47 protein-coding genes (2 of these 47 only partly in view) are annotated in these 57671 nt (G+C 68.5%); 25 read left to right on the top strand and 22 right to left on the bottom strand.

Annotated elements, in window-relative coordinates:
* Positions 1–891, top strand: the 3' portion of a protein-coding gene (locus tag MRBLWO13_RS03185; protein WP_341976342.1) for a YafY family protein. 72 nt of this gene lie to the left of the window's left edge; the window shows 891 of its 963 coding nt (coding positions 73–963); its start codon lies off the left edge, out of view; its stop codon occupies positions 889–891.
* 145 nt (positions 892–1036) lie between these two features.
* Here the strand turns inward: MRBLWO13_RS03185 and MRBLWO13_RS03180 are convergent, their stop codons facing one another.
* Together MRBLWO13_RS03180 and MRBLWO13_RS03175 are read right to left on the bottom strand one after the other, a co-directional pair.
* On the bottom strand, positions 1037–2122 hold the full coding sequence (locus MRBLWO13_RS03180; protein WP_341976341.1) for a HAMP domain-containing sensor histidine kinase: 1086 nt from the start codon (positions 2120–2122) through the stop codon (positions 1037–1039).
* 10 nt (positions 2123–2132) lie between these two features.
* Positions 2133–2825 (bottom strand): response regulator transcription factor, encoded by a 693-nt coding sequence (locus MRBLWO13_RS03175; RefSeq protein ID WP_341976340.1) that lies wholly within the window; start codon positions 2823–2825, stop codon positions 2133–2135.
* Positions 2826–2913: 88 nt separating this feature from the next.
* Here MRBLWO13_RS03175 and MRBLWO13_RS03170 point away from each other — a divergent pair, with 88 nt between their 5' ends.
* The 9 genes from MRBLWO13_RS03170 to MRBLWO13_RS03130 all read left to right on the top strand — a co-directional run bounded on the left by MRBLWO13_RS03170 (position 2914) and on the right by MRBLWO13_RS03130 (position 13666).
* On the top strand, positions 2914–3561 hold the full coding sequence (locus MRBLWO13_RS03170; RefSeq protein WP_341976339.1) for a M15 family metallopeptidase: 648 nt from the start codon (positions 2914–2916) through the stop codon (positions 3559–3561).
* Positions 3558–4706, top strand: a complete 1149-nt coding sequence (gene alr / locus MRBLWO13_RS03165) for an alanine racemase (RefSeq protein ID WP_341976338.1) — start codon at positions 3558–3560, stop codon at positions 4704–4706. The genes MRBLWO13_RS03170 and alr overlap by 4 nt, the downstream gene beginning before the upstream one ends.
* Positions 4703–5725 (top strand): D-alanine--D-alanine ligase, encoded by a 1023-nt coding sequence (locus tag MRBLWO13_RS03160; protein ID WP_341976337.1) that lies wholly within the window; start codon positions 4703–4705, stop codon positions 5723–5725. Before alr ends, MRBLWO13_RS03160 begins: the two co-directional genes overlap by 4 nt.
* Before the next feature lie 75 nt (positions 5726–5800).
* On the top strand, positions 5801–7261 hold the full coding sequence (locus tag MRBLWO13_RS03155) for a pyridoxal-dependent decarboxylase (protein WP_341976336.1): 1461 nt from the start codon (positions 5801–5803) through the stop codon (positions 7259–7261).
* A complete protein-coding gene (locus MRBLWO13_RS03150) occupies positions 7258–8601 on the top strand; it encodes a SidA/IucD/PvdA family monooxygenase (RefSeq protein WP_341976335.1) in 1344 nt (447 codons plus the stop codon). Before MRBLWO13_RS03155 ends, MRBLWO13_RS03150 begins: the two co-directional genes overlap by 4 nt.
* Entirely contained in the window at positions 8598–9188 is a 591-nt protein-coding gene (locus MRBLWO13_RS03145) for a GNAT family N-acetyltransferase (protein ID WP_341976334.1), read from the top strand. The genes MRBLWO13_RS03150 and MRBLWO13_RS03145 overlap by 4 nt, the downstream gene beginning before the upstream one ends.
* A complete protein-coding gene (locus MRBLWO13_RS03140; protein ID WP_341976333.1) occupies positions 9185–10966 on the top strand; it encodes an IucA/IucC family siderophore biosynthesis protein in 1782 nt (593 codons plus the stop codon). Before MRBLWO13_RS03145 ends, MRBLWO13_RS03140 begins: the two co-directional genes overlap by 4 nt.
* A 4-nt stretch (positions 10967–10970) precedes the next feature.
* Positions 10971–13067 carry a penicillin acylase family protein gene (locus MRBLWO13_RS03135; RefSeq protein WP_341976332.1) on the top strand — a complete coding sequence of 699 codons (2097 nt, stop codon included), beginning with the start codon at positions 10971–10973 and terminating at the stop codon, positions 13065–13067.
* Positions 13064–13666, top strand: a complete 603-nt coding sequence (locus MRBLWO13_RS03130) for a GNAT family N-acetyltransferase (protein ID WP_341976331.1) — start codon at positions 13064–13066, stop codon at positions 13664–13666. Before MRBLWO13_RS03135 ends, MRBLWO13_RS03130 begins: the two co-directional genes overlap by 4 nt.
* 40 nt (positions 13667–13706) lie before the next feature.
* Here MRBLWO13_RS03130 and MRBLWO13_RS03125 read toward each other — a convergent pair whose 3' ends face one another.
* From MRBLWO13_RS03125 to amiA, 7 genes are all read right to left on the bottom strand, one after another.
* The gene (locus MRBLWO13_RS03125) at positions 13707–15398 is read right to left on the bottom strand and encodes an ABC transporter ATP-binding protein (RefSeq protein WP_341976330.1); all 1692 of its coding nucleotides are present in this window, start codon (positions 15396–15398) and stop codon (positions 13707–13709) included.
* Positions 15395–17059: an ATP-binding cassette domain-containing protein gene (locus tag MRBLWO13_RS03120; RefSeq protein WP_341976329.1), complete on the bottom strand. Its 1665-nt coding sequence runs from the start codon at positions 17057–17059 to the stop codon at positions 15395–15397. The genes MRBLWO13_RS03125 and MRBLWO13_RS03120 overlap by 4 nt, the downstream gene beginning before the upstream one ends.
* Positions 17056–18090, bottom strand: coding sequence for a hypothetical protein (locus MRBLWO13_RS03115; RefSeq protein ID WP_341976328.1), 1035 nt, complete (start codon positions 18088–18090; stop codon positions 17056–17058). The genes MRBLWO13_RS03120 and MRBLWO13_RS03115 overlap by 4 nt, the downstream gene beginning before the upstream one ends.
* Before the next feature lie 7 nt (positions 18091–18097).
* A complete protein-coding gene (locus MRBLWO13_RS03110) occupies positions 18098–19495 on the bottom strand; it encodes a YcaO-like family protein (protein WP_341976327.1) in 1398 nt (465 codons plus the stop codon).
* Positions 19495–20472: a CocE/NonD family hydrolase gene (locus tag MRBLWO13_RS03105; protein ID WP_341976326.1), complete on the bottom strand. Its 978-nt coding sequence runs from the start codon at positions 20470–20472 to the stop codon at positions 19495–19497. Before MRBLWO13_RS03105 ends, MRBLWO13_RS03110 begins: the two co-directional genes overlap by 1 nt.
* Positions 20469–21278, bottom strand: coding sequence for a hypothetical protein (locus tag MRBLWO13_RS03100; RefSeq protein ID WP_341976325.1), 810 nt, complete (start codon positions 21276–21278; stop codon positions 20469–20471). Before MRBLWO13_RS03100 ends, MRBLWO13_RS03105 begins: the two co-directional genes overlap by 4 nt.
* 85 nt (positions 21279–21363) lie before the next feature.
* The gene (gene amiA, locus MRBLWO13_RS03095) at positions 21364–21462 is read right to left on the bottom strand and encodes a streptamidine family RiPP (RefSeq protein ID WP_341976324.1); all 99 of its coding nucleotides are present in this window, start codon (positions 21460–21462) and stop codon (positions 21364–21366) included.
* Positions 21463–21576: 114 nt separating this feature from the next.
* Between amiA and MRBLWO13_RS03090 the strand changes: the two genes are divergently transcribed.
* The 5 genes from MRBLWO13_RS03090 to MRBLWO13_RS03070 are packed head-to-tail and all read left to right on the top strand — an operon-like array spanning position 21577 to position 27404.
* Positions 21577–22779 (top strand): hypothetical protein, encoded by a 1203-nt coding sequence (locus MRBLWO13_RS03090; protein WP_341976323.1) that lies wholly within the window; start codon positions 21577–21579, stop codon positions 22777–22779.
* Positions 22776–24485 (top strand): prolyl oligopeptidase family serine peptidase, encoded by a 1710-nt coding sequence (locus tag MRBLWO13_RS03085; protein ID WP_341976322.1) that lies wholly within the window; start codon positions 22776–22778, stop codon positions 24483–24485. The genes MRBLWO13_RS03090 and MRBLWO13_RS03085 overlap by 4 nt, the downstream gene beginning before the upstream one ends.
* Positions 24482–25582, top strand: coding sequence for an iron ABC transporter permease (locus MRBLWO13_RS03080; protein ID WP_341976321.1), 1101 nt, complete (start codon positions 24482–24484; stop codon positions 25580–25582). The genes MRBLWO13_RS03085 and MRBLWO13_RS03080 overlap by 4 nt, the downstream gene beginning before the upstream one ends.
* The gene (locus MRBLWO13_RS03075; RefSeq protein ID WP_341976320.1) at positions 25579–26391 is read left to right on the top strand and encodes an ABC transporter ATP-binding protein; all 813 of its coding nucleotides are present in this window, start codon (positions 25579–25581) and stop codon (positions 26389–26391) included. Before MRBLWO13_RS03080 ends, MRBLWO13_RS03075 begins: the two co-directional genes overlap by 4 nt.
* The gene (locus MRBLWO13_RS03070; RefSeq protein ID WP_341976319.1) at positions 26388–27404 is read left to right on the top strand and encodes an ABC transporter substrate-binding protein; all 1017 of its coding nucleotides are present in this window, start codon (positions 26388–26390) and stop codon (positions 27402–27404) included. The genes MRBLWO13_RS03075 and MRBLWO13_RS03070 overlap by 4 nt, the downstream gene beginning before the upstream one ends.
* Before the next feature lie 49 nt (positions 27405–27453).
* On the opposite strand, the gene MRBLWO13_RS03065 is transcribed toward MRBLWO13_RS03070, so the two are convergent.
* From MRBLWO13_RS03065 to MRBLWO13_RS03055, 3 genes are all read right to left on the bottom strand, one after another.
* Positions 27454–29958 (bottom strand): DUF3516 domain-containing protein, encoded by a 2505-nt coding sequence (locus MRBLWO13_RS03065; protein WP_341976318.1) that lies wholly within the window; start codon positions 29956–29958, stop codon positions 27454–27456.
* 124 nt (positions 29959–30082) lie between these two features.
* Positions 30083–30796, bottom strand: a complete 714-nt coding sequence (deoD, locus tag MRBLWO13_RS03060) for a purine-nucleoside phosphorylase (RefSeq protein ID WP_341976317.1) — start codon at positions 30794–30796, stop codon at positions 30083–30085.
* 192 nt (positions 30797–30988) lie between these two features.
* The gene (locus MRBLWO13_RS03055; protein WP_341976316.1) at positions 30989–32017 is read right to left on the bottom strand and encodes a substrate-binding domain-containing protein; all 1029 of its coding nucleotides are present in this window, start codon (positions 32015–32017) and stop codon (positions 30989–30991) included.
* 92 nt (positions 32018–32109) lie between these two features.
* Here MRBLWO13_RS03055 and MRBLWO13_RS03050 point away from each other — a divergent pair, with 92 nt between their 5' ends.
* Positions 32110–33885: a beta-galactosidase family protein gene (locus MRBLWO13_RS03050; protein WP_341976315.1), complete on the top strand. Its 1776-nt coding sequence runs from the start codon at positions 32110–32112 to the stop codon at positions 33883–33885.
* A 149-nt stretch (positions 33886–34034) separates the two neighbouring features.
* Here MRBLWO13_RS03050 and MRBLWO13_RS03045 read toward each other — a convergent pair whose 3' ends face one another.
* The 3 genes from MRBLWO13_RS03045 to MRBLWO13_RS03035 all read right to left on the bottom strand — a co-directional run bounded on the left by MRBLWO13_RS03045 (position 34035) and on the right by MRBLWO13_RS03035 (position 41179).
* A complete protein-coding gene (locus tag MRBLWO13_RS03045; protein WP_341976314.1) occupies positions 34035–38390 on the bottom strand; it encodes an endo-alpha-N-acetylgalactosaminidase family protein in 4356 nt (1451 codons plus the stop codon).
* A gap of 264 nt (positions 38391–38654) precedes the next feature.
* On the bottom strand, positions 38655–39323 hold the full coding sequence (locus MRBLWO13_RS03040; protein WP_341976313.1) for a DNA alkylation repair protein: 669 nt from the start codon (positions 39321–39323) through the stop codon (positions 38655–38657).
* A gap of 122 nt (positions 39324–39445) precedes the next feature.
* Positions 39446–41179: an acyltransferase gene (locus MRBLWO13_RS03035; protein ID WP_341976312.1), complete on the bottom strand. Its 1734-nt coding sequence runs from the start codon at positions 41177–41179 to the stop codon at positions 39446–39448.
* A gap of 145 nt (positions 41180–41324) precedes the next feature.
* On the opposite strand from MRBLWO13_RS03035, the gene MRBLWO13_RS03030 reads away from it, so the two are divergent.
* Together MRBLWO13_RS03030 and MRBLWO13_RS03025 are read left to right on the top strand one after the other, a co-directional pair.
* The gene (locus MRBLWO13_RS03030) at positions 41325–42755 is read left to right on the top strand and encodes a glycosyltransferase family 2 protein (protein WP_341976311.1); all 1431 of its coding nucleotides are present in this window, start codon (positions 41325–41327) and stop codon (positions 42753–42755) included.
* On the top strand, positions 42752–42958 hold the full coding sequence (locus MRBLWO13_RS03025; protein WP_341976310.1) for a hypothetical protein: 207 nt from the start codon (positions 42752–42754) through the stop codon (positions 42956–42958). The genes MRBLWO13_RS03030 and MRBLWO13_RS03025 overlap by 4 nt, the downstream gene beginning before the upstream one ends.
* Here MRBLWO13_RS03025 and MRBLWO13_RS03020 read toward each other — a convergent pair.
* Positions 42920–43660 (bottom strand): EAL domain-containing protein, encoded by a 741-nt coding sequence (locus tag MRBLWO13_RS03020; RefSeq protein ID WP_341976309.1) that lies wholly within the window; start codon positions 43658–43660, stop codon positions 42920–42922. The genes MRBLWO13_RS03025 and MRBLWO13_RS03020 overlap by 39 nt on opposite strands.
* A gap of 92 nt (positions 43661–43752) precedes the next feature.
* Between MRBLWO13_RS03020 and MRBLWO13_RS03015 the strand changes: the two genes are divergently transcribed.
* Positions 43753–44787, top strand: coding sequence for a GGDEF domain-containing protein (locus tag MRBLWO13_RS03015; protein WP_341976308.1), 1035 nt, complete (start codon positions 43753–43755; stop codon positions 44785–44787).
* An 82-nt stretch (positions 44788–44869) separates the two neighbouring features.
* Here MRBLWO13_RS03015 and MRBLWO13_RS03010 read toward each other — a convergent pair whose 3' ends face one another.
* From MRBLWO13_RS03010 to MRBLWO13_RS02995, 4 genes are all read right to left on the bottom strand, one after another.
* The gene (locus MRBLWO13_RS03010; RefSeq protein ID WP_341976307.1) at positions 44870–45907 is read right to left on the bottom strand and encodes an FUSC family protein; all 1038 of its coding nucleotides are present in this window, start codon (positions 45905–45907) and stop codon (positions 44870–44872) included.
* Positions 45908–45948: 41 nt separating this feature from the next.
* Complete coding sequence (locus MRBLWO13_RS03005) at positions 45949–46587, bottom strand: hypothetical protein (RefSeq protein WP_341976306.1); 639 nt, start codon at positions 46585–46587, stop codon at positions 45949–45951.
* 54 nt (positions 46588–46641) lie between these two features.
* On the bottom strand, positions 46642–47928 hold the full coding sequence (locus MRBLWO13_RS03000) for a glycoside hydrolase family 16 protein (protein WP_341976305.1): 1287 nt from the start codon (positions 47926–47928) through the stop codon (positions 46642–46644).
* A 96-nt stretch (positions 47929–48024) separates the two neighbouring features.
* On the bottom strand, positions 48025–49125 hold the full coding sequence (locus MRBLWO13_RS02995) for an ROK family protein (RefSeq protein ID WP_341976304.1): 1101 nt from the start codon (positions 49123–49125) through the stop codon (positions 48025–48027).
* 124 nt (positions 49126–49249) lie between these two features.
* Between MRBLWO13_RS02995 and MRBLWO13_RS02990 the strand changes: the two genes are divergently transcribed.
* Genes MRBLWO13_RS02990 through MRBLWO13_RS02975 form a run of 4 tightly spaced genes read left to right on the top strand, consistent with a single transcriptional unit; the run spans position 49250 to position 53581 of the window.
* Positions 49250–50572: an extracellular solute-binding protein gene (locus MRBLWO13_RS02990; protein ID WP_341976303.1), complete on the top strand. Its 1323-nt coding sequence runs from the start codon at positions 49250–49252 to the stop codon at positions 50570–50572.
* 2 nt (positions 50573–50574) lie between these two features.
* A complete protein-coding gene (locus MRBLWO13_RS02985; protein WP_341976302.1) occupies positions 50575–51498 on the top strand; it encodes a sugar ABC transporter permease in 924 nt (307 codons plus the stop codon).
* Positions 51495–52313: a carbohydrate ABC transporter permease gene (locus tag MRBLWO13_RS02980; protein WP_341976301.1), complete on the top strand. Its 819-nt coding sequence runs from the start codon at positions 51495–51497 to the stop codon at positions 52311–52313. The genes MRBLWO13_RS02985 and MRBLWO13_RS02980 overlap by 4 nt, the downstream gene beginning before the upstream one ends.
* Positions 52310–53581 carry a Gfo/Idh/MocA family oxidoreductase gene (locus MRBLWO13_RS02975; protein ID WP_341976300.1) on the top strand — a complete coding sequence of 424 codons (1272 nt, stop codon included), beginning with the start codon at positions 52310–52312 and terminating at the stop codon, positions 53579–53581. Before MRBLWO13_RS02980 ends, MRBLWO13_RS02975 begins: the two co-directional genes overlap by 4 nt.
* On the opposite strand, the gene MRBLWO13_RS02970 is transcribed toward MRBLWO13_RS02975, so the two are convergent.
* Both MRBLWO13_RS02970 and MRBLWO13_RS02965 read right to left on the bottom strand, forming a co-directional pair.
* Positions 53558–54463, bottom strand: a complete 906-nt coding sequence (locus tag MRBLWO13_RS02970; RefSeq protein ID WP_341976299.1) for an alpha/beta hydrolase — start codon at positions 54461–54463, stop codon at positions 53558–53560. The genes MRBLWO13_RS02975 and MRBLWO13_RS02970 overlap by 24 nt on opposite strands.
* Positions 54460–55650 (bottom strand): aminopeptidase P family protein, encoded by a 1191-nt coding sequence (locus MRBLWO13_RS02965; RefSeq protein ID WP_341976298.1) that lies wholly within the window; start codon positions 55648–55650, stop codon positions 54460–54462. The genes MRBLWO13_RS02970 and MRBLWO13_RS02965 overlap by 4 nt, the downstream gene beginning before the upstream one ends.
* 161 nt (positions 55651–55811) lie before the next feature.
* On the opposite strand from MRBLWO13_RS02965, the gene MRBLWO13_RS02960 reads away from it, so the two are divergent.
* Both MRBLWO13_RS02960 and MRBLWO13_RS02955 read left to right on the top strand, forming a co-directional pair.
* Complete coding sequence (locus tag MRBLWO13_RS02960) at positions 55812–57287, top strand: oligopeptide:H+ symporter (protein WP_341976297.1); 1476 nt, start codon at positions 55812–55814, stop codon at positions 57285–57287.
* Positions 57284–57671, top strand: the beginning of a protein-coding gene (locus MRBLWO13_RS02955; protein ID WP_341976296.1) for an amidohydrolase family protein. 848 nt of this gene lie beyond the right edge of the window; only the first 388 of its 1236 coding nucleotides appear in the window; its start codon is at positions 57284–57286; its stop codon lies off the right edge, out of view. Before MRBLWO13_RS02960 ends, MRBLWO13_RS02955 begins: the two co-directional genes overlap by 4 nt.

The raw sequence follows: 57671 nt of genomic DNA, 5'->3' as shown, positions 1-57671 counted from the left end.
GAACTGCGCGACCGCCTCGAAGTGAGCGGGCGCACCCTCCGGCGCGACATCGACGATCTGCGTGAGCTCGGCTACGGGATCGAGGCGACCCGAGGTCGCCATGGCGGCTACCGGCTCGGCGCTGGAGCGGCTGTCCCTCCACTGACCCTCTCCGCCGACGAGTCCGTCGCGATCGCCGTCGGGCTGCGCGCCGCCGCGACGAGCGTCGTCACCGGCATCGAAGACGCCTCGGCGCGCGCACTGGCGAAGCTCGAGCAATCGCTGTCGCCGGCGACCCGCCGCCAGATCATCGACGTCGAGCGGGCGATGGTGTCGCTGTCGTCGCGCCGTGACGACGTCGACCTCGACGTGGTCACGACCGTCGCATCCGCGATCGCCGAGCGACGGCGGATGCAGATCGACTACACGCGCCACGACGGCGTCGAGGTGCGGCGAGCGGTCGAACCGCACCGCATCGTGCACACGGCGGAGCGCTGGTACCTCGTCGCCTGGGATCCGGAGCGCGAAGGCTGGCGCACCCTGCGCGTCGATCGGATGCGGCATCCGCTCATCCTGCGCGACGAGTTCCCGGAGCGTGACATCCCCGACGACGCCCTCCGTCAGTTCACGACGCGGAGCATCACCACCGCGCCCTATCCGTACCGCGCCCGGCTGCGGATGCAGGCACCGGCTGCTGTCGTCTCCCGCCACTTCGATGTCACGGTCGCCGAGGTCGTCGACGAGGGCGGCGGCACCAGCATCCTCACCGCTGGCTCGCGTTCACCCGAGGAGTTCGCCCTGTACCTCGGGATGTCCGGGATCGAGTTCGAGCTGCTGGAGGGGGAGGACGTCCGCCGTGCTCTCGTCGACATGGCGGCGAGGTTCACCCGGGCTGCCGGGGTGGCCGAGTAGATCACGCGGCCCGATCGGATGCCATCCGTCGGACCATGTTGCAGTTGTCGGACCGATCCCGACGGATCGTCCTGCAGGTGCAACTTCGTCCGACAGGTGGCACACGCGAGACCGCGCGAAGGACCCGAACGCGGATGCCGGAAGGTCAGACCAGGGGCCCGGGATACGGATGCGGCAGCCACACCGTCACGTTCAACCCACCGCCGACGCGGGGCGTGAGGTGCAGGGAGCCGTCGTGGGCCTCGGTGATCCGTTGCGCGATGGCGAGACCCAGCCCGATACCGGCGTGATCGTCGCCACGGGTGCGCGCGGCGCCGCGCTGGAACGGCTCGGCGAGGATCGCGACGAGGTGCGGCGGGAGCACGGCTCCGGTGTTCTCGACGACGAGCGCGATCGCCTCGGGGCGCGCATACGTGCGCACCGTCACGGTGCCGCCCTCGGGAAGGTTGTGCACGATGGCGTTGTGCACGAGGTTCGTGACCAGCTGCTGCAGGAGCGCCGGCGATCCGAGGGTGCGGGCGGCATCGCCGCCGACGTCCAGGGAGACACGGCGCCGATCGGCGAGCGGGGCCAGCGTCTCGACCGCTTCTTCGGAGGAGAGCGAGAGATCGACGACTTCACGGACGAAGGCGCGACCATCGGCACGGCTGAGCAGCAGCAACGCCTCGGTCAGATCGATCGCCCTGGTGTTGACCTCCTGCAGGCGATCGATGAGAGCATCCACATCGCGACCCGGATCCGACCGAGCGACCTCCAGCAGGGCCTGGGAGATCGCGAGCGGGGTTCGGAGCTCGTGCGAGGCGTTCGCGGCGAATCGCTGCTGCTCCGCGACATGCGCCTCGAGCTGCTCGAGCATCGAGTCGAACACGTCGGCCAGATCTCGGAACTCGTCTCTCGGACCCTCGAGCGCCACGCGATGCGACAGCGAACCCTGCGCGGCCAGCCTTGCCGCCTCGCCGATTCGGCCAAGAGGGGCGAGCATGCGTCCCGCGAGGACCCATCCGCCCACGAACCCGCCCACGATCAGGAAGAGCATCACCAGGATCGCGACAGGCGTGAAGGCACGCAGCAGATCGGAGCGGTTGGGGATGAATTCACCGGGGAGCATCTGCGGAATCTGCACATCAGGCACGTACCGGAGAAGAAAAACTCCGACGACAGTGAGGAGCGCGGCTCCGGCCAGCACGACGATGAGAGCGTAGCTCAGCGTGAGTTTGAGGCGGGCGCTCATCCCCCGACGCCTAGGCACCGGCATCCGCCCCTTCGGCATCCGCTTCCGTCTCGATCCGGTAGCCCACCCCGGGAACCGTGAGGATGAGCCAGGGCTCGCCAAGCCGCTTGCGCAGCGACGACACCGTGATCCGCACGGCGTTCGTGAACGGGTCGGCGTTCTCGTCCCATGCGCGTTCGAGCAGCTCCTCGGCGCTGACGACACCGCCGGCCGCATCGACGAGCACCTCGAGCACGGCGAACTGCTTGCGAGTCAGCGCGACATAGCGACCGTCTCGGAACACCTCGCGCCGGAACGGGTCCAGGCGGAGCCCCGCGATCTCGTGCACGGGTGGCCGCGTACGCACGCGCCGACGGTCGAGAGCACGCAGCCGCAGCACGAGCTCGCGCATCTCGAAGGGCTTGGTGAGGTAGTCGTCGGCGCCCAGCTCGAACCCCGTCGCCTTGTCGTCGAGACGGTCGGCAGCCGTGAGCATCAGGATCGGGATGCCGCTGCCCGACGCCACGATCCACTGCGCCACCTCATCGCCGGAGGGGCCGGGGATGTCGCGGTCGAGCACGGCGATGTCATACGCGTTGATGCTCAGCTGCTCGAGGGCGGTGTCGCCGTCGCCGGCGATATCGGACGCGATCGCCTCGAGCCGCAGACCGTCGCGGATGGCCTCGGCGAGATAGAGCTCGTCCTCGACGATCAGCACACGCATGGCTCAGATCCTACGCACCCCGACATATCGCGAGCATATGCAAATGTGCATACGGCAGGGCAACACGCGGCCTCCTTGACTGGGGAACATGAACGACACCTCTGCTCCCCGCTTCCTCGGCCGGCGCCTCGCCGCGGCCGGCATCGCGATCGGCCTCGTCGCCGCTGGAGTGATCGTCACCCAGCAGGCGCTGGAGGCGGCATCCGCCAACACGCCGACCTCCACCGCGACGTCCGGCGATCCTGGTCATGCCCCCGCTGGCACCACCCTCGCCCCGAGCGAAGCCGACGGCGTGATCCGCGACGATGCTCGGCCCTCGGTGTTCGACGATCACCTTCCCGCGGTGAGCAAGCTCGATCCCGCACTCCTCGAGGCTCTGCGGCGTGCGGCGACGGATGCCGCTGGCGACGGCGTCGAGTTCGAGGTCAACGGCGGGTGGCGCTCGACGGCGCTGCAGGAGAAACTGCTGACGGATGCCGTCGCCGACTACGGCTCGATCGAAGAGGCGTCGCGCTGGGTGGCGCCGCCCACGGCATCGGCGCACGTGAGCGGCCAAGCGGTCGATCTGGGGCCGCTCACCGCGCTCGACTGGCTGATGCAGAACGGCGCGCAGTACGGCCTCTGCCAGATCTACGCCAATGAGTCCTGGCACTACGAACTGCGTCCGGAGGCGATCGACGACGGTTGTCCGGAGATGTACAGCGATGCCAGCGTCGACCCGCGGATGACCCGATGACGCTCTTCCGGTCTGCCGCCACGATGACCTCAGCAGGGCCGCACCTGCAGGGCCCCACGCTGCAGGTGCTTCCGGTAGCAGTGGCTGCCAACGTCCGCCGCGTGCAGGCGCGGACCGACGCGCGGATCATGGCCGTCGTGAAGGCCGACGGTTACGGGCACGGGGCGATCGCGGTGGCCCAGGCGGCGGTCGCGGCCGGCGCCGAGCAGCTCGGTGTCACCGATATCGCCGAGGGATCCGCGCTGCGGGCGGCAGGGCTGACCGTGCCGATCCTCGCCTGGCTGCATCCTTCCGGCATCGACGCCGCTCGCGCGGCCGCCGACCGGATCGACGTCGCGGTGGCCTCGGTCGACGAGCTGCGGCAGTTGATCGTGGATGCCGGGCCGCTGGGCGACCCCGCGATCCGTGTGCACCTGAACGTCGACACCGGGATGGCTCGCGGCGGATGCCCGAGTGAGCACTGGGAGGAGCTCTTCCGCCTGGCGCGTGCGGGCCACGGCCTCGGCAGGATCGACGTCGTGGCCCTCATGGGGCATCTGCCACTGGCCGACTACGCCGATCCCGCGCAGAACGCCGCAGCCGTCCTACGGATGGAAGCAGCGGTCGCCGCGGCACATGCCTCAGGACTCGAACGGCTGCTCGTCCATCTCGCCGCGACGTCGGGTGCGCTGACCGATCGCGCGACGCACTTCGACATGGTCAGGATCGGTGCAGGGCTCGTCGGCATCGATCCGTCCGGCACCATCGCCCTGAACGGCGCCTCGCGGCTGACCGCGCCGATCGTGCACACCGCCCAAGCGTCGAGGGGCACGCCCGTCGGCTACGGAGGGTTCCACGTCACCGACCGCGACACGCACCTGAGCGTCATCGGACTCGGCTACGCCGACGGCATCCCCCGCGGACTGTCGGCGAACGCCGCCGTCGAGATCGGCGGCCGGCGGCATCGCATCGTCGGCCGCGTGTCGATGGATCAGATCGTCATCGACACCGGGGCCGAGGCCTTCCCGCACGGCACGGTCGCGACCGTGTTCGGCCCCGACGGGGGAGCCGTTCCGAGCATCCATGAATGGGCCGACTGGGCCGCAACCATCCCGCATACGATCGTCGCCGGCATCGGGCCGCGAGTGAAGAGGAGCACCACATGAGCACGAACGTCCTGGTCATCGGCGGCGGGCAGAACGCCGAGCACGAGGTCTCTCTGGCGTCCGCCGCTGCCGTCGGAAGCGCGCTGCGATCGGGCGGTTTCGCCGTCACCGCCGTGACGATCGCGCGGGACGGCACGTGGGTCCAGGAGGGCGTCGCGCTGGGTGCGGGTGCGGCGGGATCGCTCGCGGCCGCGGTCGCGCTGATCGAGCGGGCCGACGTGGTGTTCCCGGCGGTGCACGGTGCACTCGGCGAAGACGGCGCGCTCGCCGCGCTGTGCGCTCTCGCGCATACGCCGGTGGTCGGCTCAGGGTCGGGCGCGGGGGCGATCGGCATGGACAAGTGGGTGACGAAGCTCGTGGCGGATGCTGTCGGCATCCGCACCGCGCCGGGGATCGCCATCTCGGTCGACGAGATCGACGACCTCGAATTCGATGAGGACGTCGTGGTCAAGCCGGTCTCGGCCGGATCCAGCTATGGCGTGACACTGGTGCGCGACGCCGCGCAGCTGCGTTCGGCGCTGCGCACCGCGGCGGAGTACGACCGCCGCATCCTCGTCGAGAGGGTGATGCGCGGCCGCGAGATCGATGTGGCCGTGATGCGCGATGCAGACGGGACCGTCTGGGCGCCGCCGCCGCTGGAGATCCACGCCGAAGGCCTGTTCGACACCGCGGCGAAGTACGACGGCTCTGCACGTTTCACGGTGCCGGCGGAGCTGAGCGACGTGGATCGGCGCGCGCTGACGGAGGCTGCGCTGACCATGTTCGACGCGCTCGGGTGCGCAGGCGTCGCCCGGATGGATTTCTTCCTCACCGAAGACGGGCCGGTGCTGAACGAGGTCAACACCATGCCGGGCATGACCGCGGCGTCGCAGGTCCCGCGGATGTTCCAGGCTGCGGGGGTCGCCTATCCCGAGCTCGTCGCGCGCCTGGTGCACAGTGCCGTGGTGCCGGCACTCACCCCGTCGTTCGTTGAACGAGCTCTCCCCCGGTCGTTGAGCGAGGGAGCGCCAGGGCACTGAAACATGACGCGCGGTTTCGCGCCGGAACTTCTCACTATGTAGGGTAGGCATACCTAACTTGAGGAGTCTGGTTGAATGTCTGAGCTGCTGACCGCGTCCACGACGGATGAATATCGCTCGTTGGTCGATGAGAGCTCTGCTCGGGTCGCCGCGCGTTTCGCCGAAGTGACCCAACCCTCGTCCGGCGCATCGCGCGCCGAGCTGCAGCGGCTCGTCGACGGCGTCGATCTCGCCGGAACGGGCGTCGGCGGGTCGGTGGCCATCCGCGAGATCGACGAGCTCTTCCTCGCGAACGCCGTGTGGTTCCACCACCCGGGATACGCCGCGCATCTCAACTGCCCGGTCGTGATTCCCGCTGTCGCCGCAGAGAGCATCCTCGCCGCGGTGAACACCTCGGTCGACACCTATGACCAGTCCACGGTGGGCACCTTGATGGAGCGCCGACTCATCGAGACGGCGACCGGATGGGTCGGATTCGACTCGGGTGACGGTGTCTTCACCTCCGGGGGCACGCAGTCGAACTTCCACGCCCTGTTCCTCGCCAGGGAGGCGGCCGTGTCGACGATCGAGGAGCCGCGATCGATCGCGCTCTCGCGCATGGTCGTGTTTGCGACGGCGTCGAGTCACTTCAGCGTGGGGAAGTCGGCGCTGCTGCTCGGCCTCGCCGACGACGCGGTCATCGAGGTCGCCGACGACGGCGAAGGACGGATGCTGCCGTCCGCACTCGACGCGGCGCTCGGCGCGGCCGCCGCAGAAGGGCGCGTGCCGATGGCGGTCGTCGCCACCGGCGGCACCACCGACCGCGGCGTGATCGACCCGATCATGCGGATCGCCGACGTGTGCGACGCCCATGGCGTCTGGCTGCACGTCGATGCCGCGTACGGGTGCGGGCTCCTGGTGTCGCGCCGTCGCCGGCACCTGCTGACGGGCATCGAGCGGGCGCGGTCGGTGACGGTCGACTTCCACAAGAGCTTCTTCCAGCCCGTCTCGTCCAGCGCGATCCTGGTCCGCGAGCGCCGTGACCTCGCCGCGGGCGCATGGCACGCCGATTACCTCAACCCGCTCGAGAACGACGAGCCGAACCAGGTCGACAAGTCGCTGCAGACGACTCGTCGCTTCGACGCTCTGAAGCTGTGGGTGTCGCTGCGGGCGATCGGAGCCGACCGCATCGGTGAGATGTTCGACGCCGTGATCGACCTGGCCGTCGAGGTCGGCGACGTCGTCGACGACGACCCAGAACTCGAACTCGTCGGCCGCACCCAGCTCAGCACCGTGCTGTTCCGCGTTCGTCCGGACGGTGCCTCTCCCGCGGAGCAGGATGCGCTCGTCGCCGGGGTGCGTCGCGTGCTCTTCGAGTCGGGGCGCGCGCTCGTCGCGAAGACGGTCATCGCGGGGCGGCCCTGCCTCAAGCTCACGCTGCTCAACCCCGAGACGACGCTCGATGACGTGCGCGAGATCCTCGCGATGGTGAAGGATGCCGCCGCGACGCTGGCCAGCATCGATGACGAACTCGAACTGGTCGGGGCCGACGCATGAGCGGCCACGTGCACGACAGCGGCCACATCCACGACCTGGTCGGTGTCGGAATCGGGCCGTTCAATCTGGGGCTCGCGTGCCTCGCGCATCCGACCGGGCTCGATGCGGTGTTCCTCGATCGCGAAGACGGATTCCGTTGGCACCACGGCATGATGATCGAGGGCGCGACCATCCAGGTGCCGTTCCTCGCCGATCTCGTGACGATGGCCGATCCGACCTCGGAGTTCTCGTTCCTCAACTGGCTGAAGCACACCGGCCGGCTCTACCCCTTCTACATCCGGGAGAGCTTCTACGCACTGCGTGCCGAATACGACGCCTACTGCCGCTGGGCGGCGAGCCGGCTCCCCAACCTGCGGTGGAATCACGAAGTCGTCGCGATCGAGCACGACGAAGCCGAAGGCGTGTACACGGTGCGGGCGATGCGCACCGACACCGGCGAGGAGCGCGAGATCCGCGCGCGTCATGTCGTCGTCGGCGTCGGCACCCGCCCGTCCGTGCCCCGCGAGCTGCGCGACGTCGCCGGCCAGGCCGTGCACAGCTCGGAGTACATGGAGCGCCGCGACGAGCTGCGCGCGACGGATTCGATCACCGTCGTCGGCAGCGGGCAGTCGGCGGCGGAGATCTATCGTGACCTCCTCGACGGCGCCCGCGACGGCGGATACCGCCTCGACTGGATCACGCGATCGCCGCGGTTCTTCCCCATGGAGTACACCAAGCTCACTCTCGAGATGACGTCTCCCGAGTACACCGACCACTTCCATGCGCTTCCGATCGGGCAGCGCCAGCACCTCGGCCGCGAGCAGCGGAGCCTGTACAAGGGCATCTCCGCCGACCTCATCGACGACATCTACGACACCCTCTACCGCCTCAGCGCCGACGGTCCGGTGCGCACAACGCTCCTGACCGACACCGAGGTGACCGCGGCCGAGTGGGACGGCAGCACCTACCGGCTCGGCCTGCGGCACGGTCAACTCGGCCAGGACCACGAGCGCGAGACCGCATCGCTGATCCTCGCCACCGGATACGCCGCCGAGACGCCGCCGTTCCTCGCCGGCGTCGCTGACCGACTCGATTGGGATGCACTCGGCAGGCTCGACGTCGCCCGCGATTACAGCGTCGACGGCGGCCGTGGCCGGATCTTCGTGCAGAACGGCGAGGAGCACACCCACGGTCTGACCGCGCCGGACCTCGGCTTCGGGGCCTGGCGCAACTCGTCGATCCTCGCGTCGATCCTCGGCCGCGAGGTCTATCCCATCGAGCGCCGCATCGCGTTCCAGGAGTTCGGGGTGCCACAGGGCGCCGCGCGTGCGGAGCAGCCGGCGACGGAGGCAGTCCGATGATCGTCTCCACCGACCTCGCCATCGCGCTCATCGCCGCCGATCCGCAACGCGACGCGGCGGTGCTGCGCGCATGGCTGGCCGATCCGCACTCGGCGTTCTGGGGCATGGGCGACGTGGACACGGCCGGCGTCGTGGCCTATCTCGACAGCATCCTGGCGCATCCGGCACAGGATGCCTGGCTCGGTCTGGTCGACGGCATCCCCACCTTCTACGCCGAGACCTACGACCCGTCCCGCGTGCTGCTGACCGGCATCCACGACGCGATCCCCGGCGACCTCGGCATGCACGTGCTGATCTCACCGCCAATCGGCGAGCCCAGGCACGGCCTCACCGACGCCGTCTTCGGGGCCGTGATGGCCTGGTGCTTCGAGGGACTCGGCGCGCAGCGGGTCGTCGTCGAGCCCGATGCGCGCAACGACCGCATCCGCACGAAGAACGTGCGGGCCGGCTTCACAGAGCTGCGCGAAGTCGCCGTCGACGATGGCGGCCACACCAAGACCGCGATGCTGTCGGTGTGCACGCGCGCCGCGTTCGCGGCATCCGAACTCGCTGAGACGCACGATCCCGTCCGAGGAGGACGCGCATGACCGCCCCCGCCACCCACCTGACCCCCGTCGCGCTCGAGCGCGCTCAACGCCACCTCGTCGCCAAGGCCATCGCGGAGTTCAGCCACGAACGGCTCATCGCCCCCGAGCCACTCGCCGACGGAGGATGGCGCCTCGCGGTTCCGGCCGGCGACGCCGAGTACCGGTTCGACGCCGTTCGCACGGCGCTGGAGCACTGGATCATCGACGAGGACAGCATCCATCGCTTCGTCGATGGACGCACGGCGCCCCTCGATGCGCAGGCGCTCATCCTCGAACTGCAGCCGCTTCTCGGCCTGTCGGACGAGTTGTTGCCGCTCTACCTCGAAGAGATCGCCTCCACCCTGGCCGGGGCGATGTTCAAGATCGCGCAGGGCGGGCCGACGGCGGATGCTCTCGCTGACGCAGACTTCCAGACGATCGAGGCGGCGATGACCGAGGGGCACCCCGGGTTCGTCGCCAACAACGGACGCATCGGATTCGGCGTCTCCGATCACGCCGCCTTCGCGCCGGAGGCCGGCCGCCCGTTCCGTCTCGTCTGGGTGGCCGCTCGCCGATCGGCGTCGCATCTGGCGCTCGGCGCCGGGCTCGACGAGGAGACGCTGCTCGCCGGCGAGCTGAACCCCGCTGAGCGCGAGCGCTTCACCTCTCGACTCGCCGACGTCGGCGAGGAACCCGCCGACTTCCACCTGCTGCCGGTGCATCCGTGGCAGTGGGAGAACCGGGTCGCGATCACCTTCGCCCCCGACCTGGCTCGCCGTGATCTGGTGCTGATCGGCGAGAGCGACGACGAGTACCGTGCCCAGCAGTCGGTGCGGACGATGTTCAACGTCTCGCATCCGCAGCGGCACTACGTGAAGACCGCGCTGGCGGTGCAGAACATGGGGTTCCTCCGTGGCCTCTCGCCGGCCTACATGCGCGTCACTCCGGCCATCAACGACTGGGTCGCCGACCTCGTCGCGGGGGATGCGACGCTGCGCGACGCCGGGTTCCGCGTGCTGCGGGAACGCGCATCGATCGGGTACACGGGCGACGCGTACCACCGCACCCCTGAGCCGTCGGCGCACCGCAAGATGCTCGCGGCGCTCTGGCGGGAGAGCCCGATGCCACTGATCACCGGATCACAGCAGCTCGCCACGATGGCGTCGCTGCTGCACCGCGACCACGACGGTGCGTCGATGGCCACGTCTCTCATCCGCGCATCCGGTCGCTCTGCCGCCGAGTGGGTGCGTGCCTACCTGCGGGTGTACCTGCGCCCGATCGTGCACTGCCTGCTCGCGCACGACCTCGCATTCATGCCGCACGGCGAGAACCTCATCCTCATCCTCGAGAACCATGTGCCGACCGGCGTCTTCATGAAGGACATCGGCGAGGAGATCGCCCTGCTCGCCGAGCGCGACGTTCCGGAGGACATCCGCCGGACGGTGTCGCCGGTCGACGATCAGGAGAAGGCGCTCGCGATCTTCACCGACGTCTTCGACGGCGTGCTGCGCCACCTCGCCGGCATCCTGCACATCGACGGGACGCTGCCCGAGACGGAGTTCTGGCGGATCGTGGCCGAGACCGTCGACGAGCACGCTGCTGAGCATCCCGGGCTGGACTCCCTCGTCGACCTGCGGGCGGATTCCTTCGCGCACTCATGCCTCAACCGGCTCCAGCTGCGCAACACTCTGCGGATGGTCGACCTCGCGGACCAGTCGGCATCGCTGATGTACGCCGGCACCCTGGCGAACCCGATCGGGCGGGCACGGATCCCGCAGCTCGCGCCCGTGGGAAGCTGACGGGATGGCAGAGGTCTACCGCGATGAACTCGGCATCCCGCACATCCGCGCGACCGACCTGCGTGACCTCGCCGTCGCGCAGGGGGAGGTCACGGCTCGTGACCGCGGATGGCAGATCGAGGTCGATCGGCTGCGATCTTCGGGGCAGCTCTCCGAGCTCATTGGCGCGGCGGCCGTCCCGTGGGACGTCTTCGCGCGCCGGGCTCGGCTGGATGACACCGCGCGCCGCGCCTTCGACCGGCTCGACGGGGAGACGCGGCGGTTCATCGGCGACTACACGACGGGGGTTCGGCGCGGCATGGAGGCCGTCGGGCAGCATGCTGCCGAGTCCTGCGACCTGGATGAGGCGTTCGGCGACGCTCGCCCGCTGACGCCTTGGAACGACCACGATCCGCTCGGGGTGCTGCACGTCGCGCACGTGCTGTTCTCGACATTCCCGACGGTGCTGTGGCGCGAGCACGTCGCCGCGGCGCTGGGCGACGACTGGGTCGATGTCTTCGCCGGTGATGCCGCCGACGAGACCACCCCCACGTCGGGGAGCAACGCGTGGGCACTGCACGGTTCGCGCACGGAGAGTGGGATGCCGCTGCTCGCCGGCGACCCGCATCGGATCTTCGAGCTCCCCGGCGTCTATCAACAGGTCCGCCTCGCCTGCGACGAGTTCGACGTGATCGGCCTGGCCTTTCCCGGCGTTCCCGGTGTGCCGCACTTCGGCCACACCGGATCGGCGGCCTGGGGCATCACGAATGCGATCGCGCACAGCGTCGACACCTTCCAGGAGCGGATCCGCGTGCGCGGCGACGGGTACGAGGCGCTCGGGCCCGACGGCTGGGACGTGGTCGACGTGCAGCGATCCGTGGTCCGGGTGCGCGGTGGCGCCGACGTCGAGGTCGAGGCGCTGGAGACCGCGCACGGATGCATCGTCACCGACCTGCGCCCGCACGGTGACGAACTGCGGGCATGGAGCATCCGACACCCGGCTCGGACGAACGCCGACCTCGGAGTCGACGCGCTGCTTCCGCTGCTGCGCGCCCGCACTGCGGGCGACGTGGTTGCCGCGTTCGCGTCGTGGGTCGATCCCGTCAACCGCCTCCTCGCCGCCGACCGTGAGGGGACGGTGCTGTCGGCGACCGTGGGCACCGTGCCGCAGCGGGGGAGGAATGAGCGTCGTCTGGCACTGGATGCGGTGGTCGCCGCATCCGCTCCGGACCGGACGATGCCCGCTGCCGTCGCGGTCACCGATGTCGCCGTCGACGCCAACGAACGTCCGTCTGCCGAGCAGATGGACCTGGGCTGGGCGTATCCCTCTGCGCATCGCGCCGAGCGGATCACGCTGCTGCTCGACGCGGTGCGTCCGCGCCGCGCGACCGAGTTCCCCGAGATCTGGGGGGACACCGTGAGCGGTTCGTGGGCGGCGCTGCGTACCTTCCTGCCTGCGGGAGAGTTCGCGGCACCGGTCGCTGCGGCTCGCGATCTGCTCGCCGGCTGGGATGGGCGCATGGACGCCGGATCCCTCGCTGCCGGGATCTTCGCCGCCTGGCGCAGCGCGCTGGTGCAGGCGGTCGCGGCGCATCCGGCTCTCGCCCCGCTGCACGCAGCGCACGGGTTCGGGGCGGTCTTCGATCCCTGGTTGCGCATCGAGGGGCAGGTGGCTGCGGCGCTTCCGCGACTGCTGCGCCACCCGCTGCTGCAGGCGGATGCCGGGGAGATCGCCGCGGCCGCACTGACCCGAGCAGCATCGGCATCCGCGTGGGGTGCAAGGCACCGGATGCTCCCCCTGCACGTCCTTGCGGACGTGCCCGGTGTCACCTCGTCGGGGCCGTCCTTCGATGCCGAACTCTCCGGAGACGGAGACGCCGTGCGATGCACCGGCTCGACACCGGGCGTCACCGACCGCAGCTGGCGCGGATCCGTCGCCCGGTGGGCGTGGGACCTCGCGGACCGCGACGCGAGCCTCTGGAGCGTGCCCTTCGGTGCCTCCGGAGCCCCCGACTCACCGCACTTCAGCGACCAGTTCGATCCCTGGGTCGGCGTCCGCCCGACGCGGGTCGTCACCGACTGGAGCATCCTCCGACTCGATCGATCAACGGGAGCAGCATGACCGCCACACGAAGCGCCCGGCTGGCGTCCGGCCCGGCCGGCACCACCGTCTACACCACGGATTCCCCGGTGCTGGGGAGCATCACCTTCACGGTGCTCGACCCGGTGGCCGATCTCGACGTGATCCACGAATGGGTGACTCGCCCCGATTCCCGGTTCTGGGGTCTGGCCGAGCTGTCCCGCGAGGACCTGCGTGATCTGTACCTCTTCGTCGACGGGCTGCCCAGTCACCACGCGTTCCTCGTGCGGCGTGATGGGGTGCCGATCGTGCTGCTCCAGACCTACGAGCCCGAGCACGACCCGCTCGGCGAGGTCTACGACGTGCAACCCGGTGACGCGGGCATCCACTTCCTCCTCGGTGGTCGAGGGGAGCGGGTTCCCGGTTACACCGCGCGGGTCGGGGGCGTGATCGCCGAGTTCCTGTTCGCGCGTCCCGAGGTCGATCGCATCGTGGTCGAACCCGACATCCGCAACGAGCGCGCCATCGACAGGATCCGGAGATCGGGATTCACCTTCGGCCCAGAGGTCGAGCTTCCCGATAAGACCGGTCAGCTGGCGTTCCTGACCCGCGAGCAGTGGGAGCGGATGCGGTCGGCCTGACCGACGACGACCGCGTGCGCGGCGAACGTTTGATCGGCGCTCAGCGTTCGCCGATCACTGTCGCAGGTACTCGGACGGGCGCGATGCGGATCACGCGATCGAGGCGTTCGAGTGTCTCCCGGCGATGCGAGGCGGCGACCACCGTGCCGTCGAAGCCCGCGAGCACGTCGGAGATGTGGCGCTCGGTCGCCGGGTCGAGACTCGCGGTGATCTCGTCGACGATGAGCACCCGCGGCTCCCGCACGAGGGCGCGGGCCAGCGCCAGCCGGGCCCGTTGACCTCCTGAGAGTCGGACGCCGTGTTCGCCGATCTGATCATCGAGCGTGATCCAGGTGTCGGCGCCGACACGCTTGAGCACAGCGTGGAGGGCGCCATCGTCACGAGGCGATGCTCCGCGCAGGAGGTTCTCACGCACGGTGCCATGGAACAGGCGGGCATCCTGCTCGACCACGGCGACCGCGGTGCGGAGGTCTTCTTCCGCGATGGCATCGAGTGGGTAGACCCTGCCTGCGTCGTCCACCAGTGCGATGGTGCCGTGCTCCGGATCCCAGAGCCGCGCGGCCAACGCGATGACCGTGCTCTTGCCGGCGCCGGATGCTCCGGCGAGGCCGACGTGCTCCCTCGGCGCGATCTCCATCGACCATCTGTGCAGCGCCCGAGTCTGATCGTCGTACGAGAACGAGACGTCGTCGAAGCGAACGCCGAGCGGGCCTTGGGGGAGGTCGATCGGATCGGCGACATCGGCCACCACCGCCGGGCGAGAGATCGCCGCGCCGACGCGCCGTGCGCTCGCCGCGAGGGGATGGAGTTCCGTGACGGTGTGGCTGGCCTCGGCGATCGCGGCCACCCCGGCGACGGACAGCGTGACGAGGGCGGGAAGCAGCGCGGCCACCCCGCCTCCCTGCGCTCCGATCCCGCCGGGACCGGACGTGACGAGTGCGAGCAGGATGATGCTGATCACGACCGCGGTCAGGATGAGCTCGCGCGTGCCGTTGACGGCTTCGGTGATCAGAGCGCGCCGTCGTGAGGTGCGCGCCGCGCGTCGGGTGCCGTCCACGGCCTCCCGTACGATCCTGTCCTGCAGTCCGTACGCGAGGATCTCCCGCATCGCACCGAGAGCGTCGACGAGCTTCTCCGACTGGTCCTCGCGCTCCCGCTGCTCCTGCGCACCGATCCGTCGCGCGGGCGCAGCCCCGAGAAGCGCAGTGAGGGCGACGACGGCGCCACCGAAGAGCACGACCAGGGCGGCCGCCGGCATGATCACCGCTGCACCGATCATGGACAGCAGGAAGAGCGTGACGGATGCGCCGATCTGCGCAAGCGTGTGCGCGTAGAAGAACTCGAGCTTCTCGATATCGGTCATCACCACGGCGGCCGCACGGCCGGAGTGCTCCCGCCTGCGACCGGGAACACTGCGCGAGTATGCGTCGAAGAGGGTGACCCGCAGGCGTGCGAGCACCCGGTAGGCGAGCGCGTGGGAGACATCCATCTCCCGCCAGGTGAGGATCGCGCGCAACAGCACGAGTGCCGAGAGGCTGACCCACCACGCGGCGGGCGGCCAATCGCCGTGCACGACCGCGCGTCCGACGCCGAGTGCGGCGAGGACTGCGATCGCGGTCAGTGCGAGGGTGCTCGCCGTTCCGATCAGGTAGCTCCAGATGATCCCCCGCCACTCCGGTCTCAGCGGCGGGAGCAGGCGTGCGAACACGGTCGCGGTCGTGGCCTCGGTCATGATGCCGCCTTGACGAGGACGCCCTGATCGAGAAGCCGCACGTCGGTCACGCGCTCGAGCGCCTCAGGCCGGTGGCTGATCATGATGACGATGCGCTCCGCGGCGACCCGTTCCAGGGTGTCGGCGACGGTCAGCGCGCCGCGGTCATCGAGCGCGCTCGTCGGTTCATCGACGAGGAGCACCGGCCGGCGCGCGAGAAGCGCACGGGCGAGGGCGAGCCGTTGGCGCTGCCCGCCTGACAAGCTCGTTCCGGCTTCGCTCACGGCCGCGTCGAATCCTCCCGGAATCGCTCGGATCTCATCCAGGATGCCTGCGGCTGCGCACGCGGCTTCGACATCGACGTCGTCGGCTCCGAAGAGGTCGACGTTCTCGCGGATCGTCCCGGCGAAGAGCACGGGGCGCTGCGAGACGACGGCGATGTCGGCCGCGCGGAGAGCGCGACCGTCGATCTCGATGGTGCCCGCTGTCGGCGTGAGGAACCCGAGGAGGAGGTCGAACAGCGTCGACTTTCCGGATCCGGATGCCCCGACGATCGCGTGCACGGTGCCCTTCTCCGCGCGGAGATCGACACCACGGAGGACGTCTTCAGACGCACCGGGGTATCGATAGGTGAGGCCCGAGACCCGCAACACCTCGCCGCCGGCAGAAGGGGTCGAGGCGTCGCGGATCGCCTCAGTACCGGCTGCGGTGCCCGCCTCGGTGCCGGCCTCGGGAATGCGGAAGGCACCGAGCGCGGCGAGACCCGGCACCGCGGTCAAACCGAGGAACCCGGCGTGCCAGTGCCGCGAGAGCTCACGCACGGGGCGGAACACCTCGGACGAGAGGAGCAGAATCGCGTACACCTCGACGCGGGGCGGCGCGCCCGTCACGACATCGATGACGGCGACGAAGGCGGCCGAGACATATCCCGCCTGGACGGCGACGTCGGTCACGGCGGTCTCGGCCAAAGACGAACGCATCACGCGCTCCGTCGCGCGGCGCAGCGCCTCCGACCTCGAGTGCAGCAGCGCCCGGGTTCCAGCGACATCGCCCAGCACCCGCAGCGTCGCCATGCCCCGGAGCGATTCCAGCATGTCGCCGCCGAGCGCCTCGTAACTGTCCCAGTGCTCGAAGCCGCGCCGCGCGAGCATCCGCTTCCATGCCAGGGGACCGACGATTGCCAGGAGCACTCCCACCCCCACGCAGAGCGCGGCGACCGGTGATATCGACCCCAGTAGGACGACGGCGACAAGACTGCCGACGGCGAGTTGCACGACGGCGGGGATGTACCTCGAGACGTAGGCATCGGTGCCGTCGATCCCATCCCCGAGCGTCGCCTGGACCGAGCCATCACGCAGCGAAGCATCGTGCAGGCGCGCGGGGTCGAGCGCGGCGGTGACGGCTCGCCGGCGCAGCCCCTCGCGCACTCTTCCGCCGAGCGCGGCGGCGGCACTCGCCTGAGCGAGCGACAGCAGGATTCGCGACACTCCGATGCCGAGGATCGCACCGATTCCGACAAGAGCATCGGTCATATCGCCGTCGACGAATGCGGCCAGCGACCAGGCGAGCGCCCAGGCCTGCAGCAGGTGAGTGCCGAAGACGAGCAGGAGCAGGACGACGCTCATCGTGAGCTCACGCGGGAAGGCGCGGGCTTCTCGCCACAGTTCGGGCACGATCATCATGGGTGGCCTCCGGAGGTCGGGATGGTGGCGAGGGCGTGCAGGATCCAGCGATCGCGAACGGGGGTGAATCCTGAGACAGGACGGGTGCGGAGAGTCCCGGAGAGCGCGGCCGTGTAGCACTGGCCGGCGGCGGAGAGGTGGGCGCTCCACAGGGCGGTCCCGATCTCTGATGTCGACGCGGTGCGCGGGATCGACCACGACCGCACCGAAGATGCGCCCCGCACCCATGTCTGGCCGGATGCTCGTGCCACAGTCTCGACAGCAGCGGGTGGCGGTGCGAGCTCGGCGCGCTCGAGGAACTCAATGAGAGAGGGGGAACGGCGCGCCCGCAGCGCCCGCACACGCTCCGGATGCACCTCGGGCTCACCACTGAGCTCCACGGCCGCGAGCGGAATCTCCGGAACGAGCCCGCGGCGCATCCAGGCCTCGGTATCGGCGGCAGGAGGCACACCGAGAAGGGCGCGCAGGCGCGTGGATGGACCGAAGTGTTCGGCGCCGGCCCGACCGGTCCGCAGAAATCTCACCGCCGCGACGGCGTAGGCGACATCAGCGATCCACAGCGGCCAGGCGCGGTGACGGTAGCGGCCGAAGGTGCGCCCTGGCAGCACGGTGAACACCAGATGATCGTTCGCATTCGTGTCCGTGCCGACCGGCCACCCGGCCGCGAGATCGCGCGCCGCGTCTCGTCGCCACAGCGTGACGCTCTCCGTGTCGAAGATGCGCCGCGTGCCATCGGCCGAAACGATGTGGGTCTGCACGCCGTAGCAGGCGCCGGCCGACGGTACCGGGCGCCGACGAATCTTCGTGGGTGTTCCGTCGGTGTTCCGATGGAGCTCACCGGCACGCCAGAGCGCCGGGAGCAAACCTCCGAGTGGTCCGTGAACCTGCTCCTGCACGGCGCCGGCCGCAGCCCAGGCGTTCATGCGCGGGCCAGGAGGCAGCGCCGTTCCGGGGACGGCGCCGGAGAACGCCGCGTCGAGCGGCGGGGGCAGGTGATCGCCGTTCATCGTTCCGTGTGGAGAGATGTGCATCGGGCGCTCACATGTGGGGAGGGGGAACGAGCGTGAAATCGTCGGGCCCTCCGGTCCACGACGAGCGCCAGCCGCGCTCTTCCGCGGCCTCGCGGAACCGCGGCATCCCCAGGTAGGAGAACGCGGCAGGAGCATTGGGGACGAGCCCGGTGATGAAGGTGCGCACGACGCGCAGAGCGGTCCGACGCACATCCGAGGTGGTGAGGTCACGGGTCAGGACTCGATGGCCACGAAGTCGAAGCCGCTCGTAGACGTCGGCCATCGTCGCCGGTCGCAGAGCAGTCAGTGGACGGATGCCGAGACTCGGCGATCGGAATCGGCGCGCCTCCTGATGGGTCGCCGGGTCGAGCCAGACCTGCACGTGCGCGCCCAGATCGATGACCTTCTCGAACTGCGGCCCGGCGGCTGCGGCGTAGTCGGCGTCCGGTCGGAAGTCGAGGGTGAGTCCCTTCGCCATCAGACCCTCGGCGACCGCGCGGAAGACCCAGCCGTCGGCGCTCGTGCATCCCTGTGTGTAGATCCAGGTGTGCACCGCTTCCAGCACGGCCTTGCGGGCCGCCCGCTCGGGATCGAGAGCCGACGAGAACCCCGCAGCGTAGATTCCTCTCTTCTCGTCGTAGACCAACGCGGCGACGGCCGGCGCGAACTCGGAGGGCATCGCCACCAGCCACACCTGCAGGTCACTTCCGCGGAGGTCGTCCACGAGACCGGGAACGGTCGCCGGATCGATGCCGAACGTGGGGCCGTCCAGGTGCCACCACACTTCGAGGGCGTCGCGTTCGATGATCTCGAGCACACCCCGGTCGCGTGCATCGTCGACCCCCGCCCCGGTGGCGATGCCGGCGTAGTTGAGATGGTGCGTGCGCGGGAGCGAACGGAACCTCGACTGCCGCCAGTTCAGGTACACGAGGGATGCCGGGAGCCACAGGGGCTCGCCATCGAGATCCACGCACCGGGACCAGAGCGTCGGTGTATCCGCCCGCAGGGGCTCATAAGGAAACCTCGGTCGCGCGAGCTGCCAGGACGAGAACCGGGGGAGATCTTCGGCTGTCGCGCAGGGCAGACCGTCGGCGGTCAGGTCGGCCGAGGTGCCCACGCGCAGCTCCGTCGGGGGGAGGTCGGCGGGAAGCCAGTTTCCGCAGTACCGCTCGACGCCTTCGCCGATGGCGGCGATGCGCGCCTGGGCGACATCGCCGAATGATGTGCCGAGCGAGACCCGGTCGGCCGGCCATTCACCCAGGCGCCGCGCATCCGACACCGACGCGGTCAACGCGAGATAGGCGTGCGGGGCGCCCTCGGGGTGCTCCACGGCGCGCACCGAACGGATGATTCCGCATTCGGCGTCGACGAGCGACTCTGCAGACAGCAGCGCTGTCGGTGGCGGTGGTGCGTCAATGCGCGGCATCATGGTGTCCTTTCGTGGCGCCAGTCGCCGAGATCGGTGTCGAACACCGAACGCGATCGTCGACTGTCGGGGAGATCGATGACGGCATCCGCGATGTCGCCGGCGACGAGTCCGTTCTTCGCCAGCCACGCGTCGAGAACACCGCCGAGCCCGCCGGCCGCCTTCAGCCGAGCGCGGAGCGTTTCGTCGGTGATGCCGGCGCTCAGGCGATGCCCCCATGGCCCATCGACGACGTGCACCGGTCCTTGCCATGCACTCGCCAGGAGCCCGGCATCCGAGAAGAAGAAGTCGTCGTCACCGCGGACCAGCATCAGAGGAACAGAGACAGAGCCGTATTCGTGGCGCAGATCGAGGCGCGAGGCCGACCAGAGTCGCCGCCATCCGGCGAGAGTGCCGTCGGGCCAGCCCCATTCCTCGGCGGCCTTCTGCGCGCCGATCGTGGCCGCGCGTTCGACCCGGTCGGCGAGTTCGGCGGCGGAGAGTGCGGGCAGGGAGCGCGGTCCGCGCGCATGCTGATGCCACCAGCCGATGCGGTGCCAGAGCTGCGGCTCGCCCTGCTCGTCCCACGCGGTCTCGGCGAGGCCGAGCGCCGGGACCTGGAGCGCGAGGGCCTGGGCGTGCCCGGAGTGCGCTGCTTCGAGGGCGGTGTGCGCGGCGTACGATCCGCCCGAGAAGACGAGGGGGAGCCCGGGGTTCTCGGCGGCGACAGCATCCGCCGTCGCGCAGCCGTCGCGTCGTTCGGTGAGGTAGGGGTTCCACGAGCCGTCGGAGGAATGCCGGCCGCGGACGTCCTGGATGATGCAGCGGAAACCTCGACGAGTCCAGGCGAGCGCCGCCTCGGCATGGCGCCAGGCGCCGTAGGGCGTCCGGATGAGGACGACGCCGCGGATCGAGGGCGGATCCCAGCGCCACCCGCGCAGCGTTGTGCCGTCCTCGGCCAGGCAATGGTGGGGGTGCGCGCCCCGGGGCGGCGTCACGCCAGGACCGATCGGGGTGCTTCGGGGTAAGCGACGACGGTGTGCTCGGTCACGGTCCCGGTCGCCGGGACGAGCTTCCACAGGGTGCGGCGGAACGGTTCGAGGGCATCACTGCCCTGCGCCCAGGCAAGCAGGATCTGCAAGACCCGGGCGACGGCGAGAGCTGAGGCTGCGGCGTCGATGGGCGTGCCGGCGTCGGCGACGTTGCGCTGCCAGGCATCGACCTCGTCCGGAACGAGGCTCGCGGCGACCCGCCGTCGAGAGACCTGCTCCGACGTGGCGTCGCCTGCTGTCATGGCGAGGGGGTCGATGAGCACGCACTCTCCCTCGCGGTACACGCGGAGCCAGGCGACGCCGCGGCCGGGCAGCGCATCGAACCGCGTCCAGCGGGAGCGTTCGCCACCGTGGTCGGCGTAGGCGAGCACGAGAGTCGCATCGCGGGGTGGACCTTCGTCGGCTCCCAGTCGGGTCGTGCGGATGCCCCACGCGTCGAGCGCGATCGTCAGATCATCGAGGACTCGGCCTTCGCCGAGCAGGCAGACGGAGCGGCGATGCGGGGGCCACCTCGTGGCGTCGTCGGCGGCGTCTCGTGCACCGAGTTCCGCGGATAGGCGTTCGAGGTAGGCGCGCTGGAGCTCTCGAGCCCGCTCGGGCGCCCGGGTGAGAGCATCCTCAAGGCCTTCGGGCTGCGCGCTCAGAACGGCATAACGACCGGTGCGCATCCGGACGACGCTTCGACCGTCATCGCTCGCGATGAGGTGCGCCCCGTGGCCGGCGAGGGGGATGACCCGGCGTTCTCGACTCATTCGACTCTTCCTTAATAGCCCGGCCGGACGCGCGTGGCGCCCGGCCGGGGGTGGTCACGTCAGACGACGTGGGACAGCACGGTGATCAGTCGAAGGGGTTCTCGACCAGCGCGTTGGAGTGCGTCGCCGAGAGGTGGGCCAGCTGCTCGGTCTCTTCGATCTCGGAGAGGATCTGCTTGTCCATGAGTTGCTCCTTCTGTGGGGAATTCCGCTCGGCGGTCTCGCCGAGCGGGTTCACGAGGTGAACGGCTTCGACTCTAAATGATAATGATTCTCAATATCCACTAATGTTTCAGGCATGCCCTCTTCGCACCCTCTCCTGGTCGCCGATTACCGCGCAGATGTCGTTTACGCGGTCGACGGTTCGCTCCCGCGTGTCGTCGTCGAGGCGACGCTCGCCGAGCACGCCGGATTCCTCGCGCTGCCGAAGGGCGCGAGCGGTCGCTGGGCGTTCGCGGATGACGCCGACGGCGCGCTCGTGGTCGGTGACGACTCCTCGGTGCGGCGGATCCCGATCGCGATCCCCGCCGAGCACATCGCCTGCGACCACGACGGTCGACACGTGGTCGTCACCTCGGGCATGGGGATGAATGAGGCTCCGTGGAGCGATGTCGTCACCGTCGTCGACCTGGTGCGCGAGAGTTCCGTGCGCTTCCGGGCGAGAACCGGTGAGCCCGGCGTGGTCGTCGCCGCGGATCAGACCACGGGGGAGCCGACGATCCTGCTGCGCCACCGCGAACCCGGCGCGATCGAAGCGGTGCCGCTGGGGTCGGCCCTCGAAGTCGGCCCGCATGTGCCGGTGCTTCGGGGACGGATCCTGGATGACCTCGCGGCAGACGGTCACGGTGATGTCGTGCATCCGCAGTCGGGGATCATGGCCGTGGCGACCGGTCGCGGACTCGAACGATTCGTCGTCGATCGCGGTGAGCCCCGCGCTCTCGGAGTGATCCCCTGGCCGGGAGACGGCAGGCCGTACTACCTACGGCTCGACCCGGACAGCGGGCATGCGACGGGCATCGTTCGAGGCGGTCCTCCTGCGGCCGGCGCCTGGGCACAGTGGACCAACACCTTCGTCGACATCGATCTCGACACCGGTGCCACGCGTTCGGTGCCGTTGCCGTCGGGTCTCGCCTTCCGCTTCGCGCTCGGCGCTGGAACGGCTGCCGTAGCGGTCATCCACCCCGACGGCGATGCCGTGGTCACCGTCGACAGGGGCGACGATCGCGTGGCGCAGCACCTCCCGATCCCGGCGATGACGCACCCGCCGCGTCCCGGTCATCTGCCGTGGGATTCCGTCGACGGCATGCCCGCGCAGCGCCGGTCGATCGCTCTCGACCCGTCCGGTGACACGATCGCGGTGACCAGCGGTGGCGATTCCCGCCTCCTCCTCATCCGCGGCGGCGATACCGAGATCGTGGAGTTCCCCACGCCGCTGAACGAGGGCGGACACCTTTTCTGGGCGGCATCCGACCGACCGCTGAACGACCTGGTCGGCCGATGAGCGCGCTCACGGATTCGCTCTCGGCCGCGCTCTCGCAGGGGGAGCAGTACGGGCGTCCCGGCCTTCCGAACGCGGGATTCGCGCTCGGGCGCAAGGCGGGGCGGATCCGCCGCGGTGTGTACCGGAGCGACGGGCGGTGCGTCACTGAGCCCGAAGGGCACCTCCACCGGATCGCGCCGTCGCCGGACGGTCGACTGATCGCTGCCGAATGGGCCGCGGCTGCCGACGAGAACGCCGTACTCGCCATCATCGACGTGCATACCGGAGAGATGCGCGTGCATCCGGACATCCGTCTTCGTTACGACACGGTCCTCTGGAAGGCGGATTCGCGGCGGCTCGAGGTCGTCGCGAGCAGGGACGACCAGATCGTCAGCCTCGACGTCGAGAGCGGCGAGTGGGAGGCGACCGTCACCGACCAGGGCACCCGCGTACGTTTCTTCCGCGGCGGTCGCGGCGGGCTGCTGGCTCGACGTGCGACAGACGGGGGCACGGTGCTCATCGACCGCGCGTCGGACACCTGCCTGGGTACGTTCGCCGCGCTGTTCCGGGCGATGCCCCTCGCAGACGGCATCCTCGTCTGGCGCGATGCGGGCCTGGACGCCGTCGACATCGACGGCGGCATCCGGTGGAGATGGGACTCCACCGAGCAGATCATCGACGTCGCTGTGCAGGGCGAGCAGGTCGTCGTGCTGATGGTGCGGGGCGGGCGGAGCGTCATCGTCACGCTCCGCGCCGGGCAGATCGTGTGCACACAAGAACTGACCGCCGGCCACGACGCCGTGTCGGCGACCGGGATCAGCGTGGACGCCGGAGTACTCCACGTCGCCGTGGAAGGACCACTGACTCCGCCGCAGATCGTCGAGTGCGACAGGATCGCGACCCTGGATCGACGCCCGGCGCCGGCGCCCTCCGGGGCGACCACGGTTCGGCACGAGATCCGCACCGATGACGGAGCGGATCTCGTGGTGCACGTCACGTCCGATCCGGATTCCTCCAGCCCGAGGCCCCTCATCCTCACCTGCTACGGCGGGTTCGGTGTTGCGTACCTGCCCGCATTCGAGCCGACGATCCTGGCATGGCTCGCACACGGCGGCGCGTACGCGACAGCGCAGCTCCGAGGGGGTGGCGAGCACGGCGTGCAGTGGCGGGATGCCGGGAGCGGGTCGAACAAGCACCGCACGATCGCAGATCTGGCCGCCGTGGCACGAGCCCTTGTCGATCGGGGGATCACCCGACCCGAGCTGCTCGTCCTGGTGGGGGCATCGCTCGGCGGCGTCATCGTCGCGAGCTGCGCGCTCGAGCATCCCGGCCTGTGCGCCGGGGTGGTGACGACCGGAGCTCCGCTCGATCTCCTCGGCCTTGGTGAACACCCTTTGGGAAGGCTCTGGAAGTCGGAGTTCGGCGATGACGGCACTCCGGAAGGGCGCGAGCGGGTGCGACGGATCTCACCGCTCGCGCAGGCGGAGGCGTTGCCGCGTGGGTCCGCGACCCCGGAGTTTCTCGGAATCGTGCTGGAGAAGGACACGCGCGTCATCGCTCGGGACACCGTGCGCACCGTGGAGGCGCTGCTGCGGGCGGGGGGCTCCGCGCGCATGTGGACAGCTCCGGCCGCGGGGCACGGTTCCAATGATCTGACGAGTCTCCACGAACTGGGACTGACCGTGCTGGACTTCGCCGCCCGCCTCACGATGGAGCACAGCGAATGATCGGCGCGGCACAGCCGACCATCCACAAGAAAGGCCGAGAACGAGGAAGCCGGCGCAGGCTCTCCCTGGCGATCCCGATCTCTGCGCTGATCGTGTCGATTCTCGCCGTGCTCGTCGTATCCGGAGCAACGGGGCAGGTCGAGGTCAGTGGGATCGACGCCGCGAAGATCGTGATCGGTCATCTGGTGGCCGACATGCCGTGGATGTCGGACGGCAGCCTGTCGACGCTGCAGGACCAGGCGGTGTGGCAGTTCCGGCTGCCGCGCGCGCTCCTCGCCGGGCTCTCCGGAGCCGGCCTCGCTCTCGCGGGGGCGATTATGCAGGTCGTCGTTCGCAATCCGCTCGCCGAGCCGTACATCCTCGGCGTCTCCTCGGGAGCGAGCGTCGGAGCGGTGCTCGTGATCGTCTCGGGTGGGGCGGCGTTCGCCGGACTCACGATGAGCGGCGCGGCCTTCGCCGGCGCCGTGATCGCCTGCATCCTGGTGGCGCTTCTCGCACGGCGCCGCGGTGAGCTGTCGCCGACCAGGATGATCCTCGCCGGTGTGGCGCTGGGATCACTGCTGAGTGCGGTCACGAGCTATCTCACGATCACGACAGACGCTCAGAACGTCGTGAGCGTGATGTTCTTCCTGCTGGGAAGCGTGTCAGCGGCGACGATGTCGTCGCTTCTCATCCCGGCGGTGGCTCTCCTGATCGCGTCCGTCGCCGTGTTCGGTCTCGCCAGGCCGATGAACGCACTGCTCGCCGGCGATGAATCCGCGCTCGCCGTCGGGGTGCGTACGACGCGACTGCGCGGGGCGCTCCTCGTCATCGCGTCGCTCCTCACCGGGGCGATCGTCGCCGTCAGCGGAGGCATCGGTTTCGTCGGGCTCGTGATCCCCCATGTCGCGCGCATCTTCGTCGGCTCCGATCACCGGCGGATGCTCCCCATCACCGTGCTCGCCGGCACACTCTTCCTGATGGTCGCCGACCTGCTCGCGCGCACGGTCGCCGCTCCATCCGAGATCCCCCTCGGCATCCTCACCGCCTTCGTCGGGGCCCCGTTCTTCCTCTGGCTGATGCGCCGGGGCGGCGAGAAAGCGGGAATCGACAGATGACCATCTCCTTCGAAGGCGTCGACGTCGCGCTCGGCGGTCGCGTCGTACTCCGCGGAATCGATCTGACGATCGGCCGCGGCCGGATCGTCGGACTCGTCGGTCCGAACGGCAGCGGCAAATCGACCCTCCTGCGCACCTTGTTCACCGGCCGTCGGCCTCTCCGGGGCCGGGTCTGCGTCGACGGCGATGACGTCGCAGAACTCGCACCTCGGGTGCTCGCACGGACAGTGTCGGTGATGCTACAGGATGCGCCGTCCGATTTCGATCTCACAGTGCGGGAGACGGTGCTCGTCGGCCGCGCGCCGCACCGGCCGCCCTTCACGCGAGACTCTCCGGAGGATCTGCGGATCGTCGACGAGTCGCTGCGCGCCGCCGACGTCGCCGATCTCGGAGATCGCCTGATGCGTCAGCTCTCCGGCGGACAGCGGCAGCGCGTGATGCTGGCCCGAGCTCTCGCGCAGGACGGCGAGATCCTCGTGCTCGACGAACCCACCAACCACCTCGACATCTCTCATCAACTCGACCTGATGCGCGTCGTCACCGGTCTCGGCAAGACCGTCATCGCCGCTCTCCACGACCTGAACATCGCGGCGTCATTCTGCGACGACATCGCCGTTCTCGACGCCGGGAACCTGGTGGCCTTCGGGCGACCCGACGTGGTGCTCACACCGGCGCGTGTGAGCGACGTGTTCCGCGTGACGGCACGCGTCGCGGTGGAAGAGGGCACGGGCGCCCGGGCGATGACTTTCCACCCTCTCACCCCCTCGGGCGGGAACCCCCCGCCCTCATCACCAAGGAGAACCGAATGAAACCCCGCACGCGATCCGCCAGCATCCTGATGACTGCACTGGGAGGGTTGAGCATCCTCGGTCTGACCGGATGCGGGGCGGGAGTCGCCTCCGCCCAGCCGCCCTCCTCATCGGCGGGCTCGGTCACGATCGAGAACTGCGGCCGCACTGTCGTGGTGCCCGAGGCACCGACCGCCGTGGTCGGCCTGCACCCCTCGCAGACCGAGCTGCTGCTGCGCCTGGGGCTCGCCGACCGGCTCGTCGGTCAGGCGCAGGCCACAGCGCAGGCGCTTCCAGCCGACGTCGCCGCACTGGCAGCCGATGTCCCCGTGCTCGGGGCGGACTCGCCGCCGAACCGCGAAGCGCTCCTCGCCGTCGAACCCGATTTCGTCTACTCGCCGACGACCTACGAGTTCACCGCCGAGCAGGGCTTCGCCAGCATCGAACAGCTGCAGGAGGCCGGCGTCGCCGCGTACGTCGCCACCGGTGGATGCTTCGAGCGACGCATGGAAGGAACGGTCGACGATCTCTTCATCGACCTCGAGAACCTCGGGACGATCTTCGACGTCGAAGACAAGGCGGAGTCTCTCATCGAGGAATCGAAGGCCGACCTCGCCGTGGTCGACGCCGCCGTGGAGCAGGTCGACGACAAGCTGCGTGTGGCGCAGATCTACGTCGACGGAACGTCGCTGACGGCGGTCGGCGCGGGAATCGAGTACGACATTCTTCGACGGGCCGGCGCCGACAACGTGTTCAGCCCGGAGGATGCCGCGTTCGGCGACTTCTTCGCCGCAGAGATCACCCCGGAATCGCTCGCGGCGGAATCGCCTGACGCTCTCGTGTTCGCCGTGACGGATCCGGCGCACGAGGCCGCCACCCGTGCGTACCTCACGGCCACGTTCCCCGACATGCCAGCGGTTCGCGACGGTCGCCTGATCGCCATCTCCACCGCAGACACATTCCCCGGCACGCTCGGGAACATCTCCGTTGTCCGCCAGATCGCGCAGGCGCTGTACCCCGACGCTTTCGCGTGATTCGGAACCGGAGGGCGGGTGCGGCGGACGGCCGCACCCGCCCGTCGAGCTAGAGCCGATCGACCGCGGTCACGGTGACGACGGCTTCGCCGGCCTCATCGGATGCCGCGAGGTCGACGGTCGCGGTGATGCGCCAGTCATGATCGCCGGCCGGGTCGTCGATGATCTGATGCGCGGTCCACACGGTCGTGCCCTCGTCGAGCAGCAGCAGCTTGGAGCTGCGGGCATCCGCGCCGGTGAGGATCTCGTCGTGCTCGGCGAAGTAGGCGTCGAGGGCGGTATCCCATCCGGACGCACCGAAGTCGGAGTCCAACTCGGCCAGCGCATCGACGTCTTCGCGTGCGGCCAGCTGCACGCGACGGAACAGCTCGTTGCGCACCAGGATGCGGAAGGCGCGTGTGTTGCTGGTGAGGCGCTTCGGCGCGGGCGGGACGATCGGTTCGTCGGAGCCGTGCGGCGGGATGTGCCCGGCGATCAGCTCCTCCCACTCGTCGAGCAGGCTGGAGTCGACCTGGCGCACCAGTTCGCCGAGCCACTCGATGAGATCGCGCAGATCCTCGGTCTTCAGTTCCTCCGGGATGGTCTGCGATGCCGCACGGTACGCATCGGAGAGGTAGCGCAGCACCACACCCTCGGAGCGGGCAATCTTGTAGTAGGCGACATATTCCCCGAACGACATGGCTCGTTCGTACATGTCGCGGACCACGGCCTTCGGATGCAGTTCGAAGTCGCGGATCCACGGCTGCGCGGCGCTGAACGTCTCGAAGGCGGCGGTGAGCAGTTCGTCGAGGGGCTTCGGATAGCTGATCTCCTCGAGCAGTTCCATCCGCTCGTCGTACTCGATGCCCTCGCGCTTCATCGTGGCGACGGCCTCGCCGCGAGCGAGGAACTCCTGCTGGCTCAGCACGGCACGCGGGTCATCGAGCGTCGACTCCACGATCGAGACCATGTCCAGCGCGAAGCCGGGCGCCTCCGGGTCGAGCAGCTCGAACGCCGCCAGGGCGAACGGCGACAGTGACTGGTTCAGGGCGAAGTTCGGCTGCAGGTCGACGGTGAGACGGATCTCCCCGTCGGCGGTGCGTTCGACGATGCCCGATTCGCGGAGCGTGCGGTAGATGCCGATGGCACGGATGGCGAGCTCGCGCTGGCGGGAACGCGGCTCGTGGTTGTCGTATACCAGTGAGCGCATATTGGCGAACACGTCGCCGCCGCGGCCGATCACATTCAGCATCATGCTGCTCGTGATCTGCATGTGCGAGGTGAGCGTTTCGGGGGTGGCGTCGATCAGCTTGCGGAACGACGGCTCGCCCCACGACACGAATCCGTCCGGTGCCTTCTTGCGGATGAGCTTGCGCTTCTTCTTCGGATCGTCGCCCGCCTTGCGGATCGCAGCCGCGTTCTCCGTCTCATGATCGGGCGCCTCGGCGACGACGGTGCCGGCGGTGTCGTACCCGGCGCGTCCGGCGCGGCCGGCGATCTGGTGGAACTCGCGGGCGTTGAGCTGGCGCATCCGGGTGCCGTCGAACTTCGTGAGTGCGGTGAGCAGCACGGTGCGGATCGGCACGTTGATGCCGACGCCGAGGGTGTCGGTGCCGCAGATCACGCGCAGCAGGCCGCGCTGGGCGAGCTGTTCGACGAGGCGGCGGTACTTCGGCAGCATGCCGGCGTGGTGCACGCCGATGCCGGCGCGCAGGAACCGCGACAGCGTTTTGCCGAATGCCGTGGTGAACCGGAATCCGCCGATCAACTCAGCGATCACGTCGCGTTGCTCCCGGGTGGCGATCTTTGTGCTGGACAGGGACTGGGCGCGCTCCATCGCCGCGGCCTGCGAGAAGTGCACGATGTAGATCGGCGCCTGGCCGGTGTTCAGCAGGTCGTCGATCGTCTCGTGGATCGGTGTCATCTCATAGAAGAAGTGCAGCGGCACCGGACGCTCCACGCCGGTGACCGTGGCTGTCTCACGGCCGGTGCGCCGGGTCAGATCCTCCGCCAGCACGGTCACATCGCCGAGCGTCGCCGACATCAGGATGAACTGCGCCTGCGGAAGCGTCAGCAGCGGCACCTGCCATGCCCAGCCGCGATCGGGGTCGGCGTAGAAGTGGAACTCGTCCATGACGACCTGGCCGACGTTCGCCGTCGGCCCCTGACGCAGAGCGAGGTTCGCGAGGATCTCTGCCGTGCAGCAGATGATCGGCGCATCGGCATTGACGGCCGAGTCGCCCGTCACCATGCCGACGTTCTCTGCACCGAAGACGTCGACCAGGGCGAAGAACTTTTCGCTCACCAGGGCCTTGATGGGGGCGGTGTAGTAGCTGCGGCGTCCGGCCGCGAGGGCCGCGAAGTGCGCGCCGACCGCGACGAGCGACTTGCCGGTGCCGGTCGGTGTGCTGAGGATCAGGTTGTTCCCCGACACGATCTCGATGACCGCCTCGTCCTGTGCCGGGTACATGCTGATGCCGGTCGACTCGACCCACTCCGCGAAGGCCAGGTAGACGGCATCCGGGTCGGCGGCATCGGGAACGGCGGCGGGATCGAGCCGCGAAGGGGAAGTCATGGTCCTTCGATCATCCCCTACTGCTGGTGTCCATAACTCAGGAAGAATCGCCTGTGGTGACGATCACACAGCCGTTTCGGGGCCTTACGGGGCAGATTCTCCGGAGTTATGGACGGGCTGACGCTCAGACCGAGGTCGCCGCACGCAGCGCGATGCGGATCATGTCGCCGAACGTCTGCTCGCGCTCCTGCGCCGTCGTCTCCTCGCCGGTGACGATGTGATCGGAGACGGTGCAGATGCTGAGTGCACGCCGACCGTAGTACGCGGCCAGTGTGTACAGCCCACTCGTCTCCATCTCGACTCCGAGTACCCCATGCTTCACGAACGGATCGTTGAGCTCGGGGCGGGTGCTGTAGAACTGATCGCTCGAGAGCAGCAGGCCGACGTGCACCGCGCTGTCGAGGGTCATCTGCTCGCTCGCCTCGACGGCAGCGCGCAGCAGGCCGAAGTCGGCAACCGGCGCGTAGTCCAATCCGTGGAAGCGCACCCGGTTGATCCCGGAGTCGGTGCAGGCGCCGTTGGCGATGATGATGTCGCGCACCGCCAGGCGCTCGGTGAGTGCGCCGCATGAGCCCACGCGGACCACGGTCTGCACGTCGTACGAGTCGAACAGCTCGTTCACGTAGATCGCCATCGACGGCTGCCCCATGCCGGAACCCTGCACCGAGACGCGGTGGCCCTCCCACGTTCCGGTGAATCCGAGCATGCCGCGGGTCTGCGAGTACAGCTCGGCGTCCTCGAGGAACGTCTCCGCGATCCACTTCGCCCGCAGCGGGTCGCCGGGGAACAGCACGATGGGAGCGATCTGGCCGGGCTCTGCGGCGATGTGGGTGCTCATGTGATCAGCGTAGTGAGGGCGGATGCTGCACCGGCGTGATGGCGCTGCCGCGACCGCACGCGGTCGGCGACATCCCCGTAGGACGGCGACGGTACACCTGTCTGCTCAGATCTCGGATGCAGGTCGAGAAGCACGGTTTCGACCTGCATCTGTGTTTTGGGCATGCACGTGTTCCGCGGGGCGGGCGGATGCTCAGGCGGGCGGCGGCGCCGTCGATGACCGCACGACGAGCGTGGGGGTGATCGGCGGGATGTCGCCGACCGGATCCGTGCCCTCGATCTCGGCGATCAGACGCAGCGCGGCGGCCCGGCCGAGCGCCTCGAAGGGCTGACGCACCGTGGTGAGCGCCGGGGAGGCGTAGGCGGCGAGGGCGATGTCGTCGACGCTGACCACGGAGACCTCCTCCGGCACGTTCCGGCCGGCCTCGTGCAGGGCCCGGATGACGCCGAAAGCCATCTCGTCGCTGCTGACGAACACGGCGGTCGCCCCGGGGATCGCGGCGATCGTCCGGCCGGCGCGATAGCCGGATTCCGGTGTCCAATCGCCGGGGATGACCGGCGGCGGCGTGATGCCGCGCTCGGTGAGCACCTGCTCCCAGACCTGGCGGCGCTGTACGGTCTCGGCCCAGTACTCGTCGCCGGAGACGTGCCACACCGTCTGATGTCCGAGATCGAGGAGGTGCTCGACGGCGAGCCGGGCGATCTCGTTCTGGTCCACGGCCAGCGGCGCGCCGGTCTCCAGGGTGACGCGATCGGTGCGGGTCGCCGGGGTGCGCTGTGTTCGCGTTCTCATCGAGGGGCTGTCGAGTTCGACGGGTACGCCGAGCACGATGCCTTCGGCGCCCTGGCGTTCCAAGCGGTCGAAGGCGTCGAGGAAGGCATCGCCGGATGCGTGATCGGCGACGGCCGCTGTGGTGACGGTATAGCCGTTCGCGGCCGCGGCCTGCTCGATGCCGACGCCGAGGGCCGCCGAAGAATACCGATCGGTCGAGACGACGATCACACCGAGGATGCGGGTGCGCCCGGACGCGAGCGAGGCTGCTGCGGCGTGCACGCGGTAGCCGAGCTGCTCGACAGCGGAATGCACGCGGCGGGCCGTGTCAGGACGGACGTTGTCCAGTCCCGACATCACCCGGGAGACGGTCTGGGCCGAGACTCCGGCCAGGCGGGCGACATCCACCTGGCTGGGGGCACGATCCTCAGGGGCGCGGCGCGGAGACATGGGCCCATGGTAGCGATCATTCGGCGCAGAGACGGGATGCTGGAGCGACAGCGGTGCGATAATGTGAACGCAAACACTGCCTCAGGAGCTTCATGACCGACACCCTCATGCCGGCCGCACACGCGGCCGCCCGCACCACGTCGACGCTGACGTGGCGCGACGGGGAGATGCTGCGTGACGGACGTCCGCATCGCATCCTCTCCGGAGCGATCCACTACTTCCGTGTGCACCCCGACCAGTGGGAGGACCGGCTGCGCCGGCTTGCCGCGATGGGGGCGAACACCGTCGACACCTACATCGCCTGGAACTTCCACGAGCGCACCCAGGGTGATGTCCGCTTCGATGGCTGGCGCGATATCGAGCGGTTCATCCGCATCGCCGGCGAGGTCGGGCTCGACGTCTTCGTCCGGCCGAGCCCCTACATCTGCGCCGAATGGTCGAACGGCGGCATCCCGTTCTGGCTCAGCGGTCAGACGCCGGCCGTCCGGACAAGCGATCCGATCTTCCTCGCCGGCGTCGACGCCTGGTACGACGAGCTGCTGCCGCGGCTCGTGCCGCTCCAGGCCGCTCACGGGGGGCCGATCGTCGCCGTGCAGGTCGAGAACGAGTACGGATCCTTCGGGAGCGATGCCGCCTACCTGACGCACCTGCGCGATGGACTGCGTGCGCGCGGCATTGTCGAGCTGCTGACCACGGCAGACGGGATCACCGCGGACATGGTCCGCAACGGCAGCGTCGCAGGTGCCATGCCCACGTTCACGTTCGGAACCGGAGTCGCCCAGGCCCAGGAGCTGAAGCCCGACGATGTCGCACTCATGTGCAGCGAACTCTGGGGCGGCTGGTTCGATCACTGGGGTGAGCGTCACCACGTTCGTTCGGCCGACAGCATGATTGGCACCGTGGACGAGCTGCTGGACGCCGGGGGTTCCGTGAGCCTCTACATGGCTCACGGCGGCACGAACTTCGGTCTGTGGAACGGCGCGAACCACGACGGCATCCTCCAGCCCACCGTCACCAGCTACGACTCGGACGCCCCCATCGGCGAGGACGGCTCGCTGAACGCGAAGTTCCATGCGCTGCGTGCGGCGTTCGCGCCGTTCCACACCGAGCCGCTCCCGGCGATCCCGGAGCCGCCCCGTCGGCAGGCCGCGGCTCGTGCCGCTCTGGTCGCCCGGGCCTCGCTTCTGGATGCGGTCGGCGCGGCATCCGTCGTCGTCGAAGCGCCCGCACCGCTCACGTTCGATCGGATCGGAGCGGAGGACGGGTTCGTCGCGTATCAGGCCGACTGCACCTTCGACGTCGACGCGACGCTCAGCGTCCCCGTGATGCACGACCGTGCGATCGTGTTCCTCGACGAGCAGCGACTCGGTGTGCTCGAGCGCGATGGCTCGACCTCGCTCGCCCTCCCGGCCGCGGGTGGCAGCGGACGGCTGACCATCGTCGTCGAGAGCCTTGGCCGCATCAACTACGGACCCCGCACTGGCGAGGGCAAGGGCATCATGAACGGCGTGATGATCGGCCGCCGCTTCGTGCACGGTTGGACGCACCGCATCCTCCCGCAGGATGCGCCGTCGACGTCCGGAGCGGCGTCGGTCACCGGTGTCGCAACGGCGATGTTCGACATCGCCGAGCCCGCCGACGCCTGGCTCGCGTTCCCCGGCGGGGCGAAGGGGATGGTGTGGCTGAACGGCTTCCTCCTCGGCCGCTACTGGGAGATCGGCCCGCAGGAGACGCTGTACGCCCCGGCGCCCCTGTGGCGCGAGGGCCGGAATGAGATTCATGTGCTCGACACGGATCGCCTCGGCGATGTCGTCGAGATCCGGGAGCAGCCGGGCTTCGGCGAGGTCGAGGAGTTCATCGGCTCCTGAGCGCAGGCGATACAGCGAACCGCCCCGAGGTCGAAGCCTCGGGGCGGTTCTCATATGCGGGACGGTCGCCCGCGTCGCGTGAGCGCTGGTTGCTCACGGCACGAAGAAGGGCGGATGCCGAAGCATCCGCCCTTCCGTCTGCTCCGCGACTACGGCGCGCAGACCACCTTCGCGTCCGCCCAGTTCGCGTGGTCCCTGAAGTCCACGCCGTTGCGGTCCACGGCGAGCTCGAGCACGTCGACGCCGGTGACGTCGATCTCGATCGGCGTGCCGGGATCGCTCCACAGCACGGCCGCCGACTGATGCAGGAGAGCGTCATCGCCCGAGACCTTGTAGATCACGTTGCCCTCTCCCTTCTCGTCCTTCGAGTCGTCGAGTCCGAGCACGGCGGTGAAGGTCGTGCATGCCCCGCCGAGGTAGACCTTCACCGAGGAATCGGCGTGCGTGCCGAGCCCCTTGGCGAAAGCGACTCCGCCGATGGTGAGGGCCGTGCCGTCGCCGGCCGCGTTCTCGCCGTTCGACAGGTCCCGTTCGATCGGCCCCCACCCGTTGGTCTCGCTCAGGAAGGGGAGGTCGCTGACGAACGCCGTGCCCTTCGGTGCGACTGGATCTCCGCCGTCGACGGGGGTGTCCGAGCAGCGGAACTTCGCATCGGCCCAGTCGCCATGGTCGTTGCCGACGCCATCGCCCGCATCGCCCAGCACGAGGTCGACGAACTGCGCGCCCGTGATGTCGGCGCTGAGCTCGAAGGTCGTGCTGGTCGCCTTCATCACCGGGGAGGTGACGACGGTGCGGCCGTCGGCGATCACCGAGAAGGTCACGGATCCGCGCGTCGCCTGCTTGTCATCGATGCCGACGGAGCTGGTGAACGCCGTGCAGTAGCCGCCGAGGTAGTACCGGACGGTGCTCGCCGCATGTGCTCCGAGACCCTTCTCGTAGACGACCCCGTTGAGTGTGAGCGGCGAGCCGTCGCCGGCGCCCTGCTCTCCGTTGGAGAGGTCGGGTTCGACCGGACCCCACCCGTTCGTCGCCCGCACCCAGTCGTGATCGCTCGCGAACACGTCGCTCTGCGGCGGCTTGGGCAGGGTGCGCACGGTGGTGGTCGCGCTGATGCTCCGCTCACCGATCGGATCGACCGTCGTGCGGTACGACGCGTTCGCGATCACCGGATACGCCCCGTCAGCGGATGCCGGAGCGGTGATGCTCCAGGTCGTGACGAGTCGTTCGGTCGGAGCGAGCTCGGCCGCGGTAGCGGCGGTCCTCGCCTCTGCCGTCCAGCCCTCAGGCAGCTCCAGCGTCACCGCCACATCCGAGATGGGAGCGGGCTCGTCGGAGGTGAACGTCGTGACGAACTCCTGCGGAACGCCCTGCTGCACGACGTCCGGTCCGAGGTCGCCGCTCAACTGGGCGCATGCGGGGACGGAGTCGGCCGGGCCCAAGTCCTCCACGACGAAGTCGTCGAGGATCAGGTCGGCGACGCCGCCTCCCGTCCGCTGCAGACCGACGAACGTCGCGCCACAGGGGCTCGCGTCGATGATCTGCTCGAAGCGAGTCGTCTCGCGCACGGTGTCGAACGGCGTCGTCTGCGTCACCACCGGCCCGGTCGTCGAGTCGTAGCCGTTCACCCAGGCGTATTCGTCGGCGAGGGTCGACTGGTAGTCGAAGCTCACCCGGTAACGGTGGCCCTGCTCGAAGGGCACGGTGTAGTCGGACGTCCGGTAGACGAGCCCGGAGTTCTCCTCGTGCGCCATCAGCGACCAGTCGCCGTTCAGGATCGTGTCGATGGGACGATCGTTCCACCCGGCTTGCGTGTACGGCTCGTTCCGCTCGGAGATGTGCGTGCGCGGGTCGGTGACACCGCCGGCATCTCCCTTGAAGAACGGACCCCAACCGGCATCCACGTTCTCGAAGTCCTCGGAGACGACCACACCGTCACCGAGCTCGGAACCCGTGGTCTTGATCACGCGCACGTTGTCGATGCGCACCGAAGCGTCGCCAGCGCCGGCCGCGATCGTGACCGTCGGCTTCGTGCCGTCCTCCGGGATCGTGACCGTGGTCTTCAGGCGCTGCAGGTTCGTGCTGTGCCACTCGTCGGCGGCCACCGTGTTCGTGATCGTCGAAGCATCGACGGTCACCGATCCGTTCTCACCCCCAGGCACCTTCACGCTGAGCGTGGTGGGGCGCGTTGCACCCGGGTCGATGCCGACCCACGCGCTCACGGTGTAGGTACCGGCATCGAGTGCGCGCAGCTTCTGGCTGATCGCGGCCTCACCGGCTCCGAGCAGGGCCGAACGTCGGCCGAGGCCATCGAGCTCGACGGATGCCGCGCCCTGCGGGTTCCACGAGGCGAGGTCGGTCTCATTGAAGCCGGGGTCCTGCACCGGCGTGTGCTGCCCGAACTTCGCGGTCTGCGGAAGCGCGCTCGCGGCATCCGTCTTCGTTCCGGGCGCGAGCACGTACGGCTGCCCGGGCTGCGCGTCGATCGTGACAGCGCCGCCGGTGACCGGCAGATCGGCCACCTTGGTGCGGCCGTTGTCGCCCAGGGCGAAAAGCTGCAGCGAGCTGTTGCCGCTGAACTCCGAGGTCAGCTGCCAGGTGGTGCTGCCGCCGCTCGGGTTGTAGTGGTAGAGCTTGTCGCGGGTGTCCTTGTCTTTCGACGACCACGGCAGCAGGTACGTGTCGCCTCGAAGCACCTCGGCGCCCCCGTCGGTGATCGAGCGATCGGCGGCGGTGGTCCCGGTGACGCGCACGGCGTCCTCGAACTCGATCGCCTCGTCCGTCCACCGGGTGATCTCGTGGTGCTGGAGGTACTTGGTCGGCAGGTTCGCCTCCCACACGTTCTTCGTGAACGCGTTGTAGTCGTTCTGGCCCGTCCAGCCCTCGAACTCGATGATGTGGCTCGTGCCGAGCCGTGCGTCCGGGTTCCAGACGTCCGACTGCGTGTTGTTGACGAATCGGAGGATCTGGGAGTTGACGCCCTTGTTGCTCGATCCGCCGTACTTCTCGTCATTGGCCCAGTGGGACCAGGTGTTGTTCTCGGAGAGCTTGTCGGCCCACTCGGACCCGACGCGGAAGCCGTGGTCGACGAGCGAGTTCTGCAGGGTCTGTGCGAGCCATCCGAACTGGTAGTACACGTCGACATAGACGAAGTCGAGGTTGTCGTGGGTCGCGTCGGCGAGTTCGCCGATGCGCTCATCGAGCTGGCCGGAGACGACGTCGTGACGCTGGTCCATGTAGTACGACTGATCCAGCCAGTTCCAGCCCTTCGCGCCCTCGTCTGCGAGCGCGTCGCTGAACGAGTTCGCCTCCGGGTAGATCTCGGTGGCGTTGATGTGCACGCCGAAGGAGGCGTTCCACTTCTTGCCGGTCGCGACGGCCTCGTTGAGCTCGGCCAGTCCACCGGCGCGCTCGTTGAAGTTGTCGCCGTAGTCGGTGTTGGCCGAGTCGTGGCCCTCGCTGGTGTAGCCCTTCAGCATCGCGACCTGCCCGAGGCCGTCGGTCGCCAGCGAGATCCGCTTCACGTCGTCGAGCGTGCGCAGGAACGGGTGGGTCGCCTGCGAGGCGAAGTTGAACGGGATGTGCGTGATGACGTTGTCCGGCGTCTGGTCGCCCTTGTTCGGAGCTGTGCGGATGCCGCGCAGCGCGATGGCGCCGTCCTGCCAGTCCACGACATCGTCGGAGTTGGCGTCGGGGGTGATGGCGACCTTGACCCAGGGAAGCTCCTCCGTCGCTTCGGACTCTGCGGCGCGATAGAGCCACTGTCCGCTGGAGATTCCGACCTCGACCTGGCCGTCGGCCGCCGTGGCCTGGCGCCAGAAGTTCCCCGAGTCCTTCTGCGAAGGGCCGGAGGAGGTGTCGTACAGGGCGTTCGTGGTGAAGGCGGCGGCCAGCTGTCCGGTGTTCGCGATGATCGTGTTCGACGACTTCGGTGCGGCATCGAGCGGTGTCTCGGCCGTGACCGGCAGGAAGACGTCGCCGGAGGCGTTGCGGTCGACGGAGAGATTGGCCGCGGCGACGGCGGCTCCCGGCTCGGCGGACGAGACGGTGACGAGGTTGTGCCCCGGGATGCGCAGGCTCTTGACCACGCCGTCGGGATCGATGATCTCGGTGATCGCGAGCGTGACGACGTTCTTCTTCACGCTGAGTTCGGCGGTGAGCCGGACACCCGGCAGGTCACCGGGAGTGATCTGGTACCGCGCACTGTTCTTGCTCGTCTTCTCCGATGTGACCTCGACCGCGTGTGCGGTGCCGTTGATCTCGAGTGAGGTGAGCGCGGTGTCGTTGCCGTTCATCACGGCTCCGCTGTCGCGGTCGGTGTAGGTGATCACCTGGGGGAAGCCGCTGGACGCACGTACTTCCAGGGTGCCCGTGCGGAGCACGAGATCGGCCGAGGCCTCCGCGCTCCAGGCCGGGGACGCGGCGAACGGCGAGAGGCCGGCGGCGACGAGCGCGCAGCCCACTCCGATTCCGGTCAGTCGCCGCCTCGGGCGGTTCGGGGGATTCATCACTGGCTCTCCTTCGAATCAGCATCCGGAAGTCGGATCGTCACTGATCGTTGCAGGAAATGTTTGCGAAAACAAGGCTACGGAGCCGGGAAATCAATCGTGAATGTGGCTTACTGTTATCGCAACCACGCGGGCGCCGAAGGTGCGAAGACGTCCTGTGGTCTCTGTGGAACGCCGACGGGACGCAGCGGGACGGCGCACCGGGGCCGTGAAAGGCCGAAGCACGGTGGGTCTCCGGGCCAAGACCCGCGCGGATGCCGGAACTCAGCGCTCCTGGCGGCGCACCATCTCGTTGATCCAGAGCGGGGCGAACGGAGATGTGCATCCGGGCGGAGTGGGGTAGTCGGCCAGTACCTGCAGGCGCTCACCGATCTCGAGCGCCCGGGCGCGGTGCTCCGGATGGTGGATGCCGATCTGGGCAAGGGACTCGTTCATCGACCACTGCAGGCGGGCAGGCGCGTCCTTCAGATCGCGTTCGATGAGGTCGAGCAGACGCTCGAGGTCGAGCCCTTCGGGTTTCTTGACGACGCGGTCGGTGGTGAGCGACCATGCGGCAGCGGCGACAGTCGGGTCGGCGTCCTCGAACCAGCGCCGTCGCAGCTCCTCGGCGAGCGGCGTCTTCTTCGCGACGTAGTTCACGAACCAGTCGTTCACCTTCGGGGCCGCCGTCTCGCGGAGCATCGCGTCGAGTTCGTCGGCGGTGAATTCGCGGGGCTTGCAGATCAGGAGGGCCAGCAGTCGGGCCGGGGTCTCACCGGTCGCCCACAACTCGTAGGCAAGCGGCTGATCGATCTTGACGCGCTTCGCGAGCGCACGCATCCTGCTGAGGTTGATGCCATGATCGTCGCCGCGCTTCTCGTTCGCGGCGCGCATCTTCGGGTCTTCGAGGGCGGCGAGTTCGGCGAGGGCCTTCGGCAGGGTCATTTCGGCCATGGGACCAGGGTAGGCCGGTTCGCAGAGCGCAAAGGGCTCGATCTGGGCCGCAGATGCAGCCCTTTGCGCTCTTTGAAGCGGATGGTCGGCCGGGCCGAAGGTGATGGTCGGCCGGGAACGCCTCAGGTGTAGAGGTCGATGGCCGGCTCCGGGCGGTGCACGCCGCGGGGGCGATAATCCAGGGATTCCGCCAGATCGCACAGGTCGGCGAGGTACCAGAGCGTGGCCAGCCACATCTCCGTCCCCTGTAGTCCCGGTCGGTGCGATGCCCGAGTCGGGCCGCTCGTCGGTGCATGGGCGAACGAGAATCCCCGCCCGTTGCGCCACTGGTCGATGACCATGCCGATCTGGCCCAGGGCCCAGGCCTCGATCTCGGTGCGGCGATACCCCGACTGGCGGCTGGTCAGCCAGAGCGGATGCGCCACGTCGAGCACGTTGCAGGCAGTGGTCCGGCCGGGACCGAAGTGACGGCGGTCTCCGGCGTGCTCGAGGACCGCATCGATGGCCCGGTCGGGATGTGGCACCGGGATGCCGAACTGTGCGAACGTGCCCCGGGTGGCCCGGTAATAACCATTGACCGGCTGCAGCATCCCGTCGGATTGCCGGGGGCGCGACCACATGCCCGTTTCGCGGTGCGCGTGTGTGACCAGCCAACCGATCAGCGCATCGAAGTGGGCCGTGGACCGGGTCGAGCGCTCGCCTTCGGCGAGGAAGTTGCGCAGCATCGCGGTGCCCAGGGCATCGACCGTGGCTCCGGCGCTCCACCCGTGATCGCGCCACGGCAGGGCGTTCAAGGAATCGATCAGGTCGGTCGTGCTCATCGTCTCGATCGCGCGGATCGGATGCTCGAATCGGGCGCCGAGCAGATCGAGCGCGTAGCCCTGGCTGAGCACGTGATAGTGCGTTTCGCCCAGCTCCCATCCGGTCGGAGCGGGGCCATGCAGACCGTCGCTCGCGAGCAGCGGGATGAGCCCGGTCAGCGGATCCTGGTTCTGCCGGAGGCGCTCGACGTGGTCGTGCGCGCTGAGCTGAGCGGGAGGTTCATCGCTCAGCAGGAAGGAGATCTCGACAGCATCCGCATGCGCCCGAAGAGTCGGCTGACCCGTCTGCGGGTCGAAGAAGCGACCGGTCGGGGTTCCGTCGGGAGCCAGCGCCTCGGGTTGCCAATAGTGGTCGAGCACCTGCTCGCGCTGATCTCGCGCCCGGGCCGAGAACTCGGCCAGGAGAGCAGCCGTCTCCGCGCGCGCTGCGCCCCGGGCGGGCTTCGTCTGGCGACGATCCCGGATGAACCGCGCCGGGTTGCCCGCGACGACGGCCCAATCCGCGACGTCCTTGGTCACCACGGATCCGGCACCGATCACGGCGTGACTCCCGATCGTCACACCGTCGACGATGACCGCATTGGAGCCGATCCAGACGTCGTCTCCGATCGTGATGCCGATCTCGGTTCCCGGCTGCTTGTGCACTGGCCGGTCAGGGGCCATCGAATGATTGAAGCCCAGGATCGAGGTGTGGGCGCCGATCCGCACGCCGTCACCGAGCGTCACGGTTCCGCGCACCACGGTGAAGGCGTTGACGGTGCAGTCCGCGCCGATGGCGATGCTGCCGGTGACATAGGCGTGGGCTGCGATATAGCTGCGGTCGCCGAGGCGGAACCGGGTGGGTTGCACCATGGCCAGCTCCGAGATGAAACATTCCGAGGCGATCGTGCCCTCGGCCGCGGCCAGGATCGCCGCCTGGCGCTCTGCCTGGCCGGCGCGCTGCTCGTCTGTCGCCTGAGACTGGAAGAGCCAGGCGTTGTAGTCGAGCAGCTTGGGGTCGTCGGTCATGGTCGTCGTCGACGCCGGGGAAGTCATGATCCTCATTGTGTGCGCGGCGGCGCCGGAGAGTCAACGACGAATGATCGCGGTAACAGCATCCGTCGACTGGCAGGCGGCGTCCGTCCATGACATCGTGGCGGGGGGAGGGTGAGCGCTCGCGCTCACAGTGAGGGGTGACGTCGTGAACAGGTTCTTCCAACGAACCGTCGGTCTGGCGGTGATCGTGATCGTGCTGCTCGCCGCCGGGCTGCTGTGGTGGGGGATCGCGGTGACCGATCCGCCCGTCCTCTGGGAGCCGGCGCAGCTGACCCTCGCCGGTGCGTGGAAGATCCTCTACAGCACCGAGCTGCCTCACCTCGGCGTGCTGGCCACTGCTGTCGGTATCGCCCTGCTGCTCGTGCTCTTCGTCGTGATCAGCGAACGGGTGGTCGCCGGCCGCTATCGCCGTGCCGACACCGAGGTGACCGGGCTCCCGCTCGCGCCGCGCGCGGTGATGGAACGCACCCGCGGGGTGTTCGCCGGCGATGTGACGGTGACGGTGCTGATCCCCGCGCACAACGAAGAGGCCTCGCTGCCGCTCACGCTCCGGTCGCTGCAGCAGCAGACGTCGCCCCCTGCCCGAGTCGTCGTGGTCGCCGACAACTGCACGGATCGCACCGTCGCCGTCGCCAGAGAGCACGGTGCCGAGGTCTTCGAGACCGTCGGGAACACGCACAAGAAGGGCGGCGCCCTCAATCAGGCGCTGCAGGATCTGCTGCCGGATCTGGGTGACAACGACACCGTGATGGTGATGGATGCCGACAGCCAGATCGGCGATGACTTCCTCGCCGAGGCGATGCGCCGCTTCAGCGACGATCGTGCCCTGATGGCTGTCGGGGGCCTCTTCGAAGGGGAGGAAGGCCACGGCCTCCTCGGTCAGTTCCAGCGCAACGAGTACACCCGCTACCAGCGCGAGATCCGCCGCCGGGATGGTCGCGTCTTCGTGCTCACCGGCACGGCATCCGTGTTCCGCTCGGCAGCGCTGCGCGCCGTCGCGGACGCCCGAGGCACAGAGTTGCCCGGCACTCACGGCGAGGTCTACGACACCTTCGCCCTCACCGAGGACAACGAGCTCACGATCGCGATCAAGTCGCTCGGCGGCCTCACCATCTCACCGACCGCCTGCTCGGTGGTGACCGAGCTAATGCCCAGTTGGCGGATGCTGTGGGCGCAGCGTCTGCGCTGGCAGCGCGGCGCCCTCGAGAACCTCGGAGCCTACGGAGTGACACCGCAGACCCTCCGCTACTGGGCGCAGCAGATCGGCATCGGCTACGGCGTGCTCGCGCTGTTCACGTACTTCGCGCTGATCATCCTGATGATCGTCGCGATGGACACATGGGTGTGGTTCCCGTTCTGGATCGGCATCGGAGTGCTCTTCTCGATCGAGCGCACCGTCACGGTCTGGCGCGGAGGGTGGCGGGCGAGGATCATCGCGATGCTCGTGTTCCCCGAGCTCGTGTACGACTGCTTCCTGAACCTCGCCTTCCTCCGGGGCGTGTTCGAGATCGCCTTCGGGCGAAGCGCCACCTGGAAGCACGTCGACCACGGAGCCGAGAAGGCGGTCGTCGCATGATCGCACCCGCCGGATTCCTGCTGCCGGAGTCGGTTCTGTATTCCGACTGGTTCGGCGTACTGGCGACGTTCGTCGCGATCAACACGGTGATCTACGTGGTGCTCGGCAGCATCAAGATCTTCCCGAAGGTGCGGCTGCGTCGCCACCGCGGCGCGAGCCGACGGTCAGAGACCCGGAGCATCCACCCCGACGCGCCGGTGTAGCTCGGCGAGCATCTCGGCGACGTCTTCGGCCGGGGTGGGGACCCCGAGATGGAAGCCCTGCGCGAGATCCGAGCCGAGAGCGCGCGCCCGTTCGACCTCGTCATCGTCGGAGACGCCTTCGACGAGGATCTTCGCGCCGCTTTCGCGCGCCGCGGCGAGCAGGCCTTCGAGCACGCCCCGCGCTGTGTCGTCGTCGGCGACCTGCCAGAACAGGGCGCGATCGATCTTGACGACGTCGGGGCGCAGCGTCGTGATCCTCGCCTCGTCGGCGCTGGCTGCACCGGCGTCATCGACGAGGAGTTGTCCGCCGAGACCGGTGACCCGCTCCCGCACGGCGGTGAGGCTCGCGGTGGTCGCCCCCTCATAGATCTCGAGTCCCCAGGGGCGCGCACAGGGTTCGAGGATCTCGGCCATCTCTGGCCGAAGGATGGTGGAGCCGGAGGCGTTGAGGGTGACGAACGCGTCAGAGGGCAAGGCGACCGCAGCGCTCACGGCGTTGCGGATCAGGTCGAGCTCCAGGTCCTCCCGGGAACCGGCGGCCTCTGCCCTGGCGAGGTGGGCGGGCGGCGGAGCGCCGTCTGCGAAGCGGGCGAGTGCTTCGAAACCGACGACGCGCCAGAGATGGAGGTCGACGATCGGCTGGAAAACGATCGTCATGCGCGTCGTGGCACCCTCGGCGTCGAGGCTGGCGTGGTTTGGCACGGTTCAGTGTAGCTCCGGACAGCGTCTTCACCGGAGGAGCGTCTAGCCTGGATGTCGGGACGGTGTCAGAACGCGCCGGGGGGAGTAGGAACATGGTCGTCCAGGACATCCGCGCTGCTGACGCGGAGGATCTCCGCTGGCTGCGGACGGGATGGTTGCGGCATGTGCGCGAGCGCACGTCGACCTATTCCGTGGTGACAGCCGCCATCGCCCTCTTGTTCGCCGCCCTGGGCGCTTTCGAGTTGTTCGAGAAAGATCTCACCCTGTTCGAGCAGGTGCTCTCGATCGGTATTCTCGGCATCTGTCTTGCTCTCGTCGTGATGGTCGCCTTCTTCGGGGTGGAACTCGCGCGTTGGACCGGAATCGCCCTCGTCGTCGCGCACGCGGTCGTCTCGGCCTATTACCTCGGGTTCTCCGACGAACGGCAGAACGCCATCGCCGCGCTGCAGGAGCTTCCGCTCATGGCGATGTACTTCTCGTGGTTCTACGGCGCCCGTATCGCGCGGCTCGGCGAACTCGCGATCCTTGCATTCGTCGGTGGCGCGATCGTCTACGGGCCGTACACGACAGCCGTCGAAGGGACCAATGCCCTGCTGGGGCCGGTGAATCTCTTCGGTGCGGCCCTGTTCACCTGGCTCTGCCTGGAAGCGGGGCTTTTCGTCCGCCACCGCATCCGGCTCGAATCGCACACCGACGAGCTCACCGGCGCGCTCAATCGTCGCGGCTTCGTGGCGAAATCCGGGATGGAGTTCCGGCGTGCCGCCCGTCATGATCGCCCGGTCAGCATCGCCGTCCTCGATCTCGACAAGTTCAAGTCGGTCAACGACGGGGCCGGGCATGCGGCAGGGGATTTCGTGCTCAAATCGCTCTCCGCGCAGTGGATGTCGCTCTCGCGCTCGTCCGACATCGTGGGCCGACTCGGCGGTGACGAGTTCGCGATGCTGCTGCCGGAGACGGACGCCGAAGAGGCCAGGTTGCTGATGCATCGGCTCCGCGAGTTCGCGACGCATCCGTGGTCGTGGGGAGTCGCGCAGATGAACCCCGGTGACACCGTCGACACCGCCCTGATCCGCGCCGATCAGGCGATGTACGACGACAAGCGCAACGACGCCGATCCGCTCCTCTGACGACAGGTCGCCGGCGTTCGCAGAGCGCAAACGGCTCCATTTCGGGCTGAGATCCAGCCGTTCGCGCTCTCTGAACTCGAGTTCAGTCCTCCCCGACGAGCTGCCCGCGGATGCGCCGGAGATCCTCCATCAGCGAGCCGACGAGAATCCAGTGCGCCGATGATGGTGGGCGGATGACGAGCGGCGCGGTCAGCGCGGGGATCGACGAGGTCAGAGTCTCGGGGTCGGGCGACACCTCGGCGATCTGCACGGCGAGGCGCACATCGTGCCCCGCGCGCCGCAGCTGTTCCGCGATCGCCGCGACGGCCGGCTCCTCGCCGAGCGCATCGTCGTAGTGATCGAAGTAGGCGCGCGTCATCCCGATCACCTGGGTGACGATCGGTGACATCTTCTCCAGAAGAGCGCGCATCTCCTGCAGGTCGGCGCGGTGCGTGGAGCGGCGCGGGTTCAGCGTCAGGGACTCCTCGCCGGCGGCGATGGATGCTTCGGCGGCATCCTTCATCGGCCGCAGCAGGCGCACCTCCAGCATCAGCTCCTGCAGAGCCGCCGACTTCTGCGGTTTCGGAAGCGCGTCGGCGAGGCGGTCGAGGCTTGCGGCGAGCTCGGCGCCGAGGAGCCCCAGGTCGCGCCGGGCGGGCGCGATGAGTACGGGCGGGACGATGAGCGCATTGACGACGATGCCGATGACGACGCCGATGAGCGTCTCCACGATGCGCGCGATGGCGTACTCCGGACTGGATGACCCCAGGGCGAGGACGAGCATCGCCGAGATCGCCACCTGGTTGCCGGTTCCAGGAGTCGCTCTGAGCACCCACGCGACGAGCATCGCGACGACGATCGCCAGGAGCACGATCCAGCTCGGGGATCCGAGGAGCAGACCGAGAGCGACGGCGATGACGACGCCGACGATGACACCGATGCTGCGCTCGAGCGCCTTCGACAGCGACTGGTTCACGCTCGGCTGCACGACCAGCAGCGCGGCGATCGCGGCGAAGACCGGAAGCTGCCCGGGAAACGCCCAGCCCGCCAGCAACCACGCGGCGATCGTCGCCGCGGCGGATTTCACGACCTGCAGCAGCGGGGCCCGCTTCGCAGCGCGGATCGTGGCAGGGAGGCGCATGCCGATAACGCTAGCCGTGCATGCTGCATCCCCCGGGATCGCTAGGGCGCGCCCGTCGTCTTTCGAAGAGGCCCCTTCGCGATGTCGTCGATGAGCCATTGCCCGTCGACCTTCGTCAGCGTGTACTCGCGCGGCTGGGCGAGCTGGGTTCCGGCTGCGACGTCGAGCTCATGAAGATATCCTTCCGATGCGCCGACGATCTGGAAGAGGGACTCGAATCCGACCGTCGCGTATTCGCGGTCGGCATCGATGCTCGATGGCATCCACGCGACCCCTGTCTGCTCGATCGTCAGATCGTTGTCGACGTACAGCGCGACGACGGCATCGTTGTATCCCTGTACGGAGAGCCTCTCGGCGAACGCGGGGGTGAAGTACGACGTCTCGGCCGCGACCGACGCGGTGGCGGTACCCGGCGACCGATTGTCGGATGCTCCGGAGTGGAGCGCGACGACCTTCTGCAACGCCTGCACGTCGGCATCCTCGAGGTCCAGTTGCTCCCCCGTCGATGCGATGGTCCACAGCGTGGCGTCGGGGTCGAATCGCGGGGTGGGACTCGCATCGGCCTGGGGGGATGCCGCCGGCGGCGTATCGGTGCACCCCGACAGTCCTGCGGCGCTGACCGAGGCGACCGCGAGGGCGATGGCGATCGAGACGAGTCTGCTCGAACGGATGCTCTTCATGATGTGCTCCTCACGGGAGGAGGGCCGTCAGCCCTCCTCCCGGTTCGCGGATCGTCAGTTGGCGGGTGCGGCGTTCAGCTGCCAGTGGGAGGACCACCACGTGCTGGGCACGCTGCCGAACTCGACTTTGCCGTTGCCGTTCTCGACGTGCAGGGCGCCGGACGCATTCTGGATGCGGACGTAGCCGCTGCCCGCAGACGGCGCCGACCACTCGGCCGCCGTTCCCGCCGTTGCGGCGGTGCCGTGACGCACGGTCGTGCCGTTCACGTAGAGGTACTGGTTCGTCCATCGGTTGCGGTACTTGATCGCACCTGATGCCGTCGTCTCCGGAACCCATTGCGCGCTCCAGTAGGTGCTGGGCACTTCACCGAACCGGACGAGGCCGTCGTTCGGCTCGACGTTGACGGCTCCTGCCCTGTGCCGGTTGTTGATGAGTTTCCAGGTGGGAGACACTGCCTCGGTGTACCCGGCGTTGTCCTTGTAGACGCGCAGGTAGTCGACTTCCCACTGCTTCGGCCACACGTCGTTCGGCTGGCCGGAGCCGGCGCCGGTGTAGATGTTCATGATGATGCCCATGGCCGTGTTCGGGGCGTCGTTGATCGTCTTCACCAGCTGGCCGTCGTAGTAGAACTTCAGCTCGGTGGGCGTCCAGTCCATCGAGTAGATGTGGAACTCGGTCGTGGGTGAGCCGGAGACCGGGACGTTGGACAGGTGCCACGAGCTCAGGAAGTTCGGGTCGCCCCAGCCGTAGGCCGCGATGCGCCAATTGGTCGGGGTGCTGAAGAACGTCTCGATGAAGTCGATCTCGGCCTGGCCGCCCGTCGTGTTGGTGCCGACGAGCCACACGGCCTGATGGCCGCCGCCGCCCGCGTTCGACTTCTTCGCCCTGACCTCGAAGTACCCGTACTTGGTCGAGTAGCCGTTGAACGTCGGAAGGTTGTTCCGGTTCACGGCACTGCCGTTGAACGGATGCCAGTTGTTCTGGTTGTACGTCTGAATCGCCGAAGACACGACGGTGCCGTCCTGGTCGGGGTTCCACGGCGGCTGATCCTGATCGACGCGGAGTTTGATGGTGCCGTTCGAGATCGTGTACCGCGCCGCTGTGTCGGCGATGTCGGAGGCCGGTACCCAGTGCGGGAGGTAATTGGGCAGCCACTTGTCGGTGTCCAGCGTCGTCCCGCTGAACTCTTCGCTGAAGTCCAGGGTGTAGCCCGGCTTGTCGACCGGATTCGGGGGCGTATCGGCGGCCCATGCCGGCGGGGCGGCGAGCACGAGGGCGCTCAGGGCGGTCGCGGCGACCGCAGCCGCCGCGAGTCTGCGGGGGAATGTTCGGCGGATCATCTTGCTCCTCAAGGATCGACTTTGATCGATAGATCGGAGGGTCGCGGGGGTGCGCCGGTCCGACGAGGACAATTAACCCGGACTCTTACGTAATTGTCAAGACGTGTGTGCGAAGAGCTGCTCGCGACCGGAGGCGCTGCTCACCGCGAGAGCTCCGAGGCACGGTGCCGCTGCCCCGAGAGTCGACGCGCGGAGCTCGGGGATGAACAGGGCGCGCTCCGAGAGCTCGACCCGCAGGGCGTCGGCGATCCGACCGGACCCTTCGGGGATGCTGCTGCTGACCACGACCGCATGGGGGTCTATCGCGAGCACGAGCGCGCCGAGGCCGTCGGCGATCCCGGCGGCGAACTCGGCCACGGCGTCATCGTTGCCGCCGGTGAACAGGGTCTCGATGCCTCCCGCGGCTCGAGCGGAAAGTCGTTCCTGAGCCTGCGGCCACGCCACGCGGCCGAGGGCGCCGATCTCGCCGGCTGCGCCGTGAGCGCCACGTGCGACCCGCCCGTCCACGACGGACGCGGCCGAGATCCGATTCCCGATACGCAGGACCACGGCGGTCTCGTCGGAGCCGATCGTGCCGTTCTCGATCTCTGCGAGCGCCGCGAGCTTGGTGTCGTTGTCGAAGAAGATCGTCGTCTGGGGATACGCCCGCCGGAGGTGCGCGTCGATGTCGATCGCGAGCCAATCGGGCACGACGGTCGTCTTCACCGGGTGGCCGTTGGCGTCGACGATGCCCGGGATTCCCACGGTGAGCGCGGCGAGATCGTCGGCTGACTTCCCCGCCTCCGCGAGCAATGCGCCCACGACGCCGAGGATCGCGGTCACCGCGTCTTCGCCGCCGGAGAGGTCCTGTTCGATGCGGCGGTGGGGAGCGCAGACCGTGCCGCGCAGATCACCGGCGATGCCGGCGATGCCGTGGGGGCCGATGTCGATCCCGATGACGATGCCGCGATCAGCGGCGAGCCGATATCCGCGTGCCGGACGGCCGGCACGGGTCGGTCGCAGCTGCTCGGCGCGGATCAGCTCGTTCTCGAGCATTCCGGAGAGAACGGCCTCGACGGTGGTGCGGGAGAGTCCTGTCGATGCGGCCAGGTGGGTGGCCGTCATCGGTTCGGTCGTGTCCCAGAGCGTGGTCAGCACGGCCTGGTCATTGAGGCGCCGCATTGCTGCGAGGTCGGTTCCGAGCGCGGGGGATGTCACGTCTCCTGACTATCACATCCGCGCGTCATGCGGCTTGACAGCCTGCAGGTGGTGACCTATCTTGGGGAATTACCACGGAGAGTTGCAAAATAAAGACTCCCCTCACCTGGAAAGCGACAATCACATGCAACGACGCACCCGACTCGTGCTCGCGCCCCTCGCGGCGAGCACGCTTCTCGGCATCGCTCTCACTGCCTGCGCTCCCGGCGCGACGACCAACGACAGCGCAGCCGACATCGAGGCCAGCACCGAGCTGACCACCGACGAGATCACCCTCACCCTGATGTCCACCCCCGAGTCCGGCGCAGCCACCGAGGCGACGATCGCGGCTTTCGAAGCCGAACACCCGAACATCGCCATCGAGTACTCGCAGACGAACTACGACGACTACAACCAGAGCGTCAACCTGAACCTGTCCGGCGATCAGTCCCCGGACATCGTGCTGCTCAACGCGGTCGCCAACACCGTCAAGAACAAACTCGTGCTGCCCCTCGACGACTACGCCGGCCTCTACGGATGGGACGACTTCTTCCCCGCCAACCAGCTCAACCAGTGGCGCGTGGCCGAGGACGGATCGACCCTCGGCGATGGCGGCGCTCTCGTCGCAGCGCCGGCGGGCTTCTCGCTCGTCGGCGTCTACTACAACAAGGCTCTCGCCGCACAGCTCGGCATCACGGCGCCGACGTCGCTGGCGGAACTCGAGGCCTCTCTGGAGAAGGCGAGCAGCGCTGGTGCGCTGCCCGTCCAGCTCGGCAATGCCGAGGGACATGCGGCCTTCATCGTCCAGCTCCTCGGGCAGGGTGAAGCGGGCGCCGACGACGCCAACGCCTGGGCCTTCGGTCACGAGGGGGAGACCTTCGACACGGCGGCCAACCGCACCGCCGCCGAGACGCTCGCCGCTTGGCAGAAGGCCGGGTACCTCGGCGATGCCACGACAGCCAACGGCACGGATCTGCAGGGTGCGGTGGACAACTTCATCGCGGGTAAGGGGCTGTTCCTCGTCGACGGCATCTGGGATGCGGGCAAGATCGGCGACGGGCTGGGTGAAAGTGCGGGCTTCCTGCCCTTCCCCGGCGCGAACGTCACCGGAATCGGCACGTCGGTCGCCTACGCCATCTCGGCGCAGAGCGAGCACCCGAATGAAGCGGCCGCGTTCCTCGACTTCCTGCGATCCTCAGAGGCGAGCGAGCAGCAGTTCGCTCAGGGGTTCATGCCGAACGACCCGACCGTCGCCGTCGCCGAGGAGGGGACCCTCCAGGGCGACATCGTCGCCTCCTGGGCGAAGGTCGCCGAGGCAGACGGACTGGTCGCGTTCAACAACAACGCCACGGCCACGATGAATGACACGCTGAAGGCGGGCACCCAGCAGCTCATCGCCGGGCAGCTCTCGGTGGACGACTTCCTGGCATCGATCCAGGATGACTGGGCGAAGGCGCACGCGGGCTGACCATGACGACATCGCTGTCCCGCACGCGGGGGGAGTCGGCGCACATCGCCGGCTCCCCTCGCCGCCCCCGCCGCGGCTGGAGCGCACTCCTCTACATCCTTCCGGCGTTCGTGTTCTACGGAACTTTCATCGTCGCGCCCTGGGTGCAGAGCATCTGGCTCTCGTTCTGGAACTGGGACGGCATCGGCGCGGCCACATGGGCCGGTGTCGAGAACTACGTCAAGGTCGTCACCGACGAGCGCCTGCTCACCGCGCTCCGCAACGGCCTCGGGTTCATCGTGTTCTACACGGTGTTCCCCGTCATCCTGGGCCTGATCATCGCCGCGGTGATCGCCGCCCGCCCTCGGCGCGGATCGGGACTGGTGCGGACCATCCTCTTCCTTCCGCAGATCCTTCCGCTCGTCGCCGTCGGCGTCATCTGGCGGTATCTCTATGCAGCCGACGGGCCCATCAACCAGGGCCTCACCGCGATCGGCCTCGGCGACGTGGCGCGTGCGTGGCTCGGCGACTTCACCTGGGCCTATCCCGCCGTCGGCGTGATCGGCACCTGGGTGACGACCGGGCTCTGCATGATGCTTCTGCTCGCCGGCATCCAGAAGATCGATCCCTCGCTCTACGAAGCCGCGCGCTTGGATCGCTGCGGACCGATCCGGCAGTTCTGGCACGTGACCGTGCCAGGCGTGCGGGCCGAGATCGTCGTCGCGGCCACGGTCACCCTCATCTCTGCGCTCGCGAGTTTCGACATCGTCTACGTCACCACCGGTGGAGGTCCCGGATACCAGACCATCGTCCCCGGCGTGCTCATCTACAAGCTCGTCTTCACGTCCAACGAGGTCGGTCTCGCGTGCGCGCTGGCCACCGTCCTCAGCGCGATCATCCTCGTCTTCGTCGCGCTCATCGGCCGAGCCGGAAGGCGCAACGCATGAGATCCCCCGCCTCCCGCATCCTTTCCGCGGCGTTCCTCCTGGTCGCGGCACTCAGCGTCGTGCTCCCTTTCCTCGCGCTGGTCTCGGCCGCTCTGCAGCCCGCCGACACTCTGGTCCCGCGGCTGACCTGGCCCACCGACCCGCAGTGGGGAAACTTCCTCACGGCGTGGAGCATGGCCGGCTTCGGATCCCTCCTCGCATCCAGCGCGATCATCGCCGTGGTGGTCGTGCCGATCGCGGTGATCTGCTCCACGCTCGCCGGCTACGCGATGGGGACGATGCGGATGCCCGCGAAGGGGGCGCTCTTCGCCTTCTTCATCGCCGGTCTCACCCTGCCCTACGAAGCGATCGTGATCCCGCTGTACTTCGCGATGAGGTCGACCGGACTCATCGACACCTATTGGGCGGTCATCCTGCCTCTGGTCGGCGCGTTCATGCCGTTCGGGATCTTCTGGATGCGGACGCACTTCGAGTCCGTGCCTGCCGAGATCATCGAGGCTGCGCAGCTCGACGGCGCCGGCCGCTTCCGCACGCTCGTGCAGATCCTCATCCCGGGGGCGCGGCCGGCCATCATCACGTACGCCCTGCTGACGTTCATGTGGGCCTGGAACCAGTTCCTGCTCGCGCTCATCCTGATCCGCGATCCTGCCCGCCGCACCGCGCCGTCGGGCCTGGGCACCTTCGTCCAGCAGTACGGCGAGAACATCCCGCTGCTGGCCGCCGGAACCCTCATCGTCATCCTGCCGATCGTCGTCCTCTACTTCATCTTCCAGCGCAAATTCGTCGCTGGGCTCGTTCAAGGAGCTCTCAAATGACCGCCGCCGTCCCCACCCGTCTCGCCATCATCGGCGCGGGCTCACGAGGAACCGGTTATGCGCGACGCGCGGTCGCCGAGGGTGCGCTGATCACCGCCGTCGTCGAACCGGACGAAGCGCGGCTGCGGGCATTCCTCGCGGAGCTCTCCGCGCAGCCCGTGATCGTCTACGACACGTGGCAGGAGATCGCCGCGCTGCCGGCGAGGATCGCGGACGCGGTCGTCATCTCGACTCCCGACCGGCTCCACGCCGAGCCGGCGATCGGCCTCGCTCACGCCGGATACCACCTGCTGCTGGAGAAGCCGATGGCTCCGACGGAGGAGGAATCGGCGCGCATCGTGGCGGCGGCTGAGGAGGCCGGAGTGATGCTCGCGGTCTGCCATGTGATGCGGTATTCGAGCTACTCGCAGACCCTCAAGAAGCTGCTCGATGAGGGGGCGATCGGCCGTCTGGTCTCGGTCGAGCACCTCGAGCCGATCGGCTGGTGGCATTTCGCCCACTCGTACGTGCGGGGCAACTGGGCTCGCGAGGAGGACTCCGGTCCGATGCTGCTCACCAAGAGCAGCCACGACATCGACTGGCTGTCGTACGTCGTGGGGCTTCCCGTCGAGCGGGTGTCGTCCTTCGGGAGCCTCCTGCACTTCCGGCCGGAGAGCAAGCCGGCCAACGCGACGGCACGCTGCCTGGATTGTCCGCTGCAGAACACCTGCGCCTACTCCGCGACGAAGATCTACCGAGGCTTCCTCGGCGATGAGACGTTCGAGCGCTGGCCACTCGCCGTGCTCACCACCGATGTCACGGCATCCGGCATCGATCGCGCTCTTCGGGACGGCCCATATGGCCGCTGCGTCTTCGACGGACAGAACGATGTCGTCGATCATCAGGTCGTGAACATCGAGTACCAGGGCGGCGTCACCGCATCCTTCACCGTCACGGCCTTCACGGAGCTGGACTTCCGCAAGACCCGTCTGTTCGGAACAGCCGGGAGCATCGAGGGGGATGGGCGCACGCTGGTGGTCCATGACTTCGTCGAGGACCGCAAGTACGACGTCGTTCCCGAATCGCGGGGCAACGCCAGCGCGGCCGACGGTCATGGCGGTGCGGATGATGCTCTCGTGCAGGCATTCCTTCACGCCGTGCGCACCGGGGACCGATCGGTCCTGCTGTCCGGGCCGGAGGAGAGCCTCGCGACCCATCGGGTCGTCTGGCTCGCCGAAGAGGCGCGGCGGACGAACGCCGTCGTGTCAGTGGCGCACGTGACCGGATGACCGCGCGGCAGCCCGGGCCTTACCGCGGCACCAGCGGAGCGCCTCCACCTCGTGGTCGCGCAGCCAGTGCCCGCCGCCGGGCACGAGGTGCATCTCCGCGTGCGGGATCAACTCGAGCCAGGCTTCGCCGTGCGACGCAGGAACGAGCACATCGGCACCGCCGTAAATGAGCCTTGTCGGCATCCGCACGTCGTCTGTGTCGAATGCCCACTCCCTGCTGAACAATGCGAGGTCGTCCTCCACCCAGCCGTCGATGCCGTGCACGGCCCACTCCGTCGCCTCGACCGCTTCCTCGTGTTGCACATCGGCACGGCCGAGCACCTCGCGATCGCTCTCGGGCAGTCGAGCCATCCAGTCGTTCAAGGCATCCGTGCCGGGGCCGAGCGATCCCAGATGCTCGCGCAGCGCGTTCTCGCCTCGGCGCGCGGCATCGATCTCGGCGACGGTCTCGTCCACCATCCGGCTCGCGGCGTCGAAGCCGAGTCGCGCGGGGCCGAGACCCACGTCGACGCAGAGCGCAGTCACCCGCTCCGGCAGAAGCGCGGCGGCTGCGACGGCGTGCGGCCCCCCACCCGATGTGCCCATCACCGCGAAAAGATCCGCACCGCAAGCGTCTGCGATGCGTGCGCTCCACTCCGCAGCATCGGCGACCGTTCGCCCCGGCAGCGAAGGTGAGCCGCCATAGCCTGGCCTGTCGTACGAGCACAGCCTGACGCCGGCCGCGGAAGGACCGCCCCAGCCGCCAGGAACGGCGATCGAACTGCTCGGCGTGCCGTGATGGAAGACGACGAGAGGGCCGTCGGGATCACCCCACTCGCGCACGCGGATCGAACCTGCCGCGGTGTGCAGCACGAACTGCTCATTCCAGGGCGCCGCGGTCATGCGAATTCCAGTACGTCGCGCGGCAGTGAAGAGAGGAATCGAGGACCGGCCTCCTCGAAGACGACGGTGTCGACGAGGATCAGCGACGTCCAGGACTCGAAGTTCGTCACGAGTCCCGCTTCGATGACGTCGTCTCGTTCATCGTCCATCCCCCAGGTGAATTCACCGACGAAGTCGGTGGGTGCGACGGAGAGCCCGAGTTCGTACGCGGCTGAGCCGGCACCTGGCGCCCCGCTGTCCGCGAAGTAGGAGCGAAGGGCGCCGATCAACTGTCCCCACGGTGCGCCGACCTTCCCGTACTGCAGGACCAGGTCGTACGCCCCGGCGGCGATGGCGACCTGACGCCGGCTCTCATCGGAGACCTCGTGGAACATCAGCGGTCGGGTGGCCCTGGCGTGGTATCCGTCGACCGACGAGGCCATGTCAGGATGCACGACCGGGCCGGAGCCGAGGGCTGTACGCCCGCTGAGTCGGTGCAAGGCGGAGACGGTGGCGCCTGCGGCCACCGTCTCGTGCAGCGCCGCCGGCTCCCCGCCCGCGCGCACCATGCCCAGCGAATAGATGCCCCACGCCTCGAGCTCGGTCGTCTGGGGAGTGGCCTCCGCCAGGATCGCGCGGATGCCGGCATCCGTCGCCGCCTGCGCCTGTTCGATCTTGCCGATCTCGGCGGAGCTCTTCAGGCGCCGGATGCCGCGGAACGGCAGCGTGACATCGACGATGCGGCATCCGAGACCCTCGAGCGTGGCGTCGACGACGTCGGCGACGGCGGGGCTCGGGATGCAGCTCCACCGTTCCATCCCCACCCGCGTGCCCGCCCATGGGCGTATCTGGTCGGCGAGGAAGGCGACATAGTCGGCGAGTGACGCCTCGTGCATCTCCGAGGACGTGGGGAGCGTGCGGACGTCGTCGAGCACAGTCCCGGTGCGAGCGAGCTCCTCGTGGTAGCCGGCATCGATGATGAACGGGCTTCCCTCCTCGACGTGCACGACGATGCACTGCGCCGGCGGCATCGACGTCGACGTGTGCTGGCGATACCAGCGGACGCGATAGCCGGTCAGCCACGCCATCGTGTCGGGGGCGGTGAGGATGGCGACCGTGACGTCGGCGTCTGCCATCGCTCGTCGCATGCGTCGAAGTCGGTCGGCGTACTCGTCGCGGGAGAAGGGGAGATCTGCGTCGTTGCTCACTCGACCATCGTCACCGCTCCGACGAGGATCGCGTCTGCGACACTCGTCGTATTTCTCGTCTCAGATTTCCACCGCTGTCGAAACCGCCGGAGTCCGCGATCGGATTGACTCTCGACAACCCGAAGCCGCATCGCGGCACCCCGTGCACCAATGGAGGCGCAATGACCGTCAGCAGCTCGACCAGCGCTCCACCGACAGCGCGTACGTTCTTCGGCCTGCCCCGGACGATGTATCCCGTGGCCGGCTTTGCGGGATTCGATGCCCTCGCCTACTACGGCATGCAGACGATCCTCGTGTACTACGTGTACTTCGCCAGCAGTGAGGGTGGACTCGAATTGTCCCCCTCGGTGGCGATCGCGATCGTGTCGACGTACAGCGCCTCGACCTTCCTCGCAACGATCTTCGCCGGCTGGTTGGCCGACAATGTGCTCGGCGCCGGCCGTGGGTTGCGATGGGGCGCGGTGCTCGCGTTCATCGGCTACCTCGTGCTCGCGCTCGTACCGGGTCATATCGGTCTGACGATCGGGCTCCTCGCGATCGCATTCGGGGCCGCGTCGATGTGGGTCAGCGAGGGCACGTTGCTGGGAGGAACGCTCAACACGCACGAGTCCAAGCGCGAGTCGGGCTTCACCATCTACTACCTGGGAAGCGCTGGCGGCGCTATGGTCGGCATCACTCTCACCGGCGTGCTGCAGACGGAGTACGGCTTCCGGATCGGGTTCCTCACGTCCGCGATCGCGATCCTGGTCGGTCTGCTCGTGTACCTGCCGTTCCGCCGCGGGACCGAGGCCACAGCCCCCGTCCTCGTGGGCCGCGGCGTTCACGGCTGGGCGCTCGCCTGGCCGATCCTCGGCGTCGTCATGGCTGTTGCGGTTGTCATCGGCACGGTGTCAGCCGGCTGGAACCCGGCGACGTTCGTCGGTATCGGAGCGCTCGTCGTCGCCGTCGGGGTGCTGGCCAAGCTGCTCACCCGCCACGACCTCGACCGCGAGCACAAGCGACGGGTGCTGCGCTATCTGCCTTTCTTCTGCGCGACGGGTGTATTCGCGATGCTCTATCAGCAGCTGTACACGACCGTGGCGATCCACTCCGAAGCGAGCACCGACCGGGTCATCTTCGGTGTCGAACTCCCTCCTTCGATGGTGCTCGGCATCGCGCCGCTGTGCACGATCATCGTCGCGCCGATCCTCGCAGCAGTCTGGGGAGCGCTGGGGGAGCGGCAGCCGTCGCTGCCTGTGAAGTTCGCCGTCGCGTTCGCCGGATGCGCGCTCGGGATGGGGTGGCTCGCCGCGGCCTCCGGAGTCGGCGGACTCACTCCGATCATCGTGCTCGTCTTCATCGTGTTCGTCTTCGGCGCCTCCGACGTCGTCGTCTCGCCATCCGGTATTTCCCTTGCCACAGCCGTCGCTCCCGAGGGATTCGAGACGCGCATGCTCTCGGTGCACTACCTCTCCGTCGCGATCGGCATCGCCGCGGCCGGCGTTGCCGGCGAAGGGTTCATCCCGGGAGAGAACGAGACCGGTTACTTCGCCGGCTTCGCCATCGTCGGCGCTGTCGTCGCCGTCGCCATGATCATCGTGCGGGTCGTCGTCGGTAGACGCCTGGTCACCACCGAGGAAAGAGAGGTCGTTCGATGACCACTGCAACGAACACCGTCAGGACCATCCGTGCCGGAGCAATCGCCGATGTGCTCACCGGAGAGGTGCTGACCGACCATGCCATCGTCCTCGAGGGTGAGCGCATCGCCGCCGTCGAGCCATGGTCCATCTCGCGGCACGGCGGTGACGACGTACTCGACCTGAGCGAGCACCTCGTCGCCCCAGGGCTGATTGATCTGCACACGCACCTCATCGGCGAGCTCGAACGAGGCAGCTACAGTCCATTCCTGACCGGCTCGCCGGCCCGCGACGCGCTCCTGGGAGTGCGCCACGCGCGTGCCACGCTGCGCGCGGGATTCACGACCGTTCGTGACGTCGGCAGTTTTCGCGCCTTCGTCGACTGCGACCTGCGTGACGCCATCG

Source organism: Microbacterium sp. LWO13-1.2, from assembly GCF_038397725.1.
Lineage (GTDB): Bacteria > Actinomycetota > Actinomycetes > Actinomycetales > Microbacteriaceae > Microbacterium.
Note: the sequence above shows the minus strand (reverse complement) of the source record. Positions and strands in the feature narration are given on the sequence as shown.

Bases quoted from the DNA above. Each gene is read 5' to 3' on its own strand.
- MRBLWO13_RS03075 (WP_341976320.1), top strand. From the start codon at position 25,579: ATGACCATCTCCTTCGAAGGCGTCGACGTCGCGCTCGGCGGTCGCGTC.
- MRBLWO13_RS03090 (WP_341976323.1), top strand. From the start codon at position 21,577: ATGCCCTCTTCGCACCCTCTCCTGGTCGCCGATTACCGCGCAGATGTC.
- MRBLWO13_RS03175 (WP_341976340.1), bottom strand. From the start codon at position 2,825: ATGCGTGTGCTGATCGTCGAGGACGAGCTCTATCTCGCCGAGGCCATC.
- MRBLWO13_RS03035 (WP_341976312.1), bottom strand. From the start codon at position 41,179: ATGACTTCCCCGGCGTCGACGACGACCATGACCGACGACCCCAAGCTG.
- MRBLWO13_RS03065 (WP_341976318.1), bottom strand. From the start codon at position 29,958: ATGACTTCCCCTTCGCGGCTCGATCCCGCCGCCGTTCCCGATGCCGCC.
- MRBLWO13_RS03055 (WP_341976316.1), bottom strand. From the start codon at position 32,017: ATGTCTCCGCGCCGCGCCCCTGAGGATCGTGCCCCCAGCCAGGTGGAT.
- MRBLWO13_RS03140 (WP_341976333.1), top strand. From the start codon at position 9,185: ATGACCGCCCCCGCCACCCACCTGACCCCCGTCGCGCTCGAGCGCGCT.
- amiA (WP_341976324.1), bottom strand. From the start codon at position 21,462: ATGGACAAGCAGATCCTCTCCGAGATCGAAGAGACCGAGCAGCTGGCC.
- MRBLWO13_RS03070 (WP_341976319.1), top strand. From the start codon at position 26,388: ATGAAACCCCGCACGCGATCCGCCAGCATCCTGATGACTGCACTGGGA.
- MRBLWO13_RS03100 (WP_341976325.1), bottom strand. From the start codon at position 21,278: ATGAGTCGAGAACGCCGGGTCATCCCCCTCGCCGGCCACGGGGCGCAC.
- MRBLWO13_RS03160 (WP_341976337.1), top strand. From the start codon at position 4,703: ATGAGCACGAACGTCCTGGTCATCGGCGGCGGGCAGAACGCCGAGCAC.
- MRBLWO13_RS02960 (WP_341976297.1), top strand. From the start codon at position 55,812: ATGACCGTCAGCAGCTCGACCAGCGCTCCACCGACAGCGCGTACGTTC.
- MRBLWO13_RS03045 (WP_341976314.1), bottom strand. From the start codon at position 38,390: ATGAATCCCCCGAACCGCCCGAGGCGGCGACTGACCGGAATCGGAGTG.
- MRBLWO13_RS03015 (WP_341976308.1), top strand. From the start codon at position 43,753: ATGGTCGTCCAGGACATCCGCGCTGCTGACGCGGAGGATCTCCGCTGG.
- MRBLWO13_RS03150 (WP_341976335.1), top strand. From the start codon at position 7,258: ATGAGCGGCCACGTGCACGACAGCGGCCACATCCACGACCTGGTCGGT.
- MRBLWO13_RS03130 (WP_341976331.1), top strand. From the start codon at position 13,064: ATGACCGCCACACGAAGCGCCCGGCTGGCGTCCGGCCCGGCCGGCACC.
- MRBLWO13_RS03180 (WP_341976341.1), bottom strand. From the start codon at position 2,122: ATGAGCGCCCGCCTCAAACTCACGCTGAGCTACGCTCTCATCGTCGTG.
- MRBLWO13_RS03080 (WP_341976321.1), top strand. From the start codon at position 24,482: ATGATCGGCGCGGCACAGCCGACCATCCACAAGAAAGGCCGAGAACGA.
- MRBLWO13_RS03050 (WP_341976315.1), top strand. From the start codon at position 32,110: ATGACCGACACCCTCATGCCGGCCGCACACGCGGCCGCCCGCACCACG.
- MRBLWO13_RS03115 (WP_341976328.1), bottom strand. From the start codon at position 18,090: ATGCACATCTCTCCACACGGAACGATGAACGGCGATCACCTGCCCCCG.
- MRBLWO13_RS02990 (WP_341976303.1), top strand. From the start codon at position 49,250: ATGCAACGACGCACCCGACTCGTGCTCGCGCCCCTCGCGGCGAGCACG.
- MRBLWO13_RS03040 (WP_341976313.1), bottom strand. From the start codon at position 39,323: ATGGCCGAAATGACCCTGCCGAAGGCCCTCGCCGAACTCGCCGCCCTC.
- MRBLWO13_RS02970 (WP_341976299.1), bottom strand. From the start codon at position 54,463: ATGACCGCGGCGCCCTGGAATGAGCAGTTCGTGCTGCACACCGCGGCA.
- MRBLWO13_RS02985 (WP_341976302.1), top strand. From the start codon at position 50,575: ATGACGACATCGCTGTCCCGCACGCGGGGGGAGTCGGCGCACATCGCC.
- MRBLWO13_RS03005 (WP_341976306.1), bottom strand. From the start codon at position 46,587: ATGAAGAGCATCCGTTCGAGCAGACTCGTCTCGATCGCCATCGCCCTC.
- alr (WP_341976338.1), top strand. From the start codon at position 3,558: ATGACGCTCTTCCGGTCTGCCGCCACGATGACCTCAGCAGGGCCGCAC.
- MRBLWO13_RS03155 (WP_341976336.1), top strand. From the start codon at position 5,801: ATGTCTGAGCTGCTGACCGCGTCCACGACGGATGAATATCGCTCGTTG.
- MRBLWO13_RS03085 (WP_341976322.1), top strand. From the start codon at position 22,776: ATGAGCGCGCTCACGGATTCGCTCTCGGCCGCGCTCTCGCAGGGGGAG.
- MRBLWO13_RS03110 (WP_341976327.1), bottom strand. From the start codon at position 19,495: ATGCCGCGCATTGACGCACCACCGCCACCGACAGCGCTGCTGTCTGCA.
- MRBLWO13_RS03125 (WP_341976330.1), bottom strand. From the start codon at position 15,398: ATGACCGAGGCCACGACCGCGACCGTGTTCGCACGCCTGCTCCCGCCG.
- MRBLWO13_RS02975 (WP_341976300.1), top strand. From the start codon at position 52,310: ATGACCGCCGCCGTCCCCACCCGTCTCGCCATCATCGGCGCGGGCTCA.
- MRBLWO13_RS03025 (WP_341976310.1), top strand. From the start codon at position 42,752: ATGATCGCACCCGCCGGATTCCTGCTGCCGGAGTCGGTTCTGTATTCC.
- MRBLWO13_RS03010 (WP_341976307.1), bottom strand. From the start codon at position 45,907: ATGCGCCTCCCTGCCACGATCCGCGCTGCGAAGCGGGCCCCGCTGCTG.
- MRBLWO13_RS03170 (WP_341976339.1), top strand. From the start codon at position 2,914: ATGAACGACACCTCTGCTCCCCGCTTCCTCGGCCGGCGCCTCGCCGCG.
- MRBLWO13_RS03145 (WP_341976334.1), top strand. From the start codon at position 8,598: ATGATCGTCTCCACCGACCTCGCCATCGCGCTCATCGCCGCCGATCCG.
- MRBLWO13_RS03120 (WP_341976329.1), bottom strand. From the start codon at position 17,059: ATGATGATCGTGCCCGAACTGTGGCGAGAAGCCCGCGCCTTCCCGCGT.
- MRBLWO13_RS03000 (WP_341976305.1), bottom strand. From the start codon at position 47,928: ATGATCCGCCGAACATTCCCCCGCAGACTCGCGGCGGCTGCGGTCGCC.
- MRBLWO13_RS02980 (WP_341976301.1), top strand. From the start codon at position 51,495: ATGAGATCCCCCGCCTCCCGCATCCTTTCCGCGGCGTTCCTCCTGGTC.
- deoD (WP_341976317.1), bottom strand. From the start codon at position 30,796: ATGAGCACCCACATCGCCGCAGAGCCCGGCCAGATCGCTCCCATCGTG.
- MRBLWO13_RS03135 (WP_341976332.1), top strand. From the start codon at position 10,971: ATGGCAGAGGTCTACCGCGATGAACTCGGCATCCCGCACATCCGCGCG.